The organism is Kitasatospora sp. NPDC002543 (assembly GCF_053594915.1).
Genome location: NZ_JBSFWR010000046.1, coordinates 1 through 55,700, shown reverse-complemented (window position 1 = coordinate 55,700; position 55,700 = coordinate 1). Strand labels below are relative to the sequence as shown.

The window sequence follows — 55,700 nt, the reverse complement described above, 5'->3', positions numbered from 1 at the left end:
GATGACCGGCTCGATGCCGCTGGTCTTCGGCTTCGTCGTGGTCTTCGCCTTCCTGCTGATGCTCACCTCCTTCCGCTCGCCGGTCGTCGCCGTCACCGCCGTGGTGCTCAACCTGCTCTCGGTGGGCGCCGCGTACGGGGTGCTGACGCTGGTCTTCCAGCACGGCATGGGCGCCTCGCTGCTGGGCACCGCCGGGGTCGGGGCGGTGGAGTCCTGGGTGCCGCTGTTCCTCTTCGTGATCCTCTTCGGGCTCTCGATGGACTACCACGTGTTCGTGGTCTCCCGGATCAAGGAGGCCCGCGACCGCGGCCTGCCGAACCGCGCCGCGGTCGCCCACGGCATCCGCTCCACGGCCGGGGTGGTCACCAGCGCCGCGGTGATCATGGTGGGGGTGTTCTCGGTCTTCGGCTCGCTGTCCATGCAGGTGATGAAGCAGATGGGCGTGGGCCTGGCGGTCGCGGTGCTGATCGACGCCACGGTGATCCGCGCGGTGCTGCTGCCCTCGGTGATGACCCTGCTGGGCGACCGCAACTGGTACCTGCCGCGCTGGCTGAACCGGCTGCCGGACCTCTCGCACGGCGGGTCCGTCCCGCCGCCCGCCGCCGACGGCGACCCGCACGCCCGGCCGGCCGGTCCGGCACAGGGGACGCCCCGCCACCGGGCCGGGGTCTGACGCCACCGCCCGGAGGCCGGAGCCACCGCCCGCACCCGCAGGACGCCGGGCCCCGCAGCGCGCGGGGCCCGGCGTCCGTGCGTCATGATGATCACCGTCCGGGGTCCACCGGATGAACGTCGGCGGAACGGAACCCAGTCATGATCCCCTTCGACGAGGGCCACGCCCGGCTGCTGCTCGCCCGGGCCTGCGAGGCGGCCGGCCTGGCCGCCCCCGACGGGGCCGCGCTGCTCGCGCTCGGCGAGAACGCCGTCTTCGACCTCGGCGACCCGGCCGTGGTCGCCAAGGTCGGCCGGGGCCCCGAACTGTACGACCGGGCGCACCGCGAGCTCGCCCTCGCCCACTGGCTGGCCGGCCAGGACGTCCCGGTGGTCCGCCCGTACGACGCGGTGGCGCCCGAGCCGCAGCTCGCCGACGGCCACCCGGTCACCTTCTGGCACCGGCTGGCGCCCGCCGTCCGGCCCGCCCGCCCGGTCGACCTCGCCCCGCTGCTGCGCGCCCTGCACCGGCTGCCGCTGCCGCCCTTCACGCTCGGCCGGCGCGACCTGATGGCCCCGGTCGAGCGCTGGCTGGCCTCCGCCGAGGGCCATGTCGACCCGGCCGACGTCGCCTTCCTGCGCCACCGCAGGGACGCCTTCGAGGCCGCCCTGCCCGACCTCGTCCCGCGGCTGCGCCCCGGGGTGATCCACGGCGACGCGCTGCCCCGCAACGTTCACGTCGGCCCGGACGGCCCGGTGCTGCTCGACCTGGAGTTCATGGCCGACGACCTGCGCGAGCACGACCTGGTGGTCCTCGCGCTCAGCCAGGACCGGTACGGCGTGCCCGCCGAGGAGTACCGGGCGTTCACCGAGGCGTACGGCTGGGACGTGCGCGAGTGGCCCGGGTTCACGGTGCTGCGCGGTGCCCGGGAGACCGCCAGCGCCTCCTGGGTCGCGCAGCAGGCGGCCAGCAGCCCGGCCGCGCTGAAGGAGTTCCGGCGCCGGGTCGACTCGCTGCGGGACGGGGCCACCGGGGTGCGCTGGTACCCGTTCTGACCGGCCCCCGATACCCGGGGCGGCGCGGCGCCGCCACCGGGGCGAGTGTGAGAAGACTCCTGCGGCGGTTCGGTCCGGTTCGCAACCGGCGCACGTACGATCGGCGTCCTATCGGACAGTCGTCCTGACCCGAGAGACCGGCACCGTACTCGCACCTCAGGAGCCGCCGCCATGCACCGGACCGCCCCCCGCCCCTCCGCCCCGACCCGTCTGTCCCGCTCCCGGCGCAGACTGTTCGCGGGCTGCGTCGCGATGGCGGCCGCCCTGGGGCTGGCCGCGTGCGGAACGGCCAACGGGGCGCTCCGGTCACCGGGCGCGGCGGCGCCGGCCGGGACGCAGTCCCCCGCCGAGGCCCGCCCGAGCGGGACGGCGGCCACCACCGTCGCGCCGGCCCCCGGTTCGGACGCCGTGCCGCCGGCCGCCCCCTCCGCCGCGGCCTCCGCACCCGCCTCCGCCCCGGCGGCGCCGGCCAAGCCGCGCCCGCCCGCGGCCACGGGCTCCCCCGTCGCCACCACGCCCGCCACGCCGACCGCCGCCCCGAGCACGCCGGCCGCCGACCCGTCCTCGCCCGCCGCACCGCCCCCGCACACCGGGGCGGGCACCGTGATCGGCTCCACCGCCTCCGGCGGGCGCACCGTCGCGCTCACCTTCGACGACGGCCCCGGCCCGGCCACCGGCCAGATCCTCGACCTGCTGGCCCAGTACCACGTCAAGGCCACCTTCTGTCAGATCGGCCAGAACGCCGCCGCCAACCCCGCCATGGTCAAGCGCGTCCTGGCCGCCGGGCACCGGCTCTGCGACCACAGCGTCCACCACCCCCAGCCGTTCGCGAAGCTCCCGCACGACAAGGCGGCCTACGAGATCACCGCCGCCCGGGACATGATCGTCCAGGCGGGCGGCCCGGGCACCGAGGTCGGCTGGTTCCGCGCCCCCGGCGGCGGCTTCAACGCCGACAACGAGCACATCACCGCGAGCCTCGGGATGTCCTCGCTCGGCTGGTCCGTCGACCCGCGCGACTGGGCGCGGCCGGGGACGCCGGCGATCGTCGCGGCCGTGCAGAAGCAGCTCAAGCCCGGCGGGGTGATCCTGATGCACGACGGGGGCGGCGACCGCGGCCAGACCGTGGCGGCGCTCAAGCAGCTGCTGCCCTGGCTGGTCGGCCAGGGGTACACCTTCGACTTCCCCGCCGCGTAGGCCCGTCGGGGCGATGGAGGCGGCGGGGGCGGCGGGGGCTCCGCCCCGGGACGTTTCCCCCTCGTTCACCGCCTGGACGGCCGGCGCGCGTGCCGCCCGCCACAGCCGTCGCACTAGCCTCCGGGCATGACTGCCGGCACTCGCCCGAGTTCCCGACTCCCCTACCTCGAACGACGCGTGGGCTTCGGCCGGGCGCTCGCGGCACTGCTCCTGCTGGCGCTGTGCGCGGTGGCCGGCCTGCTGTTCTCGGCCGGGGTGGTCGCCTACCGCGACCCGGAGGTCTGCTCACCGCTCTGCCTCGGCTCGACCACCACCCAGGCGTACTGGACCGGCGCCCTGTTCTGCTGGCTGACCGGGCTGCTGGCGGCCACCCGGGTCGGCCGCGCCCCCGGGCCCGGCGCCCCGAGCCGGCTGCCCGCCGGCGCCGTCGTGTTCCTCGCCATCCTGTTCGGGCTGCTCGGCGCGGCCTTCGGCCCCGGCGGGCCGTACCGCTCCGCGCTGCCCGCCGTCGCGCTCCTGGCGGTGCTCACACTGCCACTGGTCGTCCACTCCGAGTCACGGCTCCGCGCGCAGCACCGCGCGTACCGCGCCGCGCGGGCGGTCGCCGACCGGCTCGCCGCCCACGGGGTGAGCACCACCGGCACGGTGACCGCCGTCCAGCCGGGCGAGCCGAGCGGCTACACCCAGCCGCAGTTCCGGCTCACCGTCGGCTACACGACGCCCGACGGCGTCGCCCGCAGCCTGGTCTGCGCGATCCGCATCCAGACCTATCTGACGCCCCGGATCGGGCAGCTGCTGACCGTCCGCTACGACCCGCTGGCGCCGGACACCGCCGAGGCCGCCGTGGTGCCGCCGGCCCAAGCCCCCTGACCGCCCGCCGGGCGTCAGTCGACGCGCAGCCGGTAGACCTGCCGGGAGCCGCCCTCCGGGCCCGGGGCGGCGGCCTCGGCCGGGGTGAAGCCCAGCCGCTCGTAGAAGACGCGGGCACCGCTCGCCACCGCGCCCGGGTGGTCCGGGCCGAAGGTCACCACCTCGACGGTGGCCGGGCCCCGGACGTGCCGGCGCAGCACGTCCCCGACCAGCTCCCGGCCGACGCCGGTGCCCCGGGCCCGCTCGGCGACCACGAGCCAGTGCAGGTGGTGCGGCCCTTCGTCCGCGGGCCCGAACAGCAGGCCGCCGAGCAGCCCGCGGTCGTCCTCGGCGACCGTCGCCAGGCCCCGGTCGGCGGCGCGCAGCACCGCGCGGTGGAAGCCCGGTTCGGCGACCATCGGGCCGAACCAGTGCTCGACCTCGGCGGCGAGCGCGAGGAAGCCGGGCAGGTCCGCGGGGCGGGCGGGGCGTACGGGGCGGGGTGGCCGGGCGTCCGTCACCGGGCGGGCCAGCGCGGGTCGACGACCGCCTGCGGGTCCTTGCCGCGGCGCAGCCAGGCCTGGAGGCCCTCGGCCCACTGCCGGTACCAGTCGATCTGGCGCCGGTGCAGTTCGGCGGGTTCCACCGCCCCGACCTCGGCCGGGTAGCGTCCGGCCAGCGCGACGGCGACCCGGACGGCGGCCAGCGCGTCGCTGCCTGCCTCGTGGGCGTCCGTCAGCTCCACCCCGTACAGCTCGCAGACCCGTTGCAGGGTGCGCGAGCCCTTGCGGTACTTGTCCACGGCGCGGTCGATCACCAGGGCGTCGAGCACCGGTCCGACCGGCCGGCCCAGGCGCTCGGCGAGCGTCGCCAGCCCGTGCCGGCGCAGTTCGGCGTCGAGCAGCGACAGGTCGAACGGCGCGTTGAACGCCACCACCGGCCGTCCGTCGGCGATCCGCTCGCACAGCGCGGCGGCTATCTCCTCCACCGCCTCCTTCGCCGGTCTGCCCTTGCTCCGCGCGACCTCGTCCCCGATCCCGTGGATCGCCTCCGCCTCGGCGGGTATCGGCACCCCCGGGTCGAGCAGCCAGTGCGCGGCCCCCACCCGGGCGGCCCCGACGGTGTCCACGAGCGCGGCCGTGACGATGCGGTCCACGGCCGGGTCGGTGCCCGTGGTCTCCAGGTCGAAGCCGACCAGTGGCTGCTGCCACCAGCTCATCAGGTGTGTCCTTCCGTCCTGTCCCTCGAAACAGCCCCTATCATCACCCGCCCCACCGACAACCCGGCCCGCGGGGAGCCCGGCCGCCGGCGGGCCGGGGCGGGCGGCCGGGTCCCGCCGGGCGCGCCGGGCTACCGCGCCGACGCCGGGGCGGCGAGGGCGAGGCGGGCGGGCAGGACCGCTCGCGGCGACGGCGAGCAGCAGGCAGACGGCAGGACCAGGCGTTCGGGAGGGGGAATCGTCAGGCCGTCAGCCGCCGCGCCTCGGAGAGGACTTCGGCGTCGAGCTCCTCCCTGGTGCTGGTCCAGTACTCCAGCGTGGCGTACTCGTCGTCGAGGCGGCAGAGCCGGTCGACCGGGTCGAAGTCGAGGTCGTGGCCGAAGCGTTCGCGGACCCGGCGGGCCAGGTCCTGGGGGCCGTACCGGCCGGCGAGCAGTTCGGCGGCGAGCGCCCGCAGGACGGCCTGCTTGCCGGGCAGGCCGCCGGGCGGGTGGTGGTGGAGTCCGAACTCGGCGAGGGCGGGCGGCAGGAGGTCCGGCACCCGGTCGGAGGCCTCGGCGTCCGGGCAGGAGGCGAGGGCGAGGATCGCCTCGCCGTCGGATCCGGCGAGGAGCGCGGCGCAGGCGGCGTCGACGACCTCGCGGGCGGTGAGTTCTCCGACGCTCCACAGCAGGGCGGCGTCCCGCAGGCGTTCGGCGGCGGGGCCGGTGCGCACCGCCGGCACCGGGCGGTGCAGGAAGGCGTCGACGGCGTCCTCGCGGTCGAGCCGGAAGCCGTGGCGCTCGTAGAGGCGGCGGGCGGCGCTGCCCCGGAGGACGTTCAGGCGCACGGGCTCGCCGGCCGCGTCGGCCTCGGCGAGGACGTGGCGCAGGACGGCGGTGCCCAGGCCCCGGCCCTGGTGGCGCGGGTGGAGGTAGAAGTGCTCCAGCAGGCGGCCGCCCCGGTCGGCGGGGCGGACGGTGACGGAGCCGGCGAAGACGCGGCGGCCCGGGCCGCTCCTGACCAGCACGATCGAGGTGTGCTCGGGCGAGAAGCCGTCGCGCAGCCGTTGGCGGACCCGGTGGTCGTCGTAGCGGCCGAGGCGTTCGAGGTCGGCGCGCATCACCCGGGCCCGCAGATCGGCGAGGGGTTCGAGGTCGGCGGGCGTGGCGGGACGCAGGCTCCAGTCGGGTTCGCTGTTCACGGGCGCAGTCTGGCAGCCGCGCCACCGGCCCGACCAGCGCTTTCCTCAGGAGACGGGCCGGGAGTCGGCCCAGATGCCCTCGAACTCCTCGCGGTAGACCTCCAGCAGTCCCGGTTCGGTGCCGCCGGGCTGCTGGCCGGCGCCGCCGCGCAGCACCAGGGCCGGGGACTCCATGCCGCGGGCGCGGCGCAGGTAGGGCTGGACGACGCCGAGGTCGCGGCCCTGGCGGCGGCCGCCCGCCTGGCCGGCCGTGCGGGGGCCCTCGACCAGGTAGGCGGTGAAGCGCGGGGTCTCGTCGAAGACCCTGATCTCGAAGCCGCCCTGGTCCCGCAGCCGGGCCCGCACCCGCCGCACGTGCATGATGTTCATCTCGATGGAGCGGGACAACTCGCTGCGCCCCAGGCCGAGTTCGCGTTCGCGGCGGCGTACGGCGCTGCTCGCCGGGTTGAGGAAGAGCAGCCGCACCCGGCAGCCCTCGCCGGCGAGGCGCACCAGGCGCTTGCCGGTGTAGTTCTGGCAGAGCATGCCGAGGCCGATGCCGAGCGCGTCCAGGCGCCGGGCGCCGTCCAGCAGGTCCTCGACGGGCAGGTCGCGCTGGAGCCGGACCCGGTCGGCGTGCACGGCGACGACGTCCGCGTACCGGCCGGCCACCAGGGACTCGACCACGTCGGCGGGCACCCCGCCGGCGCCGCCGTCGAGCACGGCGAGCAGCCGGGCGGCGGCCCGTTCGGTCTGGGCCAGCACGGTCTGGGTGAGCACCCGGTTGCGGGAGACGACGTGCCGGGCCACCTCCAGCTCGTCCAGCGCCAGTTCGATCTCGCGCCGGTCGGCGAGGTACGGCTCGAAGCAGGGCCAGTGCTGCACCATCAGCTCGCGCAGCTGGGGCAGGGTGAGGAAGACCAGCGGGTCGTCGTCGGCCGGGTCGAGCAGGTAGCCCTTGCGGCGGCTGACCTCGCGCACGGCCCCGGCCCGGTGCGCCCACTCCTCGCCGACCGGCCCGGCGGCGGCGGTGACCCAGTCCTCGCCGTGGGCGGGGGCGTAGATCGGGTGCAGCACCTCGTCGACGAGGGCGCGCAGCCGCTGTTCGACCAGGTTGAGCCAGACGTAGGCGCGGCCGGACAGCCGTACCCGCTGGTAGGCCTCCTCCCACTCGCCGGCCGACCAGGCCAGTGCGGGTATCTCGACCGGGCCGCTCTGGGCGGGCACCAGGGCCCGGCCGGTCAGGGTGGGGCGCATGACCACCGTGGGCGCCTCGCTGCGGGTCGCGCCCCGGTCGGGGCCGCCGGGCCCGGGGCCACGGCCGCCAGCGGGGAACACCATGCGCCACCTCATCTGCGGCTGACCCCCGCGGGCGCGGGGGCCGTTGACGGGTTGTCGACAAGCACCGGTCGGCCGGGGCGGCCGGACGATCAAGGGTACTGCCCGCCGCGAGCGGCTCGCAGCCGGATGCCCGGCACCCCTCCCGCCCCACCGGGAGCACTCATCACACGAATGCCCGACGGGCGCTCGTTCGGCCCAACCCGGGCCGGATCTCCCGGCCCCCGGGCGGGGGCTCGGGGAGTATGCGCTGTGCCGCGCGTCACGGCCGCTGTGCCGTGCGTCACGGCGCACGGTCACGCACATGCCCGGCCGCCCGGCCGGGAAGGGAGCGTCCCGGGCCGGAAAGGCGGCCCGTCCCGCCCTCCGGCCACACGTCAGTCACCGTCGGCAGCAAGGAAGTTGAAGAGTCATGCAGGTCTGGCCCGGTACGCCCTACCCGCTCGGCGCCACCTACGACGGGGCCGGCACCAACTTCGCGGTGTTCTCCGAGAGCGCCGACCGGATCGAGCTGTGCCTGATCTCCGAGGACGGCTCCGAGACGGCCGTCGAACTGCGCGAGACGGACGCCTTCGTCCGACACGCCTACCTCCCGGGCGTCCAGCCCGGCCAGCGCTACGGCTTCCGCGTGCACGGCCCGTACAACCCGGGGCTGGGCCAGCGGCACAACAGCGCCAAACTGCTCCTGGACCCGTACGCCAAGGCGATGAGCGGGCACATCGACTGGGACGAGTCCGTCTACGGCTACCACTTCGGCGCCCCCGAGCGCCGCAACGACCTGGACTCCGCCCCGCACACCATGCACTCGGTGGTGATCAACCCGTACTTCGACTGGGGCACCGACCACCCGCCGCGCACCGACTACCACCGCACCGTCATCTACGAGGCCCACGTCAAGGGCCTCACCCGGCTGCACCCCGGCATCCCCGAGGAGATCCGCGGCACCTACGCGGGCCTGGCCCACCCGGCGGTGATCGAGCACCTGGCCAAGCTCGGCATCACCGCGATCGAGCTGATGCCGGTGCACCAGTTCGTCCGCGACCACCGGCTGCGGGACCTCGGCCTGGCCAACTACTGGGGCTACAACACCGTCGGCTTCTTCGCCCCGCACTCCTCCTTCTCCTCCACCGGCGACCGCGGCCAGCAGGTGCAGGAGTTCAAGTCCATGGTCAAGGCGCTGCACGCGGCCGGGATCGAGGTGATCCTGGACGTCGTCTACAACCACACCGCCGAGGGCAACCACCTCGGGCCGACCCTGTCGCTGCGCGGTCTGGACAACGTCTCCTACTACCGCCTCGCCCGGGACCAGCGCTTCTACGAGGACACCACCGGCACCGGCAACAGCCTGCTGATGCGCAGCCCCCACGTACTCCAGCTGATCATGGACTCGCTGCGCTACTGGGTCACCGAGATGCACGTGGACGGCTTCCGCTTCGACCTCGCCGCCACCCTCGCCCGGCAGTTCCACGAGGTCGACCGGCTCTCCTCCTTCTTCGACCTCGTCCAGCAGGACCCGGTCGTCTCCCAGGCCAAGCTGATCGCCGAGCCCTGGGACCTCGGCGAGGGCGGCTACCAGGTGGGCAACTTCCCGCCGCTGTGGACGGAGTGGAACGGCATGTACCGGGACACCGTGCGGGACCTGTGGCGCGGCGAGAACGCCGCCCTCGCCGAGTTCGGCTCCCGCCTCACCGGCTCCTCCGACCTCTACCAGGACGACGGCCGCCGCCCGATCGCCTCGATCAACTTCGTGACCTGCCACGACGGCTTCACCCTGCGCGACCTGGTCTCGTACAACGAGAAGCACAACCAGGCCAACGGCGAGGACAACCGGGACGGCGAGTCCTTCAACCGCTCCTGGAACTGCGGCGCCGAGGGCCCCAGCGCCGACCCGGCCGTCGAGGAGCTGCGGGCGCGCCAGCAGCGCAACTTCATCGCCACCCTGATGCTCTCCCAGGGCGTGCCGATGCTCTCGCACGGCGACGAGCTCGGCCGCACCCAGCTGGGCAACAACAACGCCTACTGCCAGGACAACGAGCTCACCTGGGTGCACTGGCCTGAGGGCGACGGGCCGCGGACACGGCTGCTGGAGTTCACCCAGGGGATGATCTGGCTGCGCCGCGACCACCCGGTGTTCCGCCGGCGGCGGTTCTTCCACGGCCGGCCGGTGTCCGCCTCCGGCGGGTTCGACGACCTCACCGACATCGCCTGGTTCACCCCGACGGGCGAGGAGATGACCAAGCGCGACTGGGGCGCCAGCTACGCCAAGTCGCTGACCGTCTTCCTCAACGGCCACGCGATCTCCGAACCGGACCGGCGCGGCGGGCGGATCGTCGACGACTCCTTCCTGCTGATGTTCAACGCCCACTTCGAACCGCTGGAGTTCACCGTGCCCGCCGACCACGGGCGGGAGTGGCAGGTCGTGGTCGACACCTCCCAACCCCGGCTGCCCGCCCCGGGCACGGGGCCCCGGGTCAAGGCCGGGGACGCCCTCTGGCTCACCGACCGCTCGCTGATGGTGCTGCAACGCCCCGCGTAGGCGCCGTTCCGCCGGCCCCGGCCGGGGACGCTCACCTGTTCGGGCCAGCAGCGGGTCTTGGCGGCGGGCTCCCCCGGGTACCTATGGAGCTATGACCCCCGCCGCCGAGCCCGCGCAGCCACGCCCGGCCGCCACCGTCCCCACCGCCTCGTACCGCCTCCAGCTCCAGCCCGGCTTCACCCTGCGCGACGCCACCGCCGCCGTCCCGTACCTGGCCGCCCTCGGCGTCTCCCACCTGCACCTGTCCCCGCTGCTGGAGGCCGTCCCCGGCTCCACCCACGGCTACGACACCGTCGACCACACCCGCATCAGCGAGCAGCTCGGCGGCGAGCCGGCGCTGCGCGACCTGGCCGCCGCCGCGCACCGCCACGGCCTGCGGCTGATCGCCGACGTGGTGCCCAACCACATGGCCGTACCCGCCCCCGAACGGCTCAACCGGCCGCTGTGGCAGGTGCTGCGCGACGGGCCCGACTCTCCGTACGCGCGCTGGTTCGACATCGACTGGACCGCCCAGCCCGGCCCCGCCGACGCCCCCGGGCGCGGCCGGGTACTGCTGCCGCTGCTCGGCGACCGGCTCGGCGCCGTCCTCGACCGGCTCACCGTGGACGGCGACACCCTGCGCTACCACGAGCACGAACTGCCGCTGCGCCCCGGCACCTCCGGGCTCCCGCTCACCGAACTGCTCGCCCGCCAGTGGTACCGGCTCGCCTGGTGGCGCCTGGCCCGCACCGAGCTCAACTACCGGCGCTTCTTCACCGTCAACGAGCTGATCGCGCTGCGGGCCGAGGACCCGGAGGTGTTCGCCGCCACCCACGCCGTCCTGCTCGGCCTGCACGCCGACGGCGTCCTGGACGGCTTCCGGATCGACCACCCGGACGGGCTCGCCGACCCGCGCGGCTACCTGCGCCGCCTGGCCGAGGCCACCGGCGGCACGCCGGAACCCGGCCGCGGAAGCACCGGCGCGTACGTCGTGGTCGAGAAGATCCTCACCGGCGACGAGCGGCTGCCCGAGGACTGGCCGGTCGCCGGCACCACCGGCTACGACGCGCTGCGCCGGATCGACGGCGTGCTCACCGACCACGCGGGCGCCTGCCGGCTGGCCGGAGCGTACGAGTCGTTCCGGCACGGCGGACCGGTCCGGGACCTCTGCGCGGACCCCCACCCCGCGACCGCCGAGGCCCGGCGCGGCCGCGCCGACATGGTCGGGCCGGACGGCGAACTCGCCGCCGAGGTCGAGCGGCTGGTGCGGATCGCGCTGCGGATCGGCACCGCCGAGCCCGCCCACGCCGACCACGCGCCCTGGCAGCTGCGCGCGGCCCTCGGCCGGCTGCTCACCGGCTACCCGGCGTACCGCCCGTACGCGAGCCCCGGCGAGGCCCCGCCGCCGGCCTCCGCGCGGCAGCTGCGGGCCGCCCTGGACGGCTCCGCCGACCCGACCGACCGGCTGGTGGCCGCGCTCGCGCTCGGCGAGCTGGGCCGCGGCCCGGACAAGGACGAGTTCTGCGCGCGCTTCGCCCAGACCGCCGCCGCGGTGGCCGCCAAGGGCGTCGAGGACACCGCCTTCTACCGCTGGAACGCGCTGCCCGGCCTCAACGAGGTCGGCGGCGAGCCCGCCCGGCCCGGGCTGCACCCTGCCGAGTTCCACGACTGGTGCCGCTACCTGGAGCACACCTGGCCGCACAGCATGACGGTGCTCTCCACCCACGACACCAAGCGCAGCGCCGACGCCCGGGCCCGGCTCACCGCGCTCGCCGAGCGGCCGGACGCCTGGGCCGCCGAGGCCGCCGCCTGGTCCACCGCGGCGGGCCCCGGCTTCGACCCGGACGCCGACTGGCTGCTCTGGCACACCCTGGTCGCCGCCTGGCCGATCGACCCGGACCGGCTGGTCGCCGCCCTGCTCAAGTCCGCCCGCGAGGCCAAGCTGCACACCTCCTGGACCGCCCCCGACCCCCGCTACGAACAGGCCCTGGAGCGGCGCGCCCGCTCCGTCCACGACAACCCCGGGCTGCTCCCCAGGATCGAGGGCGCCGTGCACGCCCTCGCCCCGTACGCCCGCGCCAACACCCTGGGCGCCGCCCTGCTGCACCTCACCGTGCCCGGCGTGCCCGACCTGTACCAGGGCAGCGAGGAGCCGCTGTACACCCTGGTGGACCCGGACAACCGGGGCGTGGTGGACTTCGGCGCGCTCGCCGTGCGGCTCACCGACGCGGCCGCCCCGCGCCCCGGGGACCTCGCCCGGGAGAAGCTGCACCTCACCACCACCGCGCTGCACCTGCGCCGCTCCCGGCCGCTCGGCCCGTACCGGCCGCTGCCCGCCACCGGCCCGGCCGGCGACCACCTGCTGGCCTTCGCCCGGGGCGAGGACGTGGTCACCGCCGTCACCCGGCTGCCGTACGGACTGGAGCGGGCGGGCGGCTGGCGCGACACGGTGCTGGAGCTGCCGGCCGGCGGGCCGTGGACGGACGAGCCGACCGGGCGGAGCTTCCCGGCCGGAGCGGTGCCGGTCGCGGAGCTGCTGGCGGACCTGCCGGTGGCGCTGCTGACGAGGAGGGGCTGATGCCGCGCTACGAGGTGTGGGCGCCCAACGCCGCCTCCCGAGTCCGGGTCGACGTCAACGGCTTCGCCTACGAGCTGGCCCGCAGCACCGACCGGGCCGGCTGGTGGTGCGGCGAGGCCCCGGCGGGCGACTACGCCTTCCGGATCGACGACGGACCGCCCCTGCCGGACCCTCGCTCCGCCCGGCAGCCGCACGGACCGGACGGGCCGAGCCGCGCGGTGGACCACGCCGGGTTCCCGTGGTCGCACAGCGGACGGCTCGGCCGGGCGCTGCCCGGCGCGGTGCTGTACGAGCTGCACGTCGGCACCTTCACGGCCCGCGGCACCTTCGACGCCGCCGCCGAACGCCTCGACCACCTGGTCGAGTTGGGCGTGGACTTCGTCGAACTGATGCCGGTCTGCCCGTTCCCGGGCCGGCACGGCTGGGGCTACGACGGGGTCTCGCTGTGGGCCGTGCACGAGCCCTACGGCGGACCCGAGGGGCTCAAGCGCTTCGTGGACGCGGCCCACCGCAAGGGCCTCGGCGTGGTGCTCGACGTGGTGCACAACCACCTCGGCCCCTCCGGCAACCACCTTCCCGCGTACGGACCGTACTTCACCGACCGGCACCACACCCCGTGGGGCTCGGCGGTCAACCTGGACGCACCGGGCTCGGACGAGGTGCGCGCCTACCTGATCGGCAGCGCGCTGGCCTGGCTGCGCGACTACCGGATCGACGGACTGCGACTGGACGCCGTGCACGCCCTCGCCGACGACCGGGCCCTGCACTTCCTGGAGGAACTCTCCGCCGAGGTGGCGAAGCTGGCCGTCGCCACCAACCGGCCGCTGTTCCTGATCGCCGAGTCCGACCTCAACACCCCAGCCACCACCGCCCCCCGCGAGGCCGGCGGGCGCGGCCTCACCGCGCAGTGGAGCGACGACTTCCACCACGCCCTGCACTGCGCGCTCACCGGTGAATCCCAGGGCTACTACGGGGACTTCGCACGGCAGCCGCTCGCCGCCCTCGCCAAGACCCTCACCCGGGGGTTCTTCCACGACGGCACCTGGTCCTCCTTCCGCGGCCGCACCCACGGGCGCCCGTTCACCCCGCTCGGCGACGGCCACCGGCTGCTCGGCTACCTCCAGACCCACGACCAGGTCGGCAACCGGGCGCTCGGGGACCGCGTCTCCACCAGCCTCTCCCCCGGCCGGCTCGCCTGCGGCGCGGCCCTGGTGCTCACCTCGCCGTTCACCCCGATGCTCTTCATGGGCGAGGAGTGGGGCGCCGCCACCCCCTGGCAGTACTTCACCGACCACACCGACCCGGGCCTCGCCGAGGCCGTCCGGCAGGGCCGGCGGCGGGAGTTCACCGGGCACGGCTGGGCCGCCGAGGCCGTCCCCGACCCCCAGGAGCCCGCCACCCTCCTGCGCTCGGTCCTCGACTGGACCGAGCCCCACCGCGCCCCGCACACCGAACTGCTCGCCTGGTACCGGCGGTTGATCCACCTGCGGCGCGAACGCCCGGAGCTGTCCGACCCGGACCTCGGCGCGGTGCGGGCCGAGTTCGACGAGGAGGCGGGCTGGCTGGTGGTGCACCGCGGGCCGTACCGGATCGCCGTCAACCTCGGGCCGAAGGAGGCCGTCCTGCCACTGGGGGCCGTCGCGCGCGAGGTGGTGGCGGCCTTCGGAGCGGCGCCGGAGGGGACGGGAACGGAGGCCACGGCGGTGCGGGTGGCGGCGGACGCGGTGGCCGTGGTGCGGGTGTGACCGCACTCGGTGCGGGGGTGACCGCACGCGGTGCGGGTGCGGCCGCGGCTCAGCCGAGGAAGGCGCCGATCCGCTCCCGCAGCGACGGGGCGTCCAGGCCGTAGGCCGCCAGGTGCTCCGGGATCGACCCGTAGTGCCGGTGCTCCTCGCGCGGCACGCCCAGGCCCAGCACCCGGTGCGGGCGGTCGGCGAGCGCCGCGTGCGCCTCGTTGGCGGAGGTGCCCGCCAGGTACGGCTCGACCAGCACCACGTCCGTGCCGTCGCCGAGCGCCGCGCGCAGCCCCGCGCCGTCGAAGGGGCGCACCGTCGCCGCGTACAGCACGGTGACGTCCAGGCCCTCGGTGGCCGCGAGCACCGCGTCCAGCATCGGCCCGACGGCGAGCACCACACCGCGCGAGCCCGTCCGGACGCTCGCGAACCGGCCCGGCTCGACCGGCACCGGCGCCGCGTTGCGGTGCTCCGAGAGCCGGACGTACACGTTGCGGTCGCCGTCCGCGTAGGCGTGGCGCAGCAGCTGCTCGGCCTCGTCCGGGTGGCCGGGGACGTGGACCGTCCAGTCCGGCAGGGTGTCCAGCAGGGCGACGTCGCCCGGGGACATGTGGGTGCGGCCGCCGGCCGGCCAGTCGTACGAGCCCGCCGCGCTCACCAGCACCGCGCCGACGTCCTGGTGGACGAGGTCCAGCTTGACCTGCTCGAAGGGCCGCTCGATCAGGAAGCTGGCGAAGGTGTGGGCGATCGGGCGCATCCCGGTCAGCGCCAGGCCGCCGGCCGCGCCGATCAGCAGCTGCTCGCGGATGCCGACGTTCACCACCCTGTCGGGGTGGCGCTCCTGGGCCGGGGCGAAGGCCGCCGCGGTGATGTCGGCGAGCACCAGGGCCAGCCGGGGGTCCTCGTCCAGCAGGCGGGTGGTGACGGCCACGAAGCGGTCGCGCATGGAGTCCATCGGTGGACTTCCTTTCGTTGCGAGGGGGTTGGGGGCGCTCGGCGCGCTCGGGGGCGCCCGGGTGGGCGGCCGGCGCTCGGGGGCTTGAGGGGCCCGGGGGCTCGGAGGCTTGAGGCGCTCGGGAGCTTGAGGGGCCCGGGGCTTGAGGCGCTCGGGTGGCTCAGGAGTTCTTGGGCTCGACCCGGGCGACCACCACGTGCGGGCGGCCCGGGTGCTCCGCCGTGTACGCGCGGTACAGCGCCTCGTGGTCGCGGCCGTCCACCGTCGCGGTCGACCAGCCCTCGGCCGCGAACCGCTCGGCGACACCGCCCCGCCAGCCGTGGGTGGCCGAGGAGTTGTCGATCAGCACCACGTGCAGGCGGTCCAGGCCGTAGGCCCCGGCGAAGGCCACCGCCTCGGCGTTGGAGCCCTCGTCGAACTCCGCGTCGCCGACCAGCACCCATACCGCCGGGCCGGTCAGGCCCTGCGCCCGCAGCCCGAGCGCGGTGCCCACGGCCAGCGGCAGGCCGTGCCCGAGCGACCCGGAGGCGATCTCCACGCCGGGGACCAGCGTTCGGTCCGGGTGGTGCCCGAGCGGCGAGTCGTAGCCCCCGAAGCTCGGCAGCACCTGCGGGTCGAGGAAGCCCTTGGCCGCCAGCACGGCGTAGTAGGCCATCGGGCCATGGCCCTTGGAGAGCAGGAAGCGGTCCCGGTCCTGCGCCTGGGCGGTCTCCGGGGACACCCGCAGCACCCGGTCGTAGAGCACCCAGAGCGCGTCCAGGGTGGAGGTGGCGGCGGGGCCGTGCTTCTCGTCGCCGGTCATCAGGCTCATCAGGGCCGGAAGGCCTTCGAAGCGGGTGCCGGTCGCGGTCGTGGCGGGCGCGTTCGTCGTCATGGAAAGATCGTGCAACTTAAAGCCGACTTGAGGTCAAGCGACTACAGTGGGTTCCCATGACCGCCCGCCACGACGGCCGCCGGGCCCCCGGCCCGCACCACAGCGACCTGCTCACCATCGGCCAACTCGCCCACCGCAGCGGCCTCGCCGCCTCCGCGCTGCGCTACTACGAGGACCTCGGCCTGATCCACGCCACCCGCACCTCCGGCGGCCAGCGCCGCTACACCCGCGGCACCCTGCGCCGGCTCGCCTTCGTCCGCGCCGCCCAGCGCGTCGGCCTCTCCCTGGACGAGGCGAAGGTCGCCCTCGACCGCCTCCCCGAGCGCCCGGCCCCCAGCGGCACCGAGTGGGACAAGGTCGCCGAATCCTGGCAGGGCCGCATCGACGAGCAGATCGCCGAACTGGAACGGCTCAAGGCCAAGCTCGCCGGCTGCATCGGCTGCGGCTGCCTCTCCCTGTCCCGCTGCGCCCTCTACAACGCCGCCGACCGCGCCGGCGAGGCCGGTCCCGGCGCCCGCTACCTGCTCACCCGCGACCCGTCCACCCCCGAGCCGCTCCCCGACCCCCTGGACGCGGACGCCTGCGGGAGCCGCCGGGCCGGGCCCTGAGAAACCCCTTTGCGCCCGCCCCGTCCGCCCGCCTAGGGTGCCGCCGTGCTGCCCTTGGTGCTGACGGACGAGGAGTGGGACGCGGTCGTCCCCGACGAGACGGTGATGCGCCCCGGCGCCGAGGCGCTCTGCGCCCGGCTGGGCCTCGCCGGCCTGCCCCTGGAGCGCTTCCCGGAGGGCTCCGTCCCGGTGTACGCCGTCGGCGAGGCGCTCGTGCTCAAGCTGTACCCGGCCGCCGGCGCCCGGGACGGCGTCGTCGAGGAACGCGTGCTCGCCCACCTGGACGGCGCGCTGCCGATCCCCACCCCGTCCGTCCACGCGGCCGGCGAGGACGTCAACGGCTGGCGCTACCTCCTGATGTCCCGGCTGCCCGGGCAGGGCCTCGCCCCGGCCTGGCCGCACATCCCCCCGCCCGACCGGGAACGGATCGCCCGGGACTGCGGCGAGGCGCTCGCCGCCCTGCACGCCCTCGACCCCGAACCGCTCGCCGACACCCTCGGCCCGGGCGACTGGCCGGCCTTCCTGGCCCGGCAGCGGGCCGGCGCGGTGGACCGCCAGCGCGCACGCGGGCTCGCAGAGGAGTGGCTGGAGCAGATCCCGGACTTCCTCGCCGCCGCCCCGATCCCCACGAACCCCGAACGCGCCCTGCTGCACACCGAGTTCATGCGCGAGCACCTGCTCACCGACCCGGCCGGCGGCTGGCGCCTCACCGGCCTGGTCGACTTCGAGCCCGCGATGATCGGCGACCCGGCCTACGACCTGGTCGCCGTCGGGCTCTTCACCACCCGGGCCGACCCGCACCTGCTCGGCCGGCTGCTGGACGCCTACGGCCGCCACTTCGAACCCCGGCTGCTGATGGCGCACACGCTGCTCCACGTGTACAGCAACCTGCCCTGGTACCTGCGGGAGTTGAAGCCCTCGGCGCGGACGCTGGACGCCCTCGCCGAGGAGTGGTTCGGCACCGGTCAGGGACGCGGGTCGGTGCGCAGCAGGCTGTAGCGGACGACGTCGCGCCACTCGCCGCCCCGGAAGGTCACGGCCCGCTGCACGCCCTCCCGGGTGAAGCCGAGCTTCTCCAGGACGCGCTGCTCGGCCAGGTTGCCCGCCTCGGTGTCCGCCTCCAGTCGCATCACCGGCGAATGCGCGAACAGGTAGTCCACCAGCAGCCGTTGGGCCTCGGTGCCGATCCCGCGCCCACGCAGCCCCGGCAGCAACTGCACGCCGAGGCTCCAGTACGGGGTGGACGGCCGCACCCCGGTGCGGGTCGCGGCGACGAAACCTCCGAACTCGCCCCCGACCGAGACCACGAGCATCCACTGCCCCTCCTCCAGCAGCCCGCTCTCCGCCCACCGGCGACGGTGCCGCTGCGGGTCCCGCCAGCCGTACCACTGGAACTCGCCCAGCGCCTCCGGGTCGCCGAGCATTTCCTCGAGAGCGGACAGGTCGGCCTCGGCGACCGGGCGCAGGGACACAGATTCATCACTCATGCTCGCGCAAACGCCCGAACGGACACGACGGTTCCTCACCCGGGCGACGGGCTCCGCGGCCGTGCCTCACCCGACGATCGAGCGGGCGAGCCGGAATCCCACGTCGTCGATCCGCAGGGTCGGGTGGCTGCGGCGGCGGACGGACGCGCGGCAGCTCCAGTGCTCGTCGAACCAGCCGCCGCCGCGCAGGACGCGGTAACTGCCGTACACCTCGGGGTCGTAGTGGTCCCAGCACCACTCCCACACGTTGCCGAGCAGGTCGTACAGGCCGAGGGCGTTCGGGCGCAGGCCGCCCACCGGGTGCGGCCGTTCGCCGGAGTTGCCGCGGTACCAGGCGATCTCGTCCAGCGGGCCGTAGCGCGGGCCGTCCGTGCCGGCGCGGCAGGCGTGCTCCCACTCGGCCTCGGTGGGCAGCCGGTAGCCGTCGGCCGCGCGGTCCCAGGACACCTCCTCGCCGTCCACCGCGTAGGCGGCCGCCAGGCCTTCACGCCGGGAGAGCTCGTTGCAGTGGCGGACGGCGTCGAGCCAGGAGACGCTGTGCGCGGGGCGGCGGTCGCCGGCCGTGTCCTGGTACTGCTCGCGGGTCACCGGACACGCCGCCAGCCGGAACGGCGCCACGTCGACGGCCCAACTGCGCCGGGTGCGACGGTCGGAGAGGGTGACCCGGCCGGACGGTACGGTGATCATCCACCGATCCTATGCGCGCCCGCGGGTCCGGGCCGGTCAGCCGGTCGGCAGCGTCGTCACGAAGGCGGTGAGCGTCACCCAGCCGACCAGGGCGGTCGCACCCGAGGCCCAGGCGATGCCCGCCGCCAGGCGGCCGTGCTCCCGCCCCCTGGCCCGCTGGAACCCGGCGGTCAGCCCGGCGACCGCGGCCGCCGGCAGGGAGAAGCAGGCCAGGAAGACCGCCCCGTACCAGATCGACGCCAGGAAGACGACCCCGAGGAACACGAACGGGGCGGACACCACCGTGATCACGATGCCGGCCACCGCGCAGGCGCGGCGGTGCCGCGCCGGATCGGAGAGGAACGGCGGCACGGCGCACGCGCCGCCGAGGAGCAGCCCGACCGCGTAGAGCTCCAGCCCGGACCAGCTGAACCCCAGCACCACGATCCCCAGGGGCAGGAGGAAGACGGCGGCCCCGATCCCGGACAGCCACCGGGCACTCACCGGCACCTCGACCACGCTTCCCCCTTGCACACCAGGGCCGTTCGACCGCGTGCGAACCTAGCACGCGGACGGCGCCCCTCGGCAGCCACGGGCGGCGACGGATCGTCGAAACCCCGGCGCCCCTCCGCGGAGGAATTTCCCGACCTCCCTCCCGGTCGCCCCTCCCCTCGCCGCGGAAACGGCCCTTCCCGGCCCGGCCCGGGGGCCCGGCGCCGCCCCGGCCCCGGGCCCGGACAGTCGCCCCATCCATGCCACCGAGAGCCCCAACCACCCACGCCACAAGGGCTTTCGGCCCCGAAGCGGCCGCCCGCCGGGCCGCCTAGGCTCGGCGGCATGAACCGTACGATCCGCACCACCGAAGACGTCCTCGCCCTCCTCGACGGCCTCTTCCCGCCGGCCGAACCGTTCTGGGACCGCCTCTACGCGGACCGGGCCGCCGCGCGCCCGTTCTTCACGCCCAGGCCCGACGAGAACCTGGTCTCCTACCTGGACCGCGGCCTGCTGCCGCCGGCCCCCGGCCGGGCCCTCGACCTCGGCTGCGGCGCCGGCCGCAACGCGATCCACCTGGCCTCGCTCGGCTTCGAGGTGGACGCCGTCGACCTCTCCGCCACCGCCCTCGCCTGGGCCGGGGAGCGCGCCCGCGGGACCGCCCCGGCCGTCGGCCCGCGGTTCCACCGGGCGAACATCTTCGAGGCCGAACTCCCCCACGCCCAGTACGACCTGGTCTACGACTCCGGCTGTCTGCACCACCTCCCGCCGCACCGCCGGGTCAGCTACCTGGCGCTGCTCGACCGGGTGCTGGCGCCGGGCGGGCACTTCGCCGTCACCGCCTTCGCGGCCGGCGCGATGGGTTCCGAGCGCCCCAACGAGGAGCTCTACCGGCTCGGCGCGCTGGAGGGCGGGCTGGCCTACTCGCCGGACGAACTGCGCTCGCTGTTCCGCGACCTCACCCCGCTGGAGGTCCGCCCGATGACCGCCCAGGGGCCCGGCTCGGCGCTGTTCGGCGCCTCCTTCCTCCTCACAGCCCTCTTCCGGCGGACTGCCGCCCTCTGACCGTCCCCTCGCCCACCGCCTCCTGGGCCGTCCCGCCCTTTTCGGGTCGGCCCCACCAATCCCACCGGCCTCAAAGGGAATCCGGGCCTCCGGCCGGAACCCGGCTTTGCTCCCGGCGGCCCGGTGGCATAGGTTTTCGAGCGCGGTCGACGCGGCAACGACCCTGACCAGCCCTCAATCCCGGGGCGGGCAGCGGGGCTGGGAGCCCGACGGCCCTACGCACAGGGGAGGAGCCGCCATGCCGCGTGCCCGCGACCACGGGTCGACCGGGCGGCGAGGTCGGACGGAGGGCGCCGCGCACCAGCGGCCCACGGCCGACGTGCGCGCGACCCCGACCAACGCCACCGGACACCCGAGGAACCGTCAGTTGCGCACCACGAGAGTCGTCACCGCCACCGCCGCAGCCCTCGTCTGCCTGGGCGCGCTCAGCGCCTGCGGTTCGGGCAGCGGCAGCCAGAGCGCCGGCTCGGCCGGCGTCCCGGCCGCCACCACGCCCGTCACCGATCCCAAGAAGCCCTCCGGGGGTGACAAGGGCATCCCGGACAAGGCCTGGATGGACACCAAGAGCATTCCGATGGACGAGAGTTACCACTACACTCCGCTGTCGGCCAACGCCAAGCCGGTCACCGGCCCGGTGCAGTTCAAGGGCATGGAGCTGTGCCACGCCGCGGTCGCCAAGGACGACGAGCCGCTGTTCACCGGCTCCGCCGCCGCGAGGTCCGAGGTCGGGTTCGGCGGGGACCGCTGGACGGCCCAGCAGACCCTGCTGTTCCACGGCGACCCGACCCGCAGCAGCGGCGTCAAGCAGTCCGCCGCCATGGCCCAGACCCGTCTGACGGAGGCGCTCAAGTCCTGCGCCAAGTCCGCGCCCGGCGCCACGGTGAAGGTCGAGAGCGCGCCGGACGCGCCGTACTTCGCCGCGGTGCTGACGGTCCCGCAGGCCGACGGCGGCGCCGTCACGCTGCACGAGTACGTGGTCGGCGACGGCGGCGCGGTCAGCGAGCTGGCCGTCTGGGCGACCACCAAGGGCGGCGCCCAGCCCAAGGACGCCTGGAAGGCCCCCGAGGACAAGTACGTCGGCACCGGCATGTCGGCGCCGATGTGCGAGGCGCTCCCGGGCTGCGACGGGCACTGACACCAAGGGCGGGCACCCGCGGCGGGAGTGTTCCCGCCGCGGGTGCCCGCTGCGGTTCAGGCCCTCCGGGGAGCCGGCCTCACAGCCCCAGGACGGCGAGCGCGGTGGTCCAGTCGCTCGCGATCGCGCCGCGCGCGTCGTCGAGGCCGACCCGGCCGCCGCACACCGCGTTCTTGAGCTTGGTCTCGACGGAGTCCTTGCTCTGCGCCGGCTGGCTGCCGTAGCGGGGCTCGGGCCACAGGTTGGCCGGGTCGCGCGGGGCGCCGCCGAGTTCCAGCGGGACGAGGTGGTCCTCCTCGTAGTCCGCCGTGCTGGTGTCCGCGTAGCCGTAGGCCGCGATCTGCCGCACCTTCAGCGGGTTGGTGTAGCTGGTCGGCGGGCGGACGGTGGCGGTCCAGCCGGAGACGCAGATGGTCTGCCCGATGGTCGCCTGGGTGACGTCCGGGTTGTACGCACCGGGGGTGCAGTTCGGGTCGGGCAGCGGCAGGTACGCCTGCGAACAACTCGCGGCGAGCGTAGGGGCCTTCTGGGTGGCGCCGTGGGCCGGGGCGGCGGCCTGCGCGGTGCCGGCGGCGAGGGCGGCGGCGGCGAGGGCGGCCGCCGAGGCGACGACGGTGAGGCGGTGACGGGGCATCATGGGGGAAGCACTCCTGGTCCCGGCCCGGCCTCTCGCCGGGCGACTGTGTTCATGACAGCACCGCTCGGGCAGCCACCGTCAGGCCCGGGACGTGAACGCCCGGTGGCCGCGCCTCCACAACCGCCGACGCCCCGTCACCGCTGCCGCCGCTTCGCGCTCGGCAGTTCTCGCCGGGCGGTCAGCCCCGCCGGACCGCCAGCTCGATCTCCCGGCCGTCCCCGCCGCCGGGCACCGGCAGCGCCACGCCGGTGTGCTCGAAGCCGGCCTTCCGGTACATCGCCTCGGCGCGGGGGTTGTCCTCGTGGACGAACAGCCGCACCCGCTCGACCCTGGGCTCGGCGAGCGACCACGCCCACTCCTGCACGGTCCGGAGCAGGTCGAGTGCCAGCCCGGTGCCCCGCGCCCGCGGCCGGACGTAGACCCCGACCACGTGCACCTGGTCCACCTCGACGACGTCGCCCGCCAGGGCCCCGTCCCCGCCGGCCCGCTCGACCAGCCCGGTCATGGAGCCGAGCCACTCGCCGTCCTCGGCCTCCGCCACGAACTGCGCCACGTGCGGGTCGGTCGCGGCCCGGGTCGTGCGGTCCTGCCAGAACTCGTCGGGCCGGGCGGCGGCCTGCTCGTGGGTCTCCAGGAAGGCCACGGCCGCGAGCGGGTCGCGCAGCGCGTCCAGGCGGATGTCCCTGAGCCGCTGCCAGTCCTCGGCACGCACCCGTCTGATGATGATTCCAGTGCTCATCGCATGATCATTCCATCGGCCCTGGCCGTCCACGCAAGCGAATTCGGCGCCCCCGGCGGGCTCCTCAGGGCCGGGCCCCCTCCAGCAGCCGGGCCAGCAGTGCCGCCGGCCCCTCCGGCAGGATGCCGTGGACGAGTTCGGTGCGGTGCACCAGCCGGGGTTCGGCGATCGTCGCGCACCCGATCCCCGGCGCCGCCGCGAGCACCTCCTCGGGCAGCAGGGTGAGCCCGTGCCCGGCCGCCACCAGCGCGAGCAGTCCGTGCAGGTCGGTGCCCTGGTAGCGGAGGGCGGGCCGGAAGCCGTCGACGCCCGCGGCCGCGCACAGCCGGGCCGCCGTCGGCGTGAGGTCGGGGGCGTCCAGCCAGCGGGCGGTGGAGAGGTCCGCGAGCGCGAGGCCGCCGCGGCCGGCCAGCGGGTGGCCGACGGGCAGGGCGACGGCGATCGGCCGCTCGGTCACGGCGACGGTGCGCAGCGGGCCGACGTCGGGCAGCGGGAGCGGGTCGCTGGGCGCGGCCGCCCCGTCGATCAGGGCGAGGTCGACCTCGCCGGTGGCCACCTGGGTGGGCAGCGCGTCCTGGGCGAGGACGCGGACCACCGGCTCCACCCTCGGATACTCCCGGCGCACCTCGCCGAGCACGCGCCCCAGCAGCGCTCCGACCGCCAGCGGAGTGGCGCCGAGCACCAGCCGGGTGCTCGGCGCGCCCGCCAGGCGTGCGACGTCGGCGCGCGCCGCCTCCAGCCGGACCAGCAGCGGCGCGGCGTGCTCCAGCAGCCGCTGCCCGGCCGGGGTCGGGCCGACCGGGCGGCGGACCAGCAGCGCGATCCCGAGGTCCGCCTCCAGCGCGGCGATCTGCTGGGAGACCGCGGACTGGGTGTAGCCGAGCTCCCGCGCCGCCTCCGAGAAGGAGGCGAGGCGGGCGACGGCGACGAAGGTGCGCAGCTGCTGCGGATCCACGGCGGGTCATCAACCGATCTGATCGAAACTTAAGGAATCATCGTTGGCGCTGATCTCGGGTGCGGAGTCAGGATAGCCGCATGACCTACCCGAACCCGCGGGTCGCCCTGGTCGGCGACCGCTCCCCGGCCGTCCGCTCGCACGCCCGGATCCCGGGCCTGTTGGACGCCCTCGCCGAGCACGACCACCTCGTCCTGGACGCCTACTGGATCCCGACCGGGGACGCCGTCGGGCCCGGGGCCCTGGACGGCTTCGACGCGATCTGGCTGCTGCCCGGCAGCCCGTACCGCAGCGAGGCGGGCGCGCTGGCCGCCGTGCGCACCGCCCGCGAGCGCGGCATCCCCTTCCTCGGCACCTGCGCCGGGTTCCAGCACGCGGTGCTGGAGTACGCCCGGAACGTCTGCGGTCTGGCCGGGGCCGTCCACGGCGAGGACCACCCGGACGCGCCGGACCAGGTGATCGCCCCGCTGTCCTGTTCGCTGGTCGGCCACGAGGGGGCCGTCACGGTCACCCCGGGGAGCCTCGCCGAACGGGTCCTCGGCGCCACCCGCACCCTGGAGCGCTACCACTGCGCGTACGGCCCCGACCCCGCCTACCTGGACCGGCTGACCGCCCACGGCCTGCGGTTCAGCGGTGCGGACGGGTCGGGCGACCTGCGCATCCTGGAGCTGCCCGGCCACCCGTTCTTCCTGGCCTCGCTGTTCCAGCCCGAACTGTCCGGCGACGGCACCCGGGCGCACCCGATGATCCGCGCCCTGGCCGGCGCCGCCGTGACGCACGCGCAGGCGAACAGCCCGGCCGCGACGGCCTGACCCGCGAAAGCCCCCGAAAACCCCGGGAGCCCCTGCCCCGAGCCCCCGGACGCTCCCGCCCCGGCCGGTTCGCGGCGGGCCCGCGCACCCCGACGCCGTGGGAGCCCGGTCACATCGGCAGCGACCGCAGCCGCACCGGCCCCTCCGGCCATCCGGCCCCGGTGGCCAGCGGTGCCCACAGGGTGCGCAGCGGCATCTCCACCAGCCGTCCCTCCGGCTGTTCCACCGTCACGCCCCGCGCCACCTCCCGGAACCCGAGCCTCCGGTAGAACCCGGCCAGCGGCGGGCGGCAGAACAGCAGCGCGTAGCGGTGGCCGAGCGTGCGCGCGTGGTCGAGCGCGGCCCCGACCACGGCCTGCGCGAGGCCGCCGTGCCGCCGGTCGGGCGCGACGCAGACCCCGCCGACGCCCATCGCGGTCAGGTCGGTGCCGCCCGCGGTGAGCGGCAGCGGTACCAGCCCGGTGTGGGCGACCAGCCGGCCGTCGGCGGCCCGGATGCCGAAGTGGATCTCCTTGGGGCGGAAGGTCAGCCCGGTGTAGGCGACGCCGTACGGGTCGGCCCCGGGGCCGAGGATCTCCTGCTGCTCGGCGCGGCCGTACCGCGCGAGCAGTTCGACCACCGGCGCCCCGGTGAGCTGGGGCTCGGGCGAAGAACGATCATCCATTCCGCCATGCTCCCCTCCCCCGGGGTCTTCCACCAGACCCTTCCCGGCCACTCGGCCCGGACGGCCCGCCCGAGGCTGACGACCCGGCCGCGGCTGACGACCCGGCCGCGCGCCGGCCGGGCCCGGCGTCAGGCCGCGGCGCGGCGCGCCAGCTCCGCCCAGACCGCGTCCACCCGCGCCTCCAGCTCCGCCAGGCCGCCGCCGTTGTCGATCACCAGGTCCGCGATCGCCAGCCGGTCCTCCCGGGAGGCCTGGGCGGCCATCCGGGCCCGGGCCTCCTCCTCGGCCATGCCCCGCAGCCGTACCAGCCGGTCCACCCGCACCTCGTCCGCCGCGTCCACCACCACGACCAGGTCGAACAGCGGCGCCAGCCCGTTCTCGGCCAGCAGCGGCACGTCGTGCACCACGACGGCGTCCGGCGCGGCCGCCGCCTCCAGCTCGGCGGAGCGGGCCCGCACCAGCGGGTGGACGATCGCGTTCAGCGCCTTCAGCCGCTCCGGGTCGGCGAACACGACCGCCCCGAGCGCGGGCCGGTCCAGCGCGCCGTCCTCCCGCAGCACCCGCGGTCCGAACTCGGCGACCACGGCCGCCAGTCCGTCCGTCCCGGGGGCGACCACCTCGCGGGCGATCACGTCGGAGTCCACGATCACCGCGCCGTGCGCGGCGAACAGCCGGGACACCTCGCTCTTGCCCGCGCCGATGCCGCCCGTCAGTCCGATCTTCAGCATGGCGTCAGGCTACCGGCGTGGCGCCGGGCACGTCAGCAGCGGGCCGCCCCGGGGGCCTCAGTCCAGTTCCAGGCTCTCGCCCTCCGCCAGCAGCGTCAGTTCCGCGCCCGTGCCCGGTCCCTCCGGTCCGACCAGCCGGGTCTGCACGGCGAACCCGATCGGGCTGAGCACCGCCTCGTGCACCGGGACGGCCCGGCGCGGCCCGGCCTCCCGGACGTAGTCGATCACCTCGGAGGCCTTGCTCCAGGGCGCCGCCAGCGGCAGCAGCAGGGTCTCCACGGCGTGCGGCGGCACGGTGAACGCGTCGCCGGGGTGGAACAGCCGGCCGTCGAAGAGGAAGCCGATGTTGTGCACCCGCGGGATGTCCGGGTGGATCTCCGCGTGCCACTCGCCGTGCACCGAGACGCCGAGCCCGCCGACCTCGAAGGCGTCGCCCTCGCCGACCACGGCGACCCGCCGCGCCACGCCGTCCAGCCGCTCGGCGACGGCCCGGTTGGTCCACACCCGCAGCGCCGGGTCCGCCTCCAGGGCGGCGCGCAGCCGGGACTCCTCGAAGTGGTCCATGTGCTCGTGGGTGATCAGGACGGCGTCCGCCCCGGCCAGGGCGGCGGCGGGGTCGGTGAAGGCCCCCGGATCGACGACGACGGTGGTGCCGCCGTGCTCGACGCGTACGCAGGCGTGTCCGAACTTGGTGATTCGCATGCCGAAAACCATACAGCAAGGCTGTACAGCAAGGCTGGACATATTCCCGGTAGACTCATCCCATGAGCAGCGAAGCCCCTCGCCCGGACACCCTGGAACTCGCCGCCGACCTGCGCGCCGCCCTCGGCAGCCTGGTCCGCTCCCTGCGCGAGGCCGACGAACTGCCGCAGAACCAGGCCGCCGTCCTCGGCCTGCTGGTCCGCGACGGACGCACCTGCACCGTCGCCGAACTCGCCGCGCTCCAGCGGGTCCGCCACCAGTCGATGGCCCGCACCGTCGCGCTGATGACCGAGGCCGGGCTGGTCGTCCAGCAGCCCCACCCCACCGACGGGCGCAAGCTGCTGATCACCGCCACCGAGGCCGGCCGCACCGCCCTGCTCGACCAGCGCGCCCGGCGCGAGCACCGGATCGCCACCGCGATCGAGTCCCGCCTGGACCCGGCCGAGCAGGACCGCCTCCGCGCGGCGGTCGAACTGCTGCGCCGGCTGCACTGACGACCCCGCCGGCCGTCGCGCCCCGACGCCGGCCCGCCGGCCCGGGGTGCTACACCGCCCCGACCAGCGGCTCGGCCGGCCGCGGCGCCGGGATCGCCGCCGCCGCGGCCGGCTCGATCTCCGGCAGGTCGACGTGCTCGCTCAGCCCGAACCGCCGGTGCAGCCGCCGCAGCGGGGCGGGCGCCCACCAGTTGAACTCCCCGAACAGGCTCATCGCGGCGGGCACCAGCAGGCACCGCACCAGGGTGGCGTCCACCGCGACGGCGACCGCCAGGGCGATGCCCATCTGCTTGACCATCAGCATGTCGCCGAGCGCGAACCCGGCGAAGACGATCACCATCAGCAGCGCCGCCGAGGTGATGATCCGACCGCTGCGCTGCACGCCCAGCTCCACCGCCCGGACGCAGTCGTGCCCGCGCAGGGTCAGCTCCCTGATCCGGGAGAGCAGGAACACCTCGTAGTCCATCGACAGCCCGAAGGCGAAGGCGAAGACCAGCACCGGTATGAACGTCTCCAGCCCGCCGGTCGGGCTGAACCCGAGCAGCCCGCTGAACCAGCCGTCCTGGAACACCAGGGTGAGCGCGCCGAGCGAGGCGCCCAGCGAGAGCAGGTTCATCAGCAGCGCCTTGACCGGCATCACCACCGAGCCGGTCATCAGGAAGAGCAGCACCAGCGTGCCGGCCGCGACCAGGCCGAGCGCCCACGGCCCTCGCGAGAACAGCTCGTCCTGGAAGTCCACCACCGAGGCGGCACCGCCGGTGACGTAGGTGGTCAGCCCGCCGCGGTCGGCCCGCAGCTCCCCGACCACCCGCTTGGCCTCCGCGCCCTGCGGGTCCCCGTGCACCAGCACGTCGATCGTGGAGACCGAGTCGCTCACCGGCGACACGGCCCGCACCCCGCTCACCCCGGGCAGCCTGGCGACCACGTCGTCCGCGTAGGCCTGCGCCACCGCCGCCCCGCCCTCGACCACCACCGTGACCGGCGCGGCCGCGGCCTGCGGGAAGCGCTGGTCGATCGCCTCGGCGACCTGCCGCCCGGCCGAGGAGGCGGGCAGCACCGCGGCGCCCGAGCTGCGCATGTCGGCGTGGAGGAACGGCGCCCCGGCCGCCATCAGCAGCGCCACCGAGGCGAGGGTGACCGCCACCGCCCGCTTGCGCACCCGGCGCACGGTCCGACTGAAGAACCCCTCGTCCGCCACGGGCGCGGCCGGCGCCTTGATCCGCGCTCCGGCGAAGCCCAGCAGGGCGGGGATCAGGGTCAGCGCGGCGGCGACGGCGATCACCACCACGCTCACCCCGGCCGCGGCCACCGCGCCGAGCACCGGGCTGGTGAAGACGAACAGGCCGGAGAGCGCGACGGCCACCGTCAGCCCGGAGAAGGCCACGGTGCGTCCGGCGGTCGCCGCGGTCCGCTCGACGGCGGCGGCGATGCCCGCGCCCTGGCCGCGTTCCTCACGGAAACGATTCACCATGAGCAGGGCGTAGTCGATCGAGAGTCCGAGCCCCAGCACCGTGGCGATCGGCAGCACACTGGTGTCGATGTCCATGATCCGGCTGAAACCGAACATGGCCAGCAGCGCGCCGCCCACCGAGGCGACCGCCCCGATCGCCGGCAGCGAGGCCGCCGCCAGCCCGCCGAAGACCAGCACCATGACGATCAGCGTGACCGGAAGCGTCACCAGCTCGCCGAACCGGGTGTCCTTCTCGGTCTGCCGCTTGACCTCCTGCTGGAGCACCAGGTCCCCGCCGACCGTGACGTGGGCGCCGCCCGCCCCCTCCAGCGCGGCGAGCCGCGCGGTGACGGCGTCGGTCTGGGCGGTGCTCGCGGTGTCGGCCATCCGGACGCTGATCAGGCTCGCCGTCCCGTCGGCGGAGCGCAGCGCGGCCGGTGCCGGGCCGGAGCCGTACGCGTCGGCGGCGGAGGAGACCCCGGGCAGGGCGGCGATCTCGGCGGTGGCCCGCTCGACGGCGGCCCTCACCCCCGGATCGTCCACCGGCCGGCCGTCCACCACCGCGGTGACGGTGCCCTTGGCCGGGTCGGCCGCGGCGATCACCGCACCGCCCCGGTCGGCCTCGGCGCTGGCGGAGGAGGCCCCGGCCACCGAGCCCTCGAAGACCCGGCCGCCGATCAGGACGCCGACCACCAGGACGACGGCCCACAGGCCGAGCACCCAGCGGCGGTGGCGGAAGCAGAACCGGCCGAGGGCCGCGAGCCGGCCGCCGACCACGGCGGTGGGGGCGGCGGAAGTGGGGTTGCGCATGAGGAGCCTTTCGGGCAGCTCCCCTCAATCTAGGGGCAACCCGAACTCCGGCCTATAGACGGGCAATGAGCCCCATCTCACACTTTCCTTCACATAAAACACACATAAGTCGGGGCGGTATAAATCATCGCGAAAAACGAAACAGGGCCGGCCCCGTCGGACGAAACGGAGCGGCCCCGCGACAACGACATGGGCCCCACCCGGAGATCCGGGTGGGGCCCACCGTCTAGCTATCGGCTAGCGGGAAGCGAGAGCCTCAGCTCTGGCCACCGGCCAGCTTCTCGCGCAGAGCGGCCAGGGCCTCGTCGGAGGCCAGGGCGCCCGAGCCCTCGTCGCTGCTGGACGAGTAGGAGCCACCGGCGGCGGCGGCGACGGCGTCGCCACCCTCCTCGGCAGCCTGGGCGTCGGCCTCGCGGCTCTTGATGACCTGGGCCTGGTGCTGCTCGAAGCGGGACTGCGCCTCGGCGTACTGGCGCTCCCACTCCTCACGCTGCTTCTCGAAGCCGGCCAGCCAGTCGTTCGCCTCGGGGTCGAAGCCCTCCGGGTAGATGTAGTTGCCCTGGTCGTCGTACGAGGCGGCCATGCCGTACAGGGTCGGGTCGAACTCGACCTCGGCCGGGTTGGCACCCAGGGCCTCGTTGGCCTGCTTGAGCGACAGGCTGATGCGGCGACGCTCGAGGTCGATGTCGATGACCTTGACGAAGATCTCGTCGCCGACCTGGACGACCTGCTCCGGGATCTCGACGTGGCGCTCGGCCAGCTCGGAGATGTGGACCAGACCCTCGATGCCCTCGTCCACGCGGACGAACGCACCGAACGGAACCAGCTTGGTGACCTTACCCGGAACGACCTGGCCGATCTGGTGGGTACGGGCGAACTGCTGCCACGGGTCCTCCTGGGTCGCCTTCAGCGACAGGGAGACGCGCTCGCGGTCCATGTCAACGTCGAGAACCTCGACGGTGACCTCCTGGCCGACCTCGACAACCTCGGACGGGTGGTCGATGTGCTTCCAGGACAGCTCGGAGACGTGCACCAGGCCGTCGACGCCACCCAGGTCCACGAAGGCACCGAAGTTGACGATCGAGGAGACGACGCCGGAGCGCACCTGGCCCTTCTGCAGGGTGGTGAGGAAGGTCTGGCGGACCTCGCTCTGGGTCTGCTCCAGCCAGGCACGGCGGGACAGGACCACGTTGTTGCGGTTCTTGTCCAGCTCGATGATCTTGGCCTCGAGCTCCTTGCCCACGTAGGGCTGGAGGTCGCGGACACGACGCATCTCGACGAGCGAGGCCGGGAGGAAGCCACGGAGGCCGATGTCGAGGATGAGACCACCCTTGACGACCTCGATGACGGTACCGGTGACGATGCCGTCCTCTTCCTTGATCTTCTCGATCGTGCCCCAGGCACGCTCGTACTGAGCGCGCTTCTTGGACAGGATGAGACGACCCTCCTTGTCCTCCTTCTGGAGAACCAGGGCCTCGATGTTGTCACCGACGGCGACGACCTCGTGCGGGTCAACGTCGTGCTTGATCGAGAGCTCGCGGGACGGGATGACGCCCTCGGTCTTGTAACCGATGTCGAGGAGGACCTCGTCACGGTCGACCTTCACGATGACGCCCTCGACGATGTCGCCATCGTTGAAGTACTTGATGGTCTCGTCGATGGCGGCGAGGAACGCCTCGGCGTCGCCGATGTCGTTGACCGCGACCTGCGGGGTGGTGCTGAGGGAGGAGTCGGTGGGGCTCGTCATTAGGAAAAGGGCTCCGGTACGGACATGAAAGTCGTAGGTAATGCCACGCGGAGGGCCCGTATCGCTCCCACCGAAAGCCGGACAGCCAAGAACACGGCGCACCGAAATTCCCGTTCAACGAGAACCGGCGTCCGTCTTGCGACCGTGGGGTCTTCGACAGATGCGAGCGCGACCTGCTCCGTCCGAGGCGCGCAGGCCCGCAGCGCAACTTGTAGCATACGGGGACGGCCAGGCACGGTCAATGCCGAAGGACGGCAAGACGGTGGAGCCCGGTACGGATCAGGCCATATCCTCCGGATGCGCGCCTCGCGGCGGCGCCCGAAAGGGGCCCTGTCCCCGGATGCCACCGCCAGGACCCGGACCCTCACAGGACCGGTTCTCGGCAGCGGCGCTTCCGCACTCCATACCCTACGCGATGGGCATTGTCACCGTGGCCACCACCCCCCAGTCGGACCTGCACGATCTTGACACCTCCCCCGCGCGGGTCGAGGAGGAGGACGGCGACGACGCCCTCCGCCGGGAGGCCGGCACCGGGGAGAGCAGCCGGGCCAGCCGCCACTGGTGGGACCGCAACGCCGACGAGTACCAGGACGAGCACGGCGAATTCCTCGGCGACGACCGCTTCACCTGGTGCCCCGAGGGCCTCGACGAGGCCGACGCCCGGCTGCTCGGCGACGTGGCCGGCCGCGACGTGCTGGAGATCGGCGCCGGCGCCGCCCAGTGCTCCCGCTGGCTGGCCGCCCGGGGCGCCCGCCCGGTCGCCCTGGACATCTCCTACCGCCAGCTCCAGCACTCCCGCCGGATCGACCTCGGCCGCGGCGCCGCGCCCGTCCCCGTCGTCCAGGCCGACGCCGCCGTCCTGCCCTTCGCCGACGCCTCCTTCGACCTCGCCTGCTCCGCCTACGGCGCCGTCCCGTTCAGCGCCGACACCGCCGCCCTGATGCGCGAGGTGCACCGGGTGCTGCGGCCGGGCGGGCGCTGGGTCTTCTCGGTCACCCACCCGATCCGCTGGGCCTTCCCGGACGAGCCCGGCGTCGAGGGCCTCACCGCCACCGCCTCCTACTTCGACCGCACCCCGTACGTCGAACAGGACGAGCGGGGCCGCGCCACCTACGTCGAGCACCACCGCACCCTCGGCGACCGGGTCCGCGAACTCGTCGCCGCCGGCTTCCGCCTGGTGGACCTGGTCGAACCCGAGTGGCCGGCCGGACTGGAGCAGGAGTGGGGCGGCTGGTCCCCGCTGCGCGGGCGGCTGATCCCCGGCACGGCGATCTTCGTCACCGAGCGGGGCTGACCCGCCGGTGAACCCCGCCTGGCGCGACCTGCCCGTCCGCACCGCCCTGCCCGCCCTCCACGAGGCACTGGACGGGCACGGCACCGCCGTCCTCGCCGCGCCGCCCGGCACCGGCAAGACCACCCTGGTGCCGCTCGCCCTGGCCGGACTGCTCGACGACGGCCGGCCCGTACGGCGGGTCCTGGTCGCCGAACCGCGCCGGCTCGCCGTACGGGCCGCCGCCCGGCGGATGGCCTGGCTGCTCGGCTCGTCCGTGGGCCGCGAGGTCGGGTACACGGTGCGCGGCGAGCGCCGCACCGGGCCGGACACCGTCGTCGAGGTGGTCACCACCGGCGTGCTGCTGCAACGGCTGCAGCGAGACCAGGAGTTGCCCGGCGTGGACGTGGTGGTGCTGGACGAGTGCCACGAACGGCACCTCGACGCCGACACCGCGCTCGCCTTCCTGCTGGACGTCCGGGCGGCGCTGCGGCCCGAACTCCGGCTGCTCTGCGCCTCCGCCACCTCCGACACCGAGGCCTGGGCCGAACTCCTCGGCGGCGCCCCGGTGGTGGAGGCGCACGGGACCTCCCACCCGGTCGAGGTCCGGTGGGCCCCGCCGCCCCGGGCCGTCCGGCCCGCACACGGCACCCGGGTGGACCCGGCACTGCTCGACCACGTCGCGGCGGTCGTACGGCGTGCGCTGGGCGAGCGGGACGGGGACGTGCTCTGCTTCCTGCCCGGCGTCGGCGAGATCGCCCGGGTGGCCGGGGCACTGGGAGACGTGGACGCCGAGGTGCTCCAGTTGCACGGCCGCGCCCCGCAGGCCGTCCAGGACGCGGCCCTCTCCCCCGGGGAGCGCCGCCGGGTCGTGCTCGCCACCGCCGTCGCCGAATCCTCGCTCACCGTGCCGGGCGTACGCATCGTGATCGACGCCGGACTCGCCCGCGAACCCCGCACCGACCACGCCCGCGGCCTCGCCGGACTCGTCACCGTCCGGGCCTCCCTCGCCGCCGCCCGCCAACGCGCCGGCCGCGCCGGCCGCGAGGCCCCCGGCACCGTCTACCGCTGCTGGAACGAGGCCGAGGACGCCCTCGCCGCCCGCTTCCCCACCCCGGAGATCGCGCTCGCCGACCTCACTCCCTTCGCCCTCCAGGCCGCCTGCTGGGGCGACCCGGACGCCACCGGCCTCGCCCTGCCCGACGCGCCACCGGCGGGCGCGATGGCCGCCGCCCGGCAGACCCTCCAGGCCCTCGGTGCGGTCTCGGCGGACGGCCGGGCCACGCCGCGCGGGGTGCGCCTCGCCCGCACGGGGCTGCACCCCCGACTCGGCCGCGCACTCGTCGACGGGGCGGCCGCGGTCGGGGCGCGGCGGGCCGCCGAGGTCGTGGCGCTGCTGTCCGAGGAGCCGCCGCGGGCGCTCGGCGACGACCTCGGCGCGGTCTGGCGGACCGTACGCTCCGCCAAGGACCCGTACGCCGGCCGCTGGCGCGACGAAGTCCGCCGCCTGCTGCGCGCCACCTCCGACGAGCCCGCCACCGACCTGCCGGACTCGGCCGCTGCCGGGCTGGTCGTCGCCCTCGCCTTCCCGGAGCGGATCGCCCGCGCCCGCGTCGAACGGCCCGCCCCCGGCGAGCGCAGCCCGTACCTGATGGCCAGCGGCACCGCCGCCGAACTCGCCCCCGGCACGGCGCTCGGCGCCCTGCCCTGGCTCGCCGTCGCGGTCGCCGACCGCCCGGCGGGGTCGCACTCGGCGCGCATCCTGCACGCGGCGGCACTGGACGAGGCCACCGCCCTGACCGCCGGAGCGGCGCTGGTCACCTCGCGCGAGGAGGTCCACTGGGACACCCGGCGGGGCGAGGTCGTCTCCCGCCGGGTGGAGTCGCTGGGCGCCATCGAGCTGGCCGAGAAGCCGCTCGACCGGCCCGACCGGTCCCTCGTCCGCGCCGCCCTCCTCGAAGGCCTCGGCCGCGAGGGCGTCAGCACCCTGCTGACGTTCCGCCCCGGCCTCCGCGAGCGCCTCGCCTTCCTCCACAGCGCCATCGGCGCCCCCTGGCCCGACGTCAGCGACGAGGCCCTCCTCACGCGCGCCGACGAGTGGCTGGAGCCCGAGTTGTCCCGCGCCCGCCGCCGCACCGACCTCGCGAGGATCGACACGACGTCCGCCCTCCAACGCCTCCTCCCCTGGGCAAGCGGAGAGGCCGGACGGCTGGACGAGCTGGCCCCCGAGCGCATCACGGTGCCCAGCGGATCGAAGATACGAGTCGACTACACGACCGAACGCCCAGTGCTGGCAGTCAAGTTGCAAGAACTCTTCGGCTGGACCAAGACCCCCACCCTGGCCGGCGGAAGAATCCCTCTGACCATCCACCTGCTCTCCCCCGCCGGCCGCCCCGCCGCCGTCACCGGTGACCTGGAGTCCTTCTGGCGCGAGGGCTACCGCGCCGTCCGAGCGGACCTCAGGGGCCGCTACCCCCGCCACCCCTGGCCCGAGGACCCGACCACAGCCGAACCCACCCGCCGCCTCAACGCCCGGAAGTGACAGGAAAGGACGCCATGGCCCTGACCGCCCCGACCGCCACCCACCCCGGCGAGGCCGGACTCCCCTTCGCAGCCCTGATCCTGGACTTCGTGGGCGTACTGACCGCCAATGCCGGGCCCGCGCACGGAGAGTGGTGCCTCGCCCAGGGCCTCGACGCCGGGGCGTGGCGGCAGACGCTCGGTTCCGAACCGGAAGCCGGCCGCCTGTACACCGAGCTCGAAGCCGGACGGCTGAGCCAGGCGGAGTGGAACCGGCGGGTGGCTCCCATCCTCGGCGTGCCGGAGCACGAGAACCTGATGGGCCGGGCATGGTCGGGCGTCCGGCCCGCCGACGACATGATCGCGCTCGCCCGCTCGGCCCGGCGGGCCGGCCTCAAGGTCGCGCTGCTGTCCAACTCCTTCGGCCTGGACCCGTACGACCCGTACGAGGCCCTGGGTGTCTGGGAGTTGTTCGACGTGACGGTGATCTCCGAGCGGGAGGGCATCGCCAAACCCGATCCGGCGATCTACCAGCTCACCCTGGACCGACTTGAACTGCCGGGCGAGGCATGTGTCTTCGTAGACGACCAGCCGAGGAACCTGGCCCCGGCCGAAGCCCTCGGCATCACCACCGTCCTCGCCGACGGCACACCTGGCAACGCCGCCCACATCGCAGCTCTGCTGGGATTCCCTGCCGTGCTCTGAGCCTTCACATGGCGGCCGGGACCAGTGAGCCCGCCGCGGGAGCGTCCGGGGCGCCCTCGAAGACACACCTGGACATCGTCCACCACCTCCGCCGCCTGGCTTGTCACAGCAGGTGCCGACCGTCATGGGCCCGGACGCTCGGCACAGCGTCGTTCCGAAGCCCGTCCAAGACGCGTACGGCATAGACCTCGGCCATGCGTTCGGAGACCTCTGCCGGCGAGAGCCAAGCGACCTCGACCGACTCCTCCGAGAGCCGCGTCGCCTCGCTCTCCGGTCGACAACGAAGGACGAGGGCGACGATCCCTCGGCTCACGTTCTTGTAGACGCCGGTCAGCCGCTCCACGCCGACCTTGATCCCGGTCTCCTCGTAGACCTCGCGGCGCACGCCGTCCTCGATGGCCTCGCCCAGTTCCAGCACGCCACCCGGGGGTTCCCAAGTTCCGTTGTCAGCCCGGCGAATCGCCAGCACGCAGCCGTCCTCACGCACCACCACTCCGGCGACGGACACCGAGTGGAGCGGCGTCTTCCCGGCACCGTTGCTCATGTGCAGGAGGATAGAGCCCTGAAGGACTATGGCGAGTGGCGAGGCGGCCTCGTCGACCACAGCGATCGGACACACCGTCGTCCTGGGCTCACCGTAGATGCGCCATCCAGGCGTCGCGACCGATCCCGACGAGCAGCGGCAGCGTCACGATCATGTTGCCGTCGAAGCGCTCGGCATCACTACTGTCCTCGAAGCCCAGGCACTCTCTGAGCTGCCGCCAACACGGCTGACAGCCAGGTCGTTCCGGCACCGGGAGCGGAGTGGCGGGGGTACGGTCCGTTCTGAGGCCGCTCACCTTCGGAGGCTCCCATGACGCAGTGGTCCGACTACTCCACCGGCCAGCGCATCAAGATGCTGCGGGCAGGCATGACCCAGGAAGAACTCGCCGAGGCCGCCGGGGTATCCGTTCCGACGGTTCGCAAGGCCGAGAAGGAGGGCGGCAGTATCGGTCTGCCGTCGCTGCTCAAGCTGTCCGCCGCACTGCATGCGGACGTGTCGGTGATCCTCGGGCAGCAGGCACCCCGAAGGGCTTCGCTGATCGGTGACAGGGCGATGCTGCGAGGGCTGTCCCGCACCGTGCACGACACCGCCGCAGGGGTCGGGACCGATGTGGAACCGCCGGACGCCGCAGGACTGCGGGCCGATCTGGCGCGGGCCTGGGCGGACTACCGGGCGGGGGACTACACCCGGGCCGGCAGCCTCGCCGCCCCGGCCATCACCGAGGCCGCCGCCCTCCTGCGCTCCGCCCCGGACGGCGAGCGGTGCGCGGCCCACGGCCTCCTCGCCGACGCCTACCGACTCGCCTCCTACACCGCGCAGTTCCACGGTGCCCGCGACCTCGCGTACTCGGCGATCGGCCACGCCCGCCACCACGTCCAGATGGCCGCAGACCCACTGCGGGCCGCGATGGTGGACTGCGGCCGGTCCTGGATCTACATGCGCGACGCCCGCCTCGACCAGGCCACCACCACCGCCGAGACCGCGTTCGCATCCATCGAACCCCGCTACTCGGAAAGGGATCCGGAGACGCTGGCCACCTACGGGTGGCACGTCACCTTCGCCGCCGTCGTCGCCTCCCGCAAGGGCGACGGCGACCGGGCCCGCGACCTGCTCTCCCAGGGACACGCGGTGGCAGCGCGGATGGGCCGCGATGCGATGATCAACGGCACCAGCTTCGGGCCGACCACGGTCACCGCGCAAGCCATCGGCATCCACACCGTCATGGGCGACCCCGGCAAGGCCCTGACGCTCGCCCGCAACCTCGGCGACCTGTCCCCGCTGCCGCAGGCCGCCCGCAACCGGCTCGCCCTGGACATCGCTCTCGCCCAGGCCGACACCCGACAGTACGACGCAGCTCTGGACACCCTCCTCCAGGTGTGCAGCGCACAGCCCGACTGGGCCCGTCACCAGGCCCTTCCGGGGGCGATCATGCAGCGCGCCGGTCACGCCAGCACCACCCGCGTGCGGAAGCTCGGCGGCATCCTCGGTATCAGCCTGTTCACTCACTGAGATCAGACTGACACGAGCCGTATCACACGGAGCCGGTATTACTTCTGGAAGTGGCACGCACCGCACGTTCACGATGGCCTGACTCGGCGGCAGCCTTGGCATCATGACGCCGACTCAATCTGGCTGGTCGCCCATCCGTCGCGTGACGGTCGCCCTGTACATCGCGACCGGTGATGAGAGCACCGCCCTCATCCTCGTCAATCTCACCCGCGCCTTCGCCGAGGCCCGCGACTGGACGGTCGCCCTCGCCCGGGCGGACGGCAACCCCACACACCCGCTCGGCCAGCGGCCGGGCTGGCAGGCCATCGCCGACGCCCTGAACAGCCGCGCGATCCATGGCGTGGTCACCTGGACCTACGACATGGTGTCCACCAGCCAGGCCGTCCGGGGCGGGACCTGCGAGCGCCTCCCCACTGCCCTCAGCGACCAGGGCGGCTTCCTCGTCACCGCCCACCCCGTCCCCTACAGCACCACCGCGGACCACGGCAACAGGCACCCGCCGCGCCGAACCTCGGCCGACCTCGCTCGCCGCCGAGCCCTCGCGGACGCCGCCGCTGGATTTGCCGCCTTCCGCTCCTCGTTCGGCGGCAACCCGCGCACCGCCTGATACCGCCTGCCGACCGACCCGTCCCTCCCCTGAGGCACTCCCCCATGCTCAAAACCAGCACGGACGTACAGCGCGTCGTCGACGCCGTCCTCCATCTGGCCCTGGCCGTGCCGGGCCATCTGTCAGAACACCGGCGGCCGACCCAACTTCGCCATCCGCCATGCCGTTTTCCACCGCATCGGCCGACGCGGCGGACACGGCGTGCGCACGCCCTCGAAGAAGCCGGACCACCACGCCTTGAGACCGGACAGCGGTGGACGGCGGACCACCGTGTACGCCGCCCAGGAGGTGAGGTAGACCGGCACCAGGATGGCGGGCAAGTGGCGCTTGGCCAGCCAGACCCGGTTGCGGGCCGTCAGCCGGTAGTAGGTGGCATGCCGGGCCGGGTCGGTGCGGGGGTGCTGGAGCACCATGTCGGCGCGGTAGTCGATGCGCCAGCCCGCGTCCAGGGCGCGCCAGGCGAAGTCGGTCTCCTCGTGGGCGTAGAAGAACTCGGCGGGGAACATGCCGACCTGGTCGATCACACTCATCCGGATGGCATGGCCGCCGCCCAGGAAGGTGGTGACCTCCCCGGACAACAGAGGGTCCGACGCACCGAGGCGGGGAACGTGCCGGCGCTGGGTGAACCCGGTCTCGTCCGCGATACGGAAAGACACGATCCCGAGCCCCGGGTCCCGCACGAAGGCCTCCCGGACCAGCCGGAAGGTGTCGGTGCGGGGCAGCAGGCCGTCGTCGTCCAGGACGACCACCAGGTCCGTGCCGCCCAGTTCGCGCAGTCGTTCGACGCCCGCGCTGCGGCCCCCGGGGATGCCGAGATTCTCGGGCAGTTCCACGGCGTCCACCCAGTCGGGCAGTTCGGGCAGCTCCACGCCCTGCTCGAGCACCACCGTCCGCACGCCACTGCCGCCACCGTCCTGGGCCCGCACCGAGTCCAACAGCGCCGCCAGCTCCGCAGGCCGGTCTCCCATCGTCAGCACCACCACGCCCAGCGTGACACCCATAACACCGACCCCAATGTGAGAGACCCTTGCCGATCTTGCCAGCGCCGTTCCTCGGGAACGCGTCGGCGCGCGTGGCAGCCGAGACGGACCGGCCCCCGGGCCACCGGCCCGGGTGTCCCGGTCACGTTCCCACAGCCCCCACTCCCACTGGCGCCCAAAGGCCTCTGATTCGCCCGTAGAGAGGGTGCCGACTTCATTCATGGCATCGCTCCCGGCATCAGAGCGAGGTCACCTCAAGCGCGCCCAGCCCACGGCGCTCCCCCATTCCCACGCCCCTTCCGAGGTATCCCCATGCTCTCCTCCCGCCGGCCCCGCGCGTTCGCCGCCCGGCTCGACTCCCGCATCGAATCCACGCCCTTGGCCCGGTACTTGCTCCGCGCGTACCTCTCCGGGCTGCCCTCCGGCGACCGCTACCGCGACACCGCCGAACTGCTCCTCGGCGAGCTCTTCGCCAACGCCGTCCAGCACTCCGACGCCCCCGACGACCGTCGCATCGAAGTCCGCTTCACCCTCGTCAACTCTCGCCTGCGCCTCGAAGTCCACGACGCCGGCAGCGGCCGCCCGTCCCTCCGCACCGCCGCGCCCTCCGAGGAGCGCGGGCGCGGGCTCTTCCTCGTCAACGAGCTCGCCGAACGCTGGGGCTGCTCGTCCCGGCCCGGCGGCATCGGCAAGTTCGTCTGGGTCCTCGTCGCCCCCGCGCCCGCTCCCGCCCTCGCTCTCGCCACCGCCTGAAAGCCCGCCCCCATGCACCTCATCACCCTGGCCCGGCACGCCCTCTCCCGCGGTCGCACCCCCGCCGACACCTACGCCCTCCTCGCCCGCCGCACCCGCGAGCCCCTCCCCTCCGCCCGCGCCGTCTGCCTCGCCCTCACCATCCCCCTCGCGGAGACCGGCCGCCGCCTCAACGACTGCTACGACGCCCTCCTCGCCGACCACCACCCGGACACCGCGACCGACACCGGCGAACTCCTCGAAGCCCTCGGCGTCTTCGACGTCCCCAAGTCCCTCACCGACACCGAACTCGCCGTCGTCGACCACCTCCTCACCGCCATCGACGCCCATGGCAGCCTCCGCCCCGGCCACCGCCACGGCCTCCACCGCTGGTTCACCACGGGCAACCTCACCACCGCCTACCTCTCCCTCACCTCCACCCACACCCTCCCCCGCACCGGCGACCCCGCCCGCTACTGGACCACCCTCACCACCGCCGGCGAACTCCTCACCACCACCCCCAACCCCGACCCCCGCCTCACCTACGCCCTCACCCACTGCCGCACCCAAGCCGCCAAGCAGCAGAAGTCGACTCCACCGACTTCCTACGCAACACGCCCGGTTCATCCGGCCGCTCCCGAAGCTCCCGTCCCTGCTGGGGCGGGGTTGTAACAACCCTGCTCAGCGACAGGGTTGTTGAAGTGATCCAGACCCATCGACACGAGGAGGACGCATGACGCAGACGCCCAAACCGTGGGGCATCGGCAGGATGGGGCCCTACCCGGCCACTGCCACGCTCCCGGCGTTCACGCCGGTGATCGACCCCAAGTCGCAGATCGCCGTCATCGTCGACGAGAACGGCCGAACGGTCGAGCTGGGGAGCCACGGCACCAGCACCAGCGGTGTCACGCCCACCCACACGAGCCCGGGTGACGGGGCCTCGCCGGGCGGGGCCACGGACAGCGACGTGACCGAGTCCTACGACCAGGACCAGAGTTCCGGCTGATGGACAACCGAAGCAGGTCGGTGCTGGTGCTGACCAACTCCTCCGATGTGACAGCGGATGCGGTACTTCGGGTACTCGCCGAACGCCGAGTTCCGGTGGTGCGTCTCGATCCCGGCACCGACCTGCATGAGGGTGCCTCGCTGACCGCCACGTACCGCACGGGCAGTCAGCGGGGCGCCCTCCGCACGTCGAGCCGTGAACTGGACCTCACAGCTGTTCGGTCCGTCTGGGTTCGCAGGCCCTCGCCCTACGCGGGACCGCCGGATCTTGACGGCCAGGACCGCCGGTTCGCTGCCTCGCAAGGGTTCTGGGGGGCGGGCGGCATCCTGGCGTCACTTCCCGGGGCGCGCTACGTGAACCATCCCTGGCACAACCGGGCGGCGGAGTACAAGCCGGCTCAGCTCTCCGCCGCACAGCACTGCGGATTCCACGTGCCCGACACGCTGATCACCAACAACGAGCACGAGGCGCGGGAGTTCACTGCCCACGCCGGTGGCACGGTCTACAAGCCGGTGTGGAACACCCCGTACTCGGCCCGCGGACAGGCTCAGGCCGTATGGGTGAGCGAGGTCCGCAGCCAGGAGATCACCGAGGCCGTGACAGCGTGTCCGCACATGTTCCAAGCCAGGGTCTCCAAGGTGTTCGACACCCGGGTGACCGCGGTCGGAGACCGGCTGTTCACCGCCCGCATCGACAGCCCTGATCTCGACTGGCGGCACCGACAGGACCGGATGCGCTGCACCCCGATCGACGTCCCCGCGCCGGTTGCCGAGTCCGTCGCCCACTACCTCGCCACCTTCCGGCTGGCCTTCGGCGCCTTCGATTTCGCCGTCACGGCAAACGGCACGTGGTACTTCCTGGAGTGCAACCCCAATGGGCAATGGGCGTGGCAGCCGGCCGGGATCACCGACGGGATTGCGCTCGCAATCGCCGACCAACTGGAAAGGGTCCACGACGAGTGACCACATCCGACATCCTGCGCGCCGCCCTGGTCGAGCAGCTCACCGACAACGGCACGCTCACCGATCCCGCGTGGACGGAGGCCGCGGCCGCAGTACCGCGCGAACTGTTCGTCGGCGGCTACTTCGTTCCGGTCGAGGGCAGCACCCCGACCAGCTATCGAAGCGTGCGCCGCGGTGACCCCGGGTGGCTGGAAGGGATCTACGCCGACCAGACCCGAATCACCCAACTCGACGGCCGCACACGGCCCGAAGACGCCGGAGAGCAGTCGGTGACCGGCACGCCGACGTCGTCCTCCACCCTGCCCTCGCTCGTGCTGGGCATGTGGCAGCAGCTCGGTGCGGACGTCGGTCACCGGGTACTCGAAGTCGGCACCGGGACCGGCTACTCGACCGCCCTCGGTGCACACCGCCTCGGCGAGGGGAACGTCACCAGCATCGAGTACGACCCCCAGGTAGCCGCACGCGCCGCCACCGCACTCCAGGCCACCGGCTGCGCCCCGCGTCTGATCACCGGCGACGGTCTCGGCGGGGATCCGGACGGCGGCACCTTCGACCGGCTGATCGCAACGTGCTCGGTCCGGTACCTGCCGATGGCCTGGCTTCGCCAGGTGAAGCCCGGCGGCCGGATCCTGGTCACCCTGTCCGGGTGGAGTTGCGCCAACGCCCTGGCACTGCTCGACGTCAACGGGCCCGGCGAGGCCGCCGGCCGGTTCCTGCCGGGCTACACCAGCTTCATGATCGCCCGGCCGCACGACCGGCCGCCCCGCCCAAGACTGACCTTGCTCCCCGGGGAGGAGCGCGCCAGCCGGATCGATCCCGCGAAGCTCGATACGTGGACCGGGAGTTGGGTCGCGCAGCTCGCGGCGCCCTCGGCCGAACGGATGGGAGCCGCAGGGCAACAGATCCTGTCGGACGTGGCCACCGGATCGCAGGCCCGGACCATGCCCGCCCCCGAAGGCGGATGGACGGTGGTCCAGCGCGGACCGCTCCGCCTGTGGGACCGAGTGGAAACCGCCATCGAGGCATGGCAGGGCGCAGGTGAACCGCACCAGGACGCCTTCGGCATCACGGTCTCGGCGGCGGGCCAGCGAGTCTGGCTCGGCAGCGAGGACGGCCCGGGCTGGGACCTGCCGGTCTGAACCGGCCGCCCTGAGCCATCGCACGGGCTTCCGGGGACTCCGTAGTGCGCCGGCTCCGCCGTCCCAGACCTGCACCCCGCGCCACCGCGCGCGGGAAGTCGACCTTCATCGCCCCTGCCTGACGTCAGTGCAGCAGGCCCGCCGCATGGAGGTGGTCGAAGACGATCCGGTCGACAGGCGACGTGCGATGCCTTTCGCCGTACGTGAGCCAGACCACCTCCTCGATCTCACTGCTCGCCTCCAGACGCCCCTCGTACGCGGCGGTGTAGCAGGTCATCCGGACCACGACGCCGTCCGGGTGGCCGTGGGCCTGAGCTTCGAAGACGCCCAGGAGGGCCGCGGAATCCGGTGCGATGGCGGCCGTGAGTTCCTCGCCGATCTCCCGCACCAGGGTGTCGGGGTCGCTCTCCCCGGGCTCCCGCTTGCCGCCCGGCAGGTAGTAGGTGTCCTTGCCGCGGGAACGCGTGCTCAGGACCTTTCCGCCTGCGATGTGGATCCAGGCCACCTTGTCGATGACGGCTGCCATGCCTGTGCCTCCCTCGATAGCAGGGCGGGCCCGGACGCTCCACGCGCCCGGGCCCGCCGCCGGCTGGAAAGTCCGCGTCAGTGCGCCGCGGCCTCCCAGTTCGGGCCGACGCCGACGGAGACGTCGAGCGGGGCGCGCAGCGGGTAGGCGCCCGCCATCTGCTCGCGGACGACGGCCTCGACCTGCTCGCGCTCGCCCGGTGCCAGTTCCAGCACGATTTCGTCGTGCACCTGGAGCAGCATCCGGGAGGTGAGGCCGGCCGCGCGCAGCGCCTCGTCCACCCGGAGCATGGCGATCTTGACGATGTCGGCGGCCGAGCCCTGGATCGGGGCGTTGAGGGCCATCCGCTCGGCCATCTCGCGGCGCTGGCGGTTGTCGCTGTTGAGGTCCGGCAGGTAGCGGCGGCGGCCGAGCAGCGTCTCGGTGTAGCCCGTCGCCCGGGCCTCGTCGACGACCCGGCGCAGGTAGTCGCGCACGCCGCCGAAGCGTTCGAAGTAGGTGTCCATCAGGCCCTGGGCCTCGGCCGGCTTGATGCCGAGCTGCTGCGAGAGCCCGTACGCGGACAGGCCGTACGCCAGGCCGTAGGACATGGCCTTGATCTTGCGGCGCATCTCGGCGTCGACGTCGGCGCGCGGCACCTCGAAGACCTGGGAGGCGACGGTGTTGTGGAGGTCCTCGCCGGAGGCGAAGGCCTCGATCAGGGCCTCGTCCTCGGAGAGGTGCGCCATGATGCGCAGCTCGATCTGCGAGTAGTCGGCGGTGAGCAGCGACTCGTAGCCCTCGCCGACGACGAAGGCGCGGCGGATCGCCCGGCCTTCCTCGGTGCGGACCGGGATGTTCTGCAGGTTCGGGTCCTGCGAGGAGAGCCGGCCGGTGGCGGCGACCATCTGGTTGAAGGTGGTGTGGATCCGGCCCTTGGGCGAGACGGTCTTGAGCAGGCCCTCGACGGTGGTGCGCAGCTTGGCCTGGTCGCGGTGGCGCAGCAGGATGACCGGCAGTTCGTTGTCGGTCTGGGTGGCGAGCCAGGTGAGCGCGTCGGCGTCGGTGGTGTAGCCGGTCTTGATCTTCTTGGTCTTGGGGAGGGCGAGTTCGCCGAAGAGGATCTCCTGGAGCTGCTTGGGCGAGCCGAGGTTGAACTCGTGCCCGGCGGCGGCGTGGGCCTCTTCGACGACGCGCTGGATCTCGGTGGCGAACTGGGCCTCCAGGCCGGTGAGCCATTCGCGGTCGGCGGCGATGCCGTAGCGCTCCATCCGGGCCAGCAGGGCGGCGATGGGCAGTTCCATGTCGTGCAGCAGCCCGGCGGCGCCGACCTCGGCGAGGCGGGTGTCGAAGAGCGCGGCGAGGTCGAGTACGGCGCGGGCCTGGAGCATCAGCGACCGGGCGGCGGCGGTTTCGTCCTCCTCCGGTGCGTCGAAGGCGAGTTGGCCGGTCTCGGTGGCGGGGGCCGGGGTGAGCGAGCGGGCCAGGTACTCCTCGGCGAGCACCTCCAGGGTGAAGGTGCGGCGGCCGGGCTTCTCCAGGTAGGCGGCGAGGGCGGTGTCGGCGACGACGCCCTGGATCGTCCAGCCGCGTTCGGCGAAGGCGCGCATGACCTGCTTGGCGATGTGCAGGGCCTTGGGGGCGCCGGCGTCGGCGAGCCAGTCGGCGAAGGCGCGCTCGTCCTCCTCGGCGAGCAGCGCCGGGTCGAACCAGGCGGCGGACTCCCCCGCGGCGAGGGCGACTTCGGTGACCTCGCCGGCGCCGAGGGCCCACTGGTAGACGGCGGCGAGCGCGACGGTGGTCTTGCCGTCGGAGGCGTGTTCGGCGAGCCAGGCGGCCAGGGTGCCCGGGTCGGTGAGGAGTTCGCCGTCGACCTCGACGCCGGGGGCGAGTTCGGCTTCGGCGGCGGCCTCGCCGGCGGACGGGTCGATGTTGTGGACGCGGTCGCGGAAGTTGGCGTTGCGGAACTCCAGCGAGTCCATCAGGGTGGCGACGGCGTCCTTGTCGAACGGCTTGCGGTCCAGGTCGGCGACGCCGAGCGGGAGTTCGACGTCGCGGACGAGCTCGGTGAGCACCCGGTTGCGCTTGACGGAGTCGAGGTTGTCGCGCAGCTTCTCGCCGATCTTGCCCTTGACCTCGTCGGCGCGGGAGACGAGTTCCTCGAAGGAGCCGAACTGGTTGACCCACTTGGCGGCCGTCTTCTCGCCGACGCCGGGGATGCCGGGCAGGTTGTCGGACGGGTCGCCGCGCAGCGCGGCGAGGTCCGGGTACTGGCGCGGGGTGACGCCGTACTTCTCGGCGACCTTCTCCGGGGTGAAGCGGGTGAGCTCGGAGACGCCCTTGGTCGGGTAGAGCACGGTGACGTGGTCGGTGACCAGCTGGAGCGAGTCGCGGTCGCCGGTGACGATGTCGACGTCGTAGCCGGCCGCCTCGGCGGCGGTGGCCAGGGTGGCGATGATGTCGTCGGCCTCGAAGCCCTCGACCGTCAGCCGGGGGATGTGCATGGCGTCGAGCAGTTCGCCGATCAGGCCGATCTGGCTGCGGAACTCGTCCGGCGTCTTGGCCCGGTTGGCCTTGTAGTCGGGGAACTCGACGGAGCGGAAGGTCTGCCGGGAGAGGTCGAAGGCGACGGCGAGGTGGGTGGGCTGCTCGTCCCGGACGGTGTTGGCGAGCATCGAGGCGAAGCCGTAGACCGCGTTGGTGGGCTGGCCGGTGGAGGTGTTGAAGTTCTCCACGGGCAGGGCGTAGAAGGCCCGGTAGGCCATCGAGTGCCCGTCGAGCAGCATCAGCCGGGGCCGCGGGCCGGCCCCGCCGCCACCCGTCGCGCCCTTGTCCGTACTCTGCGTAGCCACGTCAACGTCCGTTCCTGCCGATTCCACTACCGGCCACCGATCCTATGGCCCGGCACCGACAAAAAGGACGCCGCGCCGGTCCGGCGGGAGCTGTTACCTACGAGTAGGACGGTCGTACGATCACAGGCGGCAGATCCCCCGGAGCGTCGCCCGGCGCGCTCCGGCGTCCCCCCAGCGGCAGGAGTTCCCCCATGACCGACGCGGCCCCCGGCACCTCCCACGACAGCACTCCCGTCCTGAACGTCCCGCAGGACGTGCTGGACCACTTCGCCAAGCTCGGCGTGAACCCGGAGACCTTCTCCGGCGGCCACCTCGGCGAGAAGCTCGGCATCCGGATCGTCGAGGCGTCCGGCGACCGCGTGGTCGGCACCATGCCGGTGGAGGGCAACCAGCAGCCGTACGGGCTGCTGCACGGCGGGGCGTCGGCCGCGCTGGCCGAGACGCTGGGCTCGATCGGGGCGATGCTGCACGCCGGCCCCGGCCGGTACGCGGTGGGTGTGGACCTCAACGCCACCCATCACCGTTCGGCCACCTCCGGGCTGGTGACCGGGGTGGCGACGGCCGTGTTCAAGGGCCGCACCGCCGCCACCTACGAGATCGCGATCACCGACGACACCGGCCGGCGGGTCACCAGCTGCCGGCTGACCTGCATGCTGCGCGACCTCTGACCGCACCCGGAAGGATTCCTTCCGACAACGTCCTTACGGTGTCCGCGAGTTCACTCGGGACAACATCAAGTCCCTTTTCCGCCCCCTTGTTTGACCTTCCGCCGGCCTGGGCAGGCGTTGGTCTGGACAAGGGGGCGTCCGCATGTCCGGGGGCGGTCGGCGCGCATCCCGCGCCTGTAACTCTGCGTAACAAGTAGGAAATCCGATCAATTGCCGGTTCCGAGGCCTTCAGGCACCCCGGAACCACCTCGCCGCGCCCTCCCTGTCCGCAATCCGGACGCTCAGGGTCGAAACCAGAGCACCGGACGCGAGTGTCCGATAATCGGCACTGCCAGCTGCAACCCCCATTTCTGGGCCTTACATCGCGCCATCAGCGGCTAAACGCCCGCCATCGCGGGATCGATCGGGCCGGAACGACCACATGGTGAGACAAGTACTCCGTGTGCTCATAACAAGAGAATCACAGCCTGCGCCCAGCACTGCCCGAGCCGCCCAACGGCATCTAGAGTCACGGCCAGTCACCGCGCCATTCGATTGGGCCAGGCCCTCCGCGCACTCCGGCTCCCGCCACTCAGGCGCGGGCGCCTCCTGAACCGAAGGGGACCCTCGTGCGTCACCGTTCAGCAGTTGTCGTGAGCATTGCCGTGATCGGCGCCCTCAGCCTCAGCGCCTGCGGCTCCCGCGGAGAGAAGAAGGGCGGCGACGGCGACAAGGCCGACTCGTCCGCCACCACCGTCGTCATCGGCGTCGACGCCCCGCTCACCGGCGACCTCTCCGCCCTCGGCCTCGGCATCCGCAACTCCGTCGACCTCGCGATCAAGAAGGCCAACGAGACCAACGAGGTCCCCGGCGTCAAGTTCGAGATCAAGGCCCTCGACGACACCGGCAAGCCCGCCCCCGGCCAGCAGAACGCCACCCAGCTGGTCGGCGACTCCAAGGTCCTCGGCGTCGTCGGCCCGCTCAACTCCAGTGTGGCGCAGTCGATGCAGCAGATCTTCGACGACGCCAGCCTGGTCGAGGTCTCCCCCGCCAACACCGGCGTCGCCCTCAGCCAGGGCGAGAAGTGGGCCAGCGGAGAGAAGAAGCGCCCGTTCAACTCCTACTTCCGCACCGCCACCACCGACGCCGTCCAGGGCCCGTTCGCCGCCCAGTTCCTCTACAACGACGCCAAGAAGACCAAGGTCTTCCTGATCGACGACCAGAAGACCTACGGCGCGGGCCTGGCCGGCACCTTCAAGAGCGAGTTCACCAAGCTCGGCGGCACCCTGGTCGGCGAGGAGCACGTCAACCCCGACGACCGCGACTTCGCCGCCATCGTCACCAAGGTCCGCAGCTCCGGCGCCGAAGCCGTCTACTACGGCGGCGAGTACCCCGCGGCCGGCCCGCTCTCCCTCCAGCTCAAGGAGGCCGGCGTCAACCTCCCGCTGATGGGCGGCGACGGCATCCAGAGCGGCGACTTCATCAAGCTCAACCCCAAGAGCCAGGGCGACTACGCCACCGCCGTCGGCCTGCCCGTCGAGAGCCTCGACACCGCCAAGAAGTTCATCGCCGACTACAAGACCGCCGGATACAAGGACGCCTACGAGACCTACGGCGGCTACTCCTACGACAGCGCCTGGGCCATCATCCAGGGCGTCAAGGCCGCGAAGGCCAGTGGCAAGACCCTGGACCGCAAGGCCGTCCGCGACGCCGTCCAGAAGGTCACCTTCGCCGGCGTCACCGGCACGGTCTCCTTCGACGAGTTCGGCGACACCACCAACAAGCAGCTCACCGTCTACACCGTCAAGGACGGCAAGTGGGCCGTGGAGAAGTCCGGCACCTTCAAGGGCTGACGACCGGCACCCGAGGCGCCGAAGCGCCGACGCGTCCGCACCACCGACGCACCGGCTCCAACGACTGACGCCTCGTCACCGGCAGTACCACCAGCGCCACTTCACCACCACCGCGCGCGGGGGCGCCACGAGTGCCCCCGCGCGCACCCACATCCACCACCCAAGCGGACACCCCCGAACGCACTACGGAGGCCCAGCGGTGCACGACCTACCGCAGCAGCTGGCCAACGGCCTGATCCTCGGCGCCCTCTACGGGCTCGTCGCGATCGGCTACACGATGGTCTACGGCATCGTCCAGCTCATCAACTTCGCCCACGGCGAGATCGTCATGGTCGGCGGCTTCGGCGCCCTGACCGCCTACCTCGCCCTCCCCGGCGGCACCACCCTGTGGCTGGCCCTGCCGCTCATGCTGATCGCCGGCATCCTGGTCTCCACCCTCACCGCCGTCGCCGCCGAGCGCTTCGCCTACCGCCCCCTGCGCAACGCCCCACGGCTCGCCCCGCTGATCACCGCGATCGGGCTGTCCATCTTCCTCCAGCAACTCGTCTTCTCCTTCTACCCGGACGCCAAGAAGGCCCGGGTCTTCCCCAAGCTCCCCGGCGACCCGTTCAGCCTCGGCTCCGTCACCATCCAGCGCAGCGACCTCTTCCTGATCATCGCCGCCCCGCTGTGCATGCTCGCCCTCGGCTGGTTCGTCACCCGCACCCGCTCCGGGCGCGCCATGCAGGCCACCAGCCAGGACCCGGACACCGCCAAGCTGATGGGCATCGACACCGACCGCATCATCGTCATGGCCTTCGCCATCGGCGCCGCGTTCGCCGCCGTCGCCGCCGTCGCGTACGGGCTGCGCAGCGGCCAGGTCGACTTCCGGATGGGCTTCATCCTCGGCCTCAAGGCCTTCACCGCCGCCGTCCTCGGCGGCATCGGCAACATCTACGGCGCCATGCTCGGCGGCCTCGCCCTCGGCCTCGCCGAAGCCCTCGCCACCGGATACATCCAGCACCTGCCCGGCATGCACCTCTTCGGGGGCGGCGCCTGGAAGGACGTCTGGGCCTTCGTTCTCCTCATCCTCGTGCTCCTGATCCGGCCCCAGGGGCTGCTCGGCGAGCGCGTCGCGGACAGGGCGTGACCACCATGACCACCACCCACACCGAGGCGACCCCGGTCGTCCCGCTGCCGGCCCGCGCCGCCGCGGCCGTCACCACACTCGGCGCCCTCGCCACCGCCGCCTCCGCCGCCATGTCCTGGACCTGGACCGCCGAGTTCCCCGGCGACCTCACGTACTACGGCTCCCCAGCCGGCCTCCAGTGGCTCGCCCTCGCCGCCGGCCTGCTCACCCTCGTCCTGCTGCTCGGCGGCCAGGGCGTCCCCGGACTGCGCTGGGCCGCCCCCGCCCGCAGCAACAACGCCGTCCTGTACGCCGCCACCGGCTCCCTCGCCGTCGCCGTCTACGCCGTCGCCGCGATCTCCTCCGAGCTCGGCGGCCTCGCCAACCTCGAACCCGGCGGCTGGGTGCTCGCCGCGGGCGGCCTGCTCTCCGTCCTCGGCGCCCTCGGCCTGCCGCTCGACCGCCGCACCGCCGTCCCACTGCGGATCCTCGACAAGCGCCTCTTCCTGCTCGTCCCGGCCGCCCCCGTCGCCTGGTTCGGCGCCCACGCCATCCCCTCGGACAAGCCGGTGGCCCCGGTCATGACCGCCCTCGCCGGAGGCCTCGCCATCGCGGCCGGCGCGGTCCTGCTGCTCCAGCTCGGCCACCTCGCCAACAGCGGGCTGCGGCTGGGCCGGACCGACCGGCCGCTGGCCGCGCCGCGCGCGCTCCCCTCCTGGATCGAGGTGCTGCTGATCGTCCTCGCCTTCGGGCTCGGACTGTTCGCGATCACCTTCGGCATCGACACCGAGTACGGCGAACTCTTCACCGGCTACCTGCTGTTCGTCGCCCTCGCCGTCCCCGCCCTCACCAGGTCCGGTCTGATCGCCCGGCTGCGCGCGCTGACCATCAAGCACCGCCCGGTCACCACCGGCGCCGCCTTCGCCGCCGCCGCCGGCTTCCCGTTCACCCAGACCAGCGACCAGTACACCTCGGTCGCCACCAACATCCTGATCTTCGCCACCGTCGCGCTCGGCCTGAACATCGTCGTCGGCCTGGCCGGCCTGCTCGACCTCGGGTACGTCGCCTTCCTCGGCGTCGGCGCCTACGCCGCCGCCCTGGTCTCCGGCTCCCCCGCCTCGCCCATCCACGTCCAGTTCCCGTTCTGGGCCGCGATGCTCACCGGCGCCGTCGTCTCGATGGTCTTCGGCGTCCTGATCGGCGCCCCCACCCTGCGGCTGCGCGGCGACTACCTCGCCATCGTCACCCTCGGGTTCGGCGAGATCTTCCGCATCACCATGCTCAACCTCAACGGCACCACCGGCCCCAAGGTCACCAACGGCTCCAATGGCATCCCACGCATCCCGGACCTGGAGATCCTCGGCCTCGACCTCGGCAAGCCGCACACCGTGCTCGGCGTCGAACTCGGCCGCTTCTCCAACTACTACCTGCTGATGCTGCTGGTCACCGCCCTCGTCGTGCTGATCTTCGCCCGGGTCGGCAACTCCCGTATCGGCCGCGCCTGGGTCGCCATCCGCGAGGACGAGACCGCCGCCGAGGCCATGGGCATCAACGGCTTCCGGCTCAAGCTGCTCGCCTTCGCCCTCGGCGCCCTGCTGGCCGGCCTGGCCGGCACCGTCCAGGCCCACGTCAGCTACACCGTCACCCCCGACCAGTACACCTTCGCCGAGGCCCTCCCGCCGAACTCCGCCTTCCTGCTCGCCGCGGTCATCCTCGGCGGCATGGGCACCATCAGCGGCCCGCTGGCCGGCGCCACCCTGCTGTTCCTCATCCCGAAGAAACTCGAGTTCCTCGCCGACTACCAGCTCCTCGCCTTCGGCGCCGCCCTCATCGTGCTGATGCGGGTCCGCCCCGAGGGCCTCATCCCCAACCGGCGCCGGCAGCTGGAGTTCCACGAGGCCGACCTTCCGGCCCAGGCCGCCGGCGAGCCGACCGCACTCACCAAGGCAGGGGCGTGACCGACCCGATGACCACCACCGCCGCACCCCTGCTCGAAGTCACCGGCGTCACCATGCGCTTCGGCGGCCTCACCGCGGTCAACGACGTCTCCCTGACCGTCGGCGACGGCGAGATCATCGGTCTCATCGGCCCCAACGGCGCCGGCAAGACCACCTTCTTCAACTGCCTCACCGGCCTCTACGTCCCCACCGAGGGCGCCGTCCGCTTCCGCGACACCCTGCTGCCGCCCAAGCCCCACCTGGTCACCCAGGCCGGCATCGCCCGCACCTTCCAGAACATCCGGCTGTTCGCCAACATGACCGTCCTGGAGAACGTCCTGGTCGGCCGGCACACCCGCACCAAGGAGGGCATCTTCTCCGCCGTCCTGCGCGGCCCCGGCTACCACCGCGCCGAGGCCGAGAGCCGCGAGAAGGCCATGGAACTCCTGGAGTTCACCGGCCTCGCCCAGAAGGCCGACCACCTCGCCCGCAACCTCCCGTACGGCGAGCAGCGCAAGCTGGAGATCGCCCGCGCCCTGGCCTCCGAGCCCGGCCTGCTGCTGCTCGACGAACCCACCGCGGGCATGAACCCCCAGGAGACCCGGGCCGCCGAGGAGCTCGTCTTCGCGATCCGCGACAAGGGGATCTCCATCCTCGTCATCGAGCACGACATGCGCTTCATCTTCAACCTCTGCGACCGCACCGCCGTGCTCGTCCAGGGCCAGAAGATCGTCGAAGGCGACCGCGAGACCGTCCAGAACGACGAACGCGTCATCACCGCCTACCTGGGCGCACCGCTCGAAGGCACCACCCCGGCCGCAACGGAGTCCGACCAGTGACCGCACTTCTCGAAGTTCAGGACCTCCGCGTCGCCTACGGCAAGATCGAGGCCGTCAAGGGCATCAGCTTCAGCGTCGAGCAGGGCGAGGTCACCACCCTCATCGGCACCAACGGCGCCGGCAAGACCACCACCCTGCGCACCCTGTCCGGCCTGCTCAAGCCCACCGCCGGACGGATCACCTTCGACGGCCGCGACCTCTCGACCGTCCCCGCCCACAAGATCGTCGCGCTCGGCCTCGCCCACTCCCCCGAGGGCCGGCACATCTTCCCCCGGATGACCATCGAGGAGAACCTCCTCCTCGGCGCCTTCCTGCGCACCGACCCGGCCGGCATCGCCGCGGACGTCGAACGGGCCTACGGCCTGTTCCCGATCCTCGGCGAACGCCGGCGCCAGGCCGCCGGGACGCTCTCCGGCGGCGAGCAGCAGATGCTCGCGATGGGGCGGGCGCTGATGTCCCAGCCCAAGCTGCTCATGCTGGACGAGCCCTCGATGGGGCTCTCCCCGCTGATGATGCAGAAGATCATGTCCACTATCGTGGAGCTGAAGGCGTCCGGGACGACCATCCTCCTGGTCGAGCAGAACGCCCAGGCGGCCCTCTCCCTCTCCGACCGCGGCTACGTCATGGAGACCGGCCGCGTGGTCCTGTCCGGGACGGGAGCCGACCTCCTGCACGACGAGTCGGTGCGCAAGGCCTACCTCGGCGAGGACTGAGCCACAGCACGCGAAGGGCCCGGCAGAAACGTTCTGCCGGGCCCTTCGCGTGCACGCCCTACTCGGGCTTGGCCTCGTCCGCCTTCTTGCGGTCCTGGGCCTCGCCCTCCTCGATGACCGCCTCGGCCACCGCCGCCATCGTCATCCGGCGGTCCATCGACGTCTTCTGGATCCACCGGAACGCGGCCGGCTCGTTCAGCCCGAACTTGGTCTGCAGCACGCCCTTCGCCCGGTCCACCAGCTTCCGGGTCTCCAACCGCTGGCTGAGATCCCCGATCTCCTTCTCCAGCGCCCGCATCTCCGCGTACCGGGACACCGCCATCTCGATCGCCGGCACCAGGTCCGACTTCGAGAACGGCTTGACGATGTACGCCATCGCCCCGGCGTCGCGCGCCCGGTCCACCAGCTCCCGCTGCGAGAACGCCGTCAGCATCAGCACGGGGGCCAGGTGCTTGTCGTGGATCTGCTCGGCCGCCGACAGCCCGTCGAGGACCGGCATCTTCACGTCGAAGATCGCCAGATCCGGCTTCAGCTCCTCCACGAGCCGCACCGCCGTCTCGCCGTCACCGGCCTCACCGACGACGGTGTACCCCTCCTCCTCCAGCATCTCCTTCAGATCGAGACGGATCAGCGCCTCGTCCTCGGCGATCACGATCCGGGTGATCTGGGGCGTATCGGTCTCAAGCGGCTGCGCCTGCTCGTCGGCGGTGCTCACGGGGCTCCTAGTTCCGGCGGGGTACTGCATGCACGAGGGTACCCAGACACGGTATGTTTGAGACCAGCGGGTCCGAAGTTCAACCTTCGAATCCATGGGCGCCCCGGTAGCCCAGCGGGAGAGGCGATGGTCTCAAACACCATACAGCGTGGGTTCGAATCCCACCCGGGGCACTTATCCTTCGATTCGCAAGCCGCTTAGGTCAGCCTAACCGTTGGCGATCTTCATCAATCCGGATGAAAATCGCCGCATTCACCGGATCCACCCGTGCGGTTCGCACACGCTCGGCCATATGTACGACATGGCTGCACGCCGACGAGCACTCGATCTGCACGCCTCCGGGCTGACCTTCAGCCAGGTGAGTCGCGCAACCGGGATCTCCCGCTTCTCGATCCGTCAGTGGGTGTCGGGCGTAGCGCCCGGTCCACGCATGACCGCCGAATGCCCGGTCCGCGGAGGGCGGCTCGATCCCTCAAGGCCACGCCCGCGGTACTCCTACCTGCTCGGCCTCTACCTGGGCGACGGCTGCATCAGCGAGGGCCGCCGCCAGGTCCACGCCCTCCGCATCGCATGCTGCGACACCTGGCCGGGCCTCATCCTCGAGTGCGAGCAGGCCGTCGCCGCCGTCATGCCGCACAACAAGGTCAACCGGGTCCAGGCGCCCGGCTGCACCAGCGTCGTCAGCACCAGCAAGCACTGGCCCTGCCTCTTCCCCCAGCACGGCCCCGGGCCGAAGCACCTGCGGCCGATCGTCCTCGCACCATGGCAGCAGGAGATCGTCGACGCCCACCCCTGGGAGTTCCTGCGCGGCCTGATCCACTCCGACGGCTGCCGCATCACCAACTGGGCGACCCGCACGGTCGGTGGCGTCACGAAGCGCTACGAGTACCCGCGTTACTTCTTCACCAACACCTCGACCGACATCATCGGCCTCTTCACCTCCACCCTCGACGCCGTCGGCGTCCGCTGGAAGGCCGCTTCGCGCCCCACCGGCACCACAAACGTCTCCGTCGCCCGCAAGGAGTCCGTCGCCCTCATGGACGCCCACATCGGCCCCAAGTACTGACGGCGGCGCGGCCCCCCCGGGGGCCGCCCCCCCAGGACAGGGGGGTCAGAGCGCCCCCCGGCCCCCCGGGGGGGCCGGGGGGGCGGGGGAAGGCCAAAAAAGCGGGGGGCCCCCCGGGGGGGGGAGGGGGGGCCCCCCCCCCCCCGGTTGGGGGCGGCGGGGGGTACTGGCGCCGC

Annotated in this window: 52 protein-coding genes and 1 tRNA gene (1 of these 53 running past the window's edge); 31 read left to right on the top strand and 22 right to left on the bottom strand. The window is 73.4% G+C overall.

Features of this window, described 5'->3' with window-relative positions; genetic code table 11:
- The 4 genes from ACWD4P_RS20660 to ACWD4P_RS20645 form a co-directional block, all read left to right on the top strand.
- Window positions 1-673 carry the 3' end of an MMPL family transporter gene (locus tag ACWD4P_RS20660; RefSeq protein WP_449780526.1) on the top strand. 1,562 nt of this gene lie to the left of the window's left edge, so the window shows 673 of its 2,235 coding nt (coding positions 1,563-2,235); the start codon falls outside the window, past its left edge; it ends in the stop codon at window positions 671-673.
- A 140-nt stretch (window positions 674-813) separates the two neighbouring features.
- Entirely contained in the window at window positions 814-1,707 is an 894-nt protein-coding gene (locus ACWD4P_RS20655; RefSeq protein WP_449780522.1) for a phosphotransferase enzyme family protein, read from the top strand.
- A 171-nt stretch (window positions 1,708-1,878) separates the two neighbouring features.
- Entirely contained in the window at window positions 1,879-2,901 is a 1,023-nt protein-coding gene (locus tag ACWD4P_RS20650; RefSeq protein ID WP_449780521.1) for a polysaccharide deacetylase family protein, read from the top strand.
- A gap of 126 nt (window positions 2,902-3,027) precedes the next feature.
- Window positions 3,028-3,771, top strand: coding sequence for a hypothetical protein (locus ACWD4P_RS20645; RefSeq protein ID WP_449780520.1), 744 nt, complete (start codon window positions 3,028-3,030; stop codon window positions 3,769-3,771).
- Between the two features lie 14 nt (window positions 3,772-3,785).
- Here ACWD4P_RS20645 and ACWD4P_RS20640 read toward each other — a convergent pair whose 3' ends face one another.
- The 4 genes from ACWD4P_RS20640 to ACWD4P_RS20625 all read right to left on the bottom strand — a co-directional run bounded on the left by ACWD4P_RS20640 (window position 3,786) and on the right by ACWD4P_RS20625 (window position 7,472).
- Window positions 3,786-4,271, bottom strand: coding sequence for a GNAT family N-acetyltransferase (locus tag ACWD4P_RS20640; protein ID WP_449780519.1), 486 nt, complete (start codon window positions 4,269-4,271; stop codon window positions 3,786-3,788).
- On the bottom strand, window positions 4,268-4,969 hold the full coding sequence (locus ACWD4P_RS20635) for an exonuclease domain-containing protein (protein ID WP_449780518.1): 702 nt from the start codon (window positions 4,967-4,969) through the stop codon (window positions 4,268-4,270). Before ACWD4P_RS20635 ends, ACWD4P_RS20640 begins: the two co-directional genes overlap by 4 nt.
- 241 nt (window positions 4,970-5,210) lie before the next feature.
- The gene (locus tag ACWD4P_RS20630; protein WP_449780517.1) at window positions 5,211-6,152 is read right to left on the bottom strand and encodes an N-acetyltransferase family protein; all 942 of its coding nucleotides are present in this window, start codon (window positions 6,150-6,152) and stop codon (window positions 5,211-5,213) included.
- A gap of 45 nt (window positions 6,153-6,197) precedes the next feature.
- Window positions 6,198-7,472, bottom strand: a complete 1,275-nt coding sequence (locus tag ACWD4P_RS20625) for an SAV2148 family HEPN domain-containing protein (RefSeq protein WP_449780516.1) — start codon at window positions 7,470-7,472, stop codon at window positions 6,198-6,200.
- A gap of 409 nt (window positions 7,473-7,881) precedes the next feature.
- Between ACWD4P_RS20625 and glgX the strand changes: the two genes are divergently transcribed.
- From glgX to treZ, 3 genes are all read left to right on the top strand, one after another.
- Window positions 7,882-10,005 (top strand): glycogen debranching protein GlgX, encoded by a 2,124-nt coding sequence (gene glgX, locus ACWD4P_RS20620; protein ID WP_359830689.1) that lies wholly within the window; start codon window positions 7,882-7,884, stop codon window positions 10,003-10,005.
- A 91-nt stretch (window positions 10,006-10,096) separates the two neighbouring features.
- The gene (gene treY / locus ACWD4P_RS20615; protein ID WP_449780515.1) at window positions 10,097-12,562 is read left to right on the top strand and encodes a malto-oligosyltrehalose synthase; all 2,466 of its coding nucleotides are present in this window, start codon (window positions 10,097-10,099) and stop codon (window positions 12,560-12,562) included.
- Window positions 12,562-14,307 carry a malto-oligosyltrehalose trehalohydrolase gene (gene treZ, locus ACWD4P_RS20610; protein WP_449780514.1) on the top strand — a complete coding sequence of 582 codons (1,746 nt, stop codon included), beginning with the start codon at window positions 12,562-12,564 and terminating at the stop codon, window positions 14,305-14,307. Before treY ends, treZ begins: the two co-directional genes overlap by 1 nt.
- 49 nt (window positions 14,308-14,356) lie before the next feature.
- Here the strand turns inward: treZ and ACWD4P_RS20605 are convergent, their stop codons facing one another.
- Together ACWD4P_RS20605 and ACWD4P_RS20600 are read right to left on the bottom strand one after the other, a co-directional pair.
- Window positions 14,357-15,250 (bottom strand): transketolase family protein, encoded by an 894-nt coding sequence (locus ACWD4P_RS20605; protein ID WP_359829192.1) that lies wholly within the window; start codon window positions 15,248-15,250, stop codon window positions 14,357-14,359.
- 160 nt (window positions 15,251-15,410) lie between these two features.
- Entirely contained in the window at window positions 15,411-16,124 is a 714-nt protein-coding gene (locus ACWD4P_RS20600) for a transketolase (protein WP_449780513.1), read from the bottom strand.
- 56 nt (window positions 16,125-16,180) lie between these two features.
- On the opposite strand from ACWD4P_RS20600, the gene soxR reads away from it, so the two are divergent.
- Together soxR and ACWD4P_RS20590 are read left to right on the top strand one after the other, a co-directional pair.
- Window positions 16,181-16,732: a redox-sensitive transcriptional activator SoxR gene (soxR, locus tag ACWD4P_RS20595; RefSeq protein WP_449780512.1), complete on the top strand. Its 552-nt coding sequence runs from the start codon at window positions 16,181-16,183 to the stop codon at window positions 16,730-16,732.
- Between the two features lie 45 nt (window positions 16,733-16,777).
- A complete protein-coding gene (locus tag ACWD4P_RS20590; RefSeq protein WP_449780511.1) occupies window positions 16,778-17,731 on the top strand; it encodes a phosphotransferase family protein in 954 nt (317 codons plus the stop codon).
- Here ACWD4P_RS20590 and ACWD4P_RS20585 read toward each other — a convergent pair.
- From ACWD4P_RS20585 to ACWD4P_RS20575, 3 genes are all read right to left on the bottom strand, one after another.
- Window positions 17,698-18,219, bottom strand: a complete 522-nt coding sequence (locus ACWD4P_RS20585; protein ID WP_359829188.1) for a GNAT family N-acetyltransferase — start codon at window positions 18,217-18,219, stop codon at window positions 17,698-17,700. The genes ACWD4P_RS20590 and ACWD4P_RS20585 overlap by 34 nt on opposite strands.
- 66 nt (window positions 18,220-18,285) lie before the next feature.
- The gene (locus tag ACWD4P_RS20580) at window positions 18,286-18,906 is read right to left on the bottom strand and encodes a formylglycine-generating enzyme family protein (RefSeq protein WP_449780510.1); all 621 of its coding nucleotides are present in this window, start codon (window positions 18,904-18,906) and stop codon (window positions 18,286-18,288) included.
- Window positions 18,907-18,942: 36 nt separating this feature from the next.
- Entirely contained in the window at window positions 18,943-19,404 is a 462-nt protein-coding gene (locus ACWD4P_RS20575) for a hypothetical protein (protein WP_449780509.1), read from the bottom strand.
- 318 nt (window positions 19,405-19,722) lie between these two features.
- Between ACWD4P_RS20575 and ACWD4P_RS20570 the strand changes: the two genes are divergently transcribed.
- Window positions 19,723-20,442 carry a class I SAM-dependent methyltransferase gene (locus tag ACWD4P_RS20570; protein WP_449780508.1) on the top strand — a complete coding sequence of 240 codons (720 nt, stop codon included), beginning with the start codon at window positions 19,723-19,725 and terminating at the stop codon, window positions 20,440-20,442.
- A gap of 367 nt (window positions 20,443-20,809) precedes the next feature.
- On the top strand, window positions 20,810-21,577 hold the full coding sequence (locus tag ACWD4P_RS20565; RefSeq protein ID WP_449780507.1) for a hypothetical protein: 768 nt from the start codon (window positions 20,810-20,812) through the stop codon (window positions 21,575-21,577).
- A 79-nt stretch (window positions 21,578-21,656) separates the two neighbouring features.
- Here the strand turns inward: ACWD4P_RS20565 and ACWD4P_RS20560 are convergent, their stop codons facing one another.
- The 3 genes from ACWD4P_RS20560 to ACWD4P_RS20550 form a co-directional block, all read right to left on the bottom strand.
- Window positions 21,657-22,214: a hypothetical protein gene (locus ACWD4P_RS20560; protein ID WP_449780506.1), complete on the bottom strand. Its 558-nt coding sequence runs from the start codon at window positions 22,212-22,214 to the stop codon at window positions 21,657-21,659.
- Window positions 22,215-22,392: 178 nt separating this feature from the next.
- Window positions 22,393-22,953 carry an N-acetyltransferase family protein gene (locus tag ACWD4P_RS20555; RefSeq protein WP_449780505.1) on the bottom strand — a complete coding sequence of 187 codons (561 nt, stop codon included), beginning with the start codon at window positions 22,951-22,953 and terminating at the stop codon, window positions 22,393-22,395.
- Window positions 22,954-23,017: 64 nt separating this feature from the next.
- Window positions 23,018-23,908: a LysR family transcriptional regulator gene (locus ACWD4P_RS20550; RefSeq protein ID WP_449780504.1), complete on the bottom strand. Its 891-nt coding sequence runs from the start codon at window positions 23,906-23,908 to the stop codon at window positions 23,018-23,020.
- An 80-nt stretch (window positions 23,909-23,988) separates the two neighbouring features.
- Between ACWD4P_RS20550 and ACWD4P_RS20545 the strand changes: the two genes are divergently transcribed.
- Window positions 23,989-24,720, top strand: coding sequence for a CTP synthase C-terminal region-related (seleno)protein (locus tag ACWD4P_RS20545; RefSeq protein ID WP_449780503.1), 732 nt, complete (start codon window positions 23,989-23,991; stop codon window positions 24,718-24,720).
- Between the two features lie 109 nt (window positions 24,721-24,829).
- On the opposite strand, the gene ACWD4P_RS20540 is transcribed toward ACWD4P_RS20545, so the two are convergent.
- From ACWD4P_RS20540 to ACWD4P_RS20530, 3 genes are all read right to left on the bottom strand, one after another.
- Window positions 24,830-25,384: a GNAT family N-acetyltransferase gene (locus ACWD4P_RS20540; RefSeq protein ID WP_359829380.1), complete on the bottom strand. Its 555-nt coding sequence runs from the start codon at window positions 25,382-25,384 to the stop codon at window positions 24,830-24,832.
- Between the two features lie 128 nt (window positions 25,385-25,512).
- Window positions 25,513-26,112 (bottom strand): dephospho-CoA kinase, encoded by a 600-nt coding sequence (gene coaE / locus ACWD4P_RS20535; RefSeq protein WP_449780502.1) that lies wholly within the window; start codon window positions 26,110-26,112, stop codon window positions 25,513-25,515.
- A 57-nt stretch (window positions 26,113-26,169) separates the two neighbouring features.
- Window positions 26,170-26,814, bottom strand: coding sequence for an MBL fold metallo-hydrolase (locus ACWD4P_RS20530; protein WP_449780501.1), 645 nt, complete (start codon window positions 26,812-26,814; stop codon window positions 26,170-26,172).
- A 62-nt stretch (window positions 26,815-26,876) separates the two neighbouring features.
- Here ACWD4P_RS20530 and ACWD4P_RS20525 point away from each other — a divergent pair, with 62 nt between their 5' ends.
- A complete protein-coding gene (locus ACWD4P_RS20525) occupies window positions 26,877-27,308 on the top strand; it encodes a MarR family winged helix-turn-helix transcriptional regulator (protein WP_359829383.1) in 432 nt (143 codons plus the stop codon).
- Between the two features lie 49 nt (window positions 27,309-27,357).
- On the opposite strand, the gene ACWD4P_RS20520 is transcribed toward ACWD4P_RS20525, so the two are convergent.
- Complete coding sequence (locus tag ACWD4P_RS20520; protein ID WP_449780500.1) at window positions 27,358-29,568, bottom strand: MMPL family transporter; 2,211 nt, start codon at window positions 29,566-29,568, stop codon at window positions 27,358-27,360.
- A 256-nt stretch (window positions 29,569-29,824) separates the two neighbouring features.
- A complete protein-coding gene (gene rpsA, locus ACWD4P_RS20515; protein WP_359829385.1) occupies window positions 29,825-31,315 on the bottom strand; it encodes a 30S ribosomal protein S1 in 1,491 nt (496 codons plus the stop codon).
- A 415-nt stretch (window positions 31,316-31,730) separates the two neighbouring features.
- Between rpsA and ACWD4P_RS20510 the strand changes: the two genes are divergently transcribed.
- Genes ACWD4P_RS20510 through ACWD4P_RS20500 form a run of 3 tightly spaced genes read left to right on the top strand, consistent with a single transcriptional unit; the run spans window position 31,731 to window position 35,810 of the window.
- Window positions 31,731-32,609 carry a class I SAM-dependent methyltransferase gene (locus ACWD4P_RS20510; protein WP_359829386.1) on the top strand — a complete coding sequence of 293 codons (879 nt, stop codon included), beginning with the start codon at window positions 31,731-31,733 and terminating at the stop codon, window positions 32,607-32,609.
- A gap of 7 nt (window positions 32,610-32,616) precedes the next feature.
- Window positions 32,617-35,127, top strand: a complete 2,511-nt coding sequence (hrpB, locus tag ACWD4P_RS20505; RefSeq protein WP_449780499.1) for an ATP-dependent helicase HrpB — start codon at window positions 32,617-32,619, stop codon at window positions 35,125-35,127.
- Window positions 35,128-35,141: 14 nt separating this feature from the next.
- The gene (locus ACWD4P_RS20500; RefSeq protein WP_449780498.1) at window positions 35,142-35,810 is read left to right on the top strand and encodes an HAD family hydrolase; all 669 of its coding nucleotides are present in this window, start codon (window positions 35,142-35,144) and stop codon (window positions 35,808-35,810) included.
- Between the two features lie 103 nt (window positions 35,811-35,913).
- Here ACWD4P_RS20500 and ACWD4P_RS20495 read toward each other — a convergent pair whose 3' ends face one another.
- Window positions 35,914-36,366, bottom strand: a complete 453-nt coding sequence (locus tag ACWD4P_RS20495; protein WP_359819059.1) for an NUDIX hydrolase — start codon at window positions 36,364-36,366, stop codon at window positions 35,914-35,916.
- Between the two features lie 297 nt (window positions 36,367-36,663).
- On the opposite strand from ACWD4P_RS20495, the gene ACWD4P_RS20490 reads away from it, so the two are divergent.
- Together ACWD4P_RS20490 and ACWD4P_RS20485 are read left to right on the top strand one after the other, a co-directional pair.
- Window positions 36,664-37,863 (top strand): helix-turn-helix domain-containing protein, encoded by a 1,200-nt coding sequence (locus ACWD4P_RS20490; RefSeq protein WP_449780497.1) that lies wholly within the window; start codon window positions 36,664-36,666, stop codon window positions 37,861-37,863.
- Between the two features lie 142 nt (window positions 37,864-38,005).
- The gene (locus tag ACWD4P_RS20485) at window positions 38,006-38,470 is read left to right on the top strand and encodes a hypothetical protein (protein WP_449780496.1); all 465 of its coding nucleotides are present in this window, start codon (window positions 38,006-38,008) and stop codon (window positions 38,468-38,470) included.
- Between the two features lie 122 nt (window positions 38,471-38,592).
- Here ACWD4P_RS20485 and ACWD4P_RS20480 read toward each other — a convergent pair whose 3' ends face one another.
- Window positions 38,593-39,471: a glycosyltransferase family 2 protein gene (locus ACWD4P_RS20480; RefSeq protein WP_449780495.1), complete on the bottom strand. Its 879-nt coding sequence runs from the start codon at window positions 39,469-39,471 to the stop codon at window positions 38,593-38,595.
- A 291-nt stretch (window positions 39,472-39,762) separates the two neighbouring features.
- Between ACWD4P_RS20480 and ACWD4P_RS20475 the strand changes: the two genes are divergently transcribed.
- The 5 genes from ACWD4P_RS20475 (at window position 39,763) to tgmC (ending at window position 43,289) form a co-directional block, all read left to right on the top strand.
- Complete coding sequence (locus ACWD4P_RS20475; protein WP_449780494.1) at window positions 39,763-40,203, top strand: ATP-binding protein; 441 nt, start codon at window positions 39,763-39,765, stop codon at window positions 40,201-40,203.
- 12 nt (window positions 40,204-40,215) lie between these two features.
- Window positions 40,216-40,854 carry a hypothetical protein gene (locus ACWD4P_RS20470; protein ID WP_449780493.1) on the top strand — a complete coding sequence of 213 codons (639 nt, stop codon included), beginning with the start codon at window positions 40,216-40,218 and terminating at the stop codon, window positions 40,852-40,854.
- A gap of 61 nt (window positions 40,855-40,915) precedes the next feature.
- Complete coding sequence (gene tgmA, locus ACWD4P_RS20465) at window positions 40,916-41,188, top strand: putative ATP-grasp-modified RiPP (protein WP_449780492.1); 273 nt, start codon at window positions 40,916-40,918, stop codon at window positions 41,186-41,188.
- Complete coding sequence (tgmB, locus tag ACWD4P_RS20460) at window positions 41,188-42,150, top strand: ATP-grasp ribosomal peptide maturase (protein ID WP_449780491.1); 963 nt, start codon at window positions 41,188-41,190, stop codon at window positions 42,148-42,150. The genes tgmA and tgmB overlap by 1 nt, the downstream gene beginning before the upstream one ends.
- Window positions 42,147-43,289 (top strand): ATP-grasp peptide maturase system methyltransferase, encoded by a 1,143-nt coding sequence (gene tgmC, locus ACWD4P_RS20455; RefSeq protein WP_449780490.1) that lies wholly within the window; start codon window positions 42,147-42,149, stop codon window positions 43,287-43,289. The genes tgmB and tgmC overlap by 4 nt, the downstream gene beginning before the upstream one ends.
- A gap of 124 nt (window positions 43,290-43,413) precedes the next feature.
- Here the strand turns inward: tgmC and ACWD4P_RS20450 are convergent, their stop codons facing one another.
- Together ACWD4P_RS20450 and polA are read right to left on the bottom strand one after the other, a co-directional pair.
- Window positions 43,414-43,815: an NUDIX hydrolase gene (locus ACWD4P_RS20450; RefSeq protein ID WP_449780489.1), complete on the bottom strand. Its 402-nt coding sequence runs from the start codon at window positions 43,813-43,815 to the stop codon at window positions 43,414-43,416.
- A gap of 77 nt (window positions 43,816-43,892) precedes the next feature.
- Complete coding sequence (gene polA / locus ACWD4P_RS20445; RefSeq protein ID WP_449780525.1) at window positions 43,893-46,580, bottom strand: DNA polymerase I; 2,688 nt, start codon at window positions 46,578-46,580, stop codon at window positions 43,893-43,895.
- 257 nt (window positions 46,581-46,837) lie between these two features.
- On the opposite strand from polA, the gene ACWD4P_RS20440 reads away from it, so the two are divergent.
- The 6 genes from ACWD4P_RS20440 to ACWD4P_RS20415 all read left to right on the top strand — a co-directional run bounded on the left by ACWD4P_RS20440 (window position 46,838) and on the right by ACWD4P_RS20415 (window position 53,743).
- A complete protein-coding gene (locus ACWD4P_RS20440) occupies window positions 46,838-47,314 on the top strand; it encodes a PaaI family thioesterase (RefSeq protein ID WP_359819027.1) in 477 nt (158 codons plus the stop codon).
- A gap of 608 nt (window positions 47,315-47,922) precedes the next feature.
- Window positions 47,923-49,146 carry a branched-chain amino acid ABC transporter substrate-binding protein gene (locus ACWD4P_RS20435; RefSeq protein WP_359819024.1) on the top strand — a complete coding sequence of 408 codons (1,224 nt, stop codon included), beginning with the start codon at window positions 47,923-47,925 and terminating at the stop codon, window positions 49,144-49,146.
- A gap of 199 nt (window positions 49,147-49,345) precedes the next feature.
- Window positions 49,346-50,275, top strand: a complete 930-nt coding sequence (locus ACWD4P_RS20430; protein ID WP_359819021.1) for a branched-chain amino acid ABC transporter permease — start codon at window positions 49,346-49,348, stop codon at window positions 50,273-50,275.
- A 5-nt stretch (window positions 50,276-50,280) separates the two neighbouring features.
- The gene (locus tag ACWD4P_RS20425; RefSeq protein ID WP_449780524.1) at window positions 50,281-52,212 is read left to right on the top strand and encodes a branched-chain amino acid ABC transporter permease; all 1,932 of its coding nucleotides are present in this window, start codon (window positions 50,281-50,283) and stop codon (window positions 52,210-52,212) included.
- 8 nt (window positions 52,213-52,220) lie between these two features.
- Window positions 52,221-53,030: an ABC transporter ATP-binding protein gene (locus ACWD4P_RS20420; RefSeq protein ID WP_359819053.1), complete on the top strand. Its 810-nt coding sequence runs from the start codon at window positions 52,221-52,223 to the stop codon at window positions 53,028-53,030.
- Window positions 53,027-53,743 (top strand): ABC transporter ATP-binding protein, encoded by a 717-nt coding sequence (locus ACWD4P_RS20415; protein ID WP_359819018.1) that lies wholly within the window; start codon window positions 53,027-53,029, stop codon window positions 53,741-53,743. The genes ACWD4P_RS20420 and ACWD4P_RS20415 overlap by 4 nt, the downstream gene beginning before the upstream one ends.
- Before the next feature lie 58 nt (window positions 53,744-53,801).
- Here ACWD4P_RS20415 and ACWD4P_RS20410 read toward each other — a convergent pair whose 3' ends face one another.
- Window positions 53,802-54,458: an ANTAR domain-containing response regulator gene (locus tag ACWD4P_RS20410; RefSeq protein WP_359819015.1), complete on the bottom strand. Its 657-nt coding sequence runs from the start codon at window positions 54,456-54,458 to the stop codon at window positions 53,802-53,804.
- A 100-nt stretch (window positions 54,459-54,558) separates the two neighbouring features.
- On the opposite strand from ACWD4P_RS20410, the gene ACWD4P_RS20405 reads away from it, so the two are divergent.
- Together ACWD4P_RS20405 and ACWD4P_RS20400 are read left to right on the top strand one after the other, a co-directional pair.
- Window positions 54,559-54,631: transfer RNA gene (locus ACWD4P_RS20405), tRNA-Leu, on the top strand.
- 257 nt (window positions 54,632-54,888) lie between these two features.
- On the top strand, window positions 54,889-55,524 hold the full coding sequence (locus tag ACWD4P_RS20400; protein WP_449780488.1) for a hypothetical protein: 636 nt from the start codon (window positions 54,889-54,891) through the stop codon (window positions 55,522-55,524).
- The last annotated feature ends 176 nt before the right edge of the window (window positions 55,525-55,700 follow it).

Bases quoted from the DNA above. Each gene is read 5' to 3' on its own strand.
- ACWD4P_RS20450 (WP_449780489.1), bottom strand. From the start codon at position 43,815: ATGGCAGCCGTCATCGACAAGGTGGCCTGGATCCACATCGCAGGCGGA.
- ACWD4P_RS20525 (WP_359829383.1), top strand. From the start codon at position 26,877: ATGAGCAGCGAAGCCCCTCGCCCGGACACCCTGGAACTCGCCGCCGAC.
- treZ (WP_449780514.1), top strand. From the start codon at position 12,562: ATGCCGCGCTACGAGGTGTGGGCGCCCAACGCCGCCTCCCGAGTCCGG.
- soxR (WP_449780512.1), top strand. From the start codon at position 16,181: ATGACCGCCCGCCACGACGGCCGCCGGGCCCCCGGCCCGCACCACAGC.
- polA (WP_449780525.1), bottom strand. From the start codon at position 46,580: ATGCTGCTCGACGGGCACTCGATGGCCTACCGGGCCTTCTACGCCCTG.
- ACWD4P_RS20600 (WP_449780513.1), bottom strand. From the start codon at position 16,124: ATGACGACGAACGCGCCCGCCACGACCGCGACCGGCACCCGCTTCGAA.
- ACWD4P_RS20420 (WP_359819053.1), top strand. From the start codon at position 52,221: ATGACCACCACCGCCGCACCCCTGCTCGAAGTCACCGGCGTCACCATG.
- ACWD4P_RS20510 (WP_359829386.1), top strand. From the start codon at position 31,731: ATGGGCATTGTCACCGTGGCCACCACCCCCCAGTCGGACCTGCACGAT.
- ACWD4P_RS20530 (WP_449780501.1), bottom strand. From the start codon at position 26,814: ATGCGAATCACCAAGTTCGGACACGCCTGCGTACGCGTCGAGCACGGC.
- ACWD4P_RS20650 (WP_449780521.1), top strand. From the start codon at position 1,879: ATGCACCGGACCGCCCCCCGCCCCTCCGCCCCGACCCGTCTGTCCCGC.
- ACWD4P_RS20520 (WP_449780500.1), bottom strand. From the start codon at position 29,568: ATGCGCAACCCCACTTCCGCCGCCCCCACCGCCGTGGTCGGCGGCCGG.
- ACWD4P_RS20625 (WP_449780516.1), bottom strand. From the start codon at position 7,472: ATGGTGTTCCCCGCTGGCGGCCGTGGCCCCGGGCCCGGCGGCCCCGAC.
- ACWD4P_RS20480 (WP_449780495.1), bottom strand. From the start codon at position 39,471: ATGGGTGTCACGCTGGGCGTGGTGGTGCTGACGATGGGAGACCGGCCT.
- ACWD4P_RS20580 (WP_449780510.1), bottom strand. From the start codon at position 18,906: ATGATCACCGTACCGTCCGGCCGGGTCACCCTCTCCGACCGTCGCACC.
- ACWD4P_RS20475 (WP_449780494.1), top strand. From the start codon at position 39,763: ATGCTCTCCTCCCGCCGGCCCCGCGCGTTCGCCGCCCGGCTCGACTCC.
- ACWD4P_RS20440 (WP_359819027.1), top strand. From the start codon at position 46,838: ATGACCGACGCGGCCCCCGGCACCTCCCACGACAGCACTCCCGTCCTG.
- ACWD4P_RS20655 (WP_449780522.1), top strand. From the start codon at position 814: ATGATCCCCTTCGACGAGGGCCACGCCCGGCTGCTGCTCGCCCGGGCC.
- ACWD4P_RS20555 (WP_449780505.1), bottom strand. From the start codon at position 22,953: ATGAGCACTGGAATCATCATCAGACGGGTGCGTGCCGAGGACTGGCAG.
- glgX (WP_359830689.1), top strand. From the start codon at position 7,882: ATGCAGGTCTGGCCCGGTACGCCCTACCCGCTCGGCGCCACCTACGAC.
- ACWD4P_RS20400 (WP_449780488.1), top strand. From the start codon at position 54,889: ATGACCGCCGAATGCCCGGTCCGCGGAGGGCGGCTCGATCCCTCAAGG.
- treY (WP_449780515.1), top strand. From the start codon at position 10,097: ATGACCCCCGCCGCCGAGCCCGCGCAGCCACGCCCGGCCGCCACCGTC.
- ACWD4P_RS20635 (WP_449780518.1), bottom strand. From the start codon at position 4,969: ATGAGCTGGTGGCAGCAGCCACTGGTCGGCTTCGACCTGGAGACCACG.
- ACWD4P_RS20645 (WP_449780520.1), top strand. From the start codon at position 3,028: ATGACTGCCGGCACTCGCCCGAGTTCCCGACTCCCCTACCTCGAACGA.
- ACWD4P_RS20500 (WP_449780498.1), top strand. From the start codon at position 35,142: ATGGCCCTGACCGCCCCGACCGCCACCCACCCCGGCGAGGCCGGACTC.
- tgmA (WP_449780492.1), top strand. From the start codon at position 40,916: ATGACGCAGACGCCCAAACCGTGGGGCATCGGCAGGATGGGGCCCTAC.
- ACWD4P_RS20425 (WP_449780524.1), top strand. From the start codon at position 50,281: ATGACCACCACCCACACCGAGGCGACCCCGGTCGTCCCGCTGCCGGCC.
- ACWD4P_RS20490 (WP_449780497.1), top strand. From the start codon at position 36,664: ATGACGCAGTGGTCCGACTACTCCACCGGCCAGCGCATCAAGATGCTG.
- ACWD4P_RS20470 (WP_449780493.1), top strand. From the start codon at position 40,216: ATGCACCTCATCACCCTGGCCCGGCACGCCCTCTCCCGCGGTCGCACC.
- ACWD4P_RS20570 (WP_449780508.1), top strand. From the start codon at position 19,723: ATGAACCGTACGATCCGCACCACCGAAGACGTCCTCGCCCTCCTCGAC.
- coaE (WP_449780502.1), bottom strand. From the start codon at position 26,112: ATGCTGAAGATCGGACTGACGGGCGGCATCGGCGCGGGCAAGAGCGAG.
- ACWD4P_RS20540 (WP_359829380.1), bottom strand. From the start codon at position 25,384: ATGGATGATCGTTCTTCGCCCGAGCCCCAGCTCACCGGGGCGCCGGTG.
- ACWD4P_RS20560 (WP_449780506.1), bottom strand. From the start codon at position 22,214: ATGATGCCCCGTCACCGCCTCACCGTCGTCGCCTCGGCGGCCGCCCTC.
- tgmB (WP_449780491.1), top strand. From the start codon at position 41,188: ATGGACAACCGAAGCAGGTCGGTGCTGGTGCTGACCAACTCCTCCGAT.
- ACWD4P_RS20585 (WP_359829188.1), bottom strand. From the start codon at position 18,219: ATGAGTGATGAATCTGTGTCCCTGCGCCCGGTCGCCGAGGCCGACCTG.
- ACWD4P_RS20545 (WP_449780503.1), top strand. From the start codon at position 23,989: ATGACCTACCCGAACCCGCGGGTCGCCCTGGTCGGCGACCGCTCCCCG.
- ACWD4P_RS20605 (WP_359829192.1), bottom strand. From the start codon at position 15,250: ATGGACTCCATGCGCGACCGCTTCGTGGCCGTCACCACCCGCCTGCTG.
- rpsA (WP_359829385.1), bottom strand. From the start codon at position 31,315: ATGACGAGCCCCACCGACTCCTCCCTCAGCACCACCCCGCAGGTCGCG.